This window comes from Tenacibaculum sp. E3R01 (assembly GCF_003318185.1).
Classification (GTDB): domain Bacteria; phylum Bacteroidota; class Bacteroidia; order Flavobacteriales; family Flavobacteriaceae; genus Polaribacter; species Polaribacter halocynthiae.
On record NZ_QOCC01000007.1, the window covers coordinates 1 to 57,671 of the forward strand.

General features: G+C 29.1%; 48 protein-coding genes and 1 riboswitch (1 of these 49 running past the window's edge). Of the genes, 21 read left to right on the forward strand and 27 right to left on the reverse strand.

Going from position 1 to position 57,671, the window contains the following annotated elements; genetic code table 11:
• The 7 genes from DS884_RS00140 to DS884_RS00170 form a co-directional block, all read left to right on the forward strand.
• Positions 1-3,752 (forward strand): T9SS type B sorting domain-containing protein (locus DS884_RS00140; RefSeq protein ID WP_147239341.1); only part of this gene is annotated, 3,752 nt, incomplete at its 5' end.
• 2 nt (positions 3,753-3,754) lie between these two features.
• A complete protein-coding gene (locus tag DS884_RS00145) occupies positions 3,755-4,702 on the forward strand; it encodes a type IX secretion system membrane protein PorP/SprF (protein WP_093870837.1) in 948 nt (315 codons plus the stop codon).
• Positions 4,703-4,777: 75 nt separating this feature from the next.
• Positions 4,778-5,599, forward strand: coding sequence for a 23S rRNA pseudouridine(2604) synthase RluF (gene rluF / locus DS884_RS00150; RefSeq protein WP_113785318.1), 822 nt, complete (start codon positions 4,778-4,780; stop codon positions 5,597-5,599).
• An 81-nt stretch (positions 5,600-5,680) separates the two neighbouring features.
• Positions 5,681-6,811: a tRNA guanosine(34) transglycosylase Tgt gene (gene tgt / locus DS884_RS00155; protein ID WP_113785319.1), complete on the forward strand. Its 1,131-nt coding sequence runs from the start codon at positions 5,681-5,683 to the stop codon at positions 6,809-6,811.
• Between the two features lies 1 nt (position 6,812).
• Positions 6,813-7,898: an LptF/LptG family permease gene (locus DS884_RS00160; RefSeq protein ID WP_093870840.1), complete on the forward strand. Its 1,086-nt coding sequence runs from the start codon at positions 6,813-6,815 to the stop codon at positions 7,896-7,898.
• The gene (locus DS884_RS00165) at positions 7,885-8,772 is read left to right on the forward strand and encodes a DMT family transporter (protein WP_113785320.1); all 888 of its coding nucleotides are present in this window, start codon (positions 7,885-7,887) and stop codon (positions 8,770-8,772) included. Before DS884_RS00160 ends, DS884_RS00165 begins: the two co-directional genes overlap by 14 nt.
• A 111-nt stretch (positions 8,773-8,883) precedes the next feature.
• The gene (locus DS884_RS00170) at positions 8,884-9,837 is read left to right on the forward strand and encodes an acetyl-CoA carboxylase carboxyltransferase subunit alpha (RefSeq protein ID WP_093870842.1); all 954 of its coding nucleotides are present in this window, start codon (positions 8,884-8,886) and stop codon (positions 9,835-9,837) included.
• Positions 9,838-9,915: 78 nt separating this feature from the next.
• On the opposite strand, the gene chrA is transcribed toward DS884_RS00170, so the two are convergent.
• Genes chrA through DS884_RS00200 form a run of 6 tightly spaced genes read right to left on the reverse strand, consistent with a single transcriptional unit; the run spans position 9,916 to position 15,036 of the window.
• Positions 9,916-11,058 (reverse strand): chromate efflux transporter, encoded by a 1,143-nt coding sequence (gene chrA / locus DS884_RS00175; RefSeq protein ID WP_233487080.1) that lies wholly within the window; start codon positions 11,056-11,058, stop codon positions 9,916-9,918.
• A gap of 26 nt (positions 11,059-11,084) precedes the next feature.
• Positions 11,085-12,197 (reverse strand): ABC transporter substrate-binding protein, encoded by a 1,113-nt coding sequence (locus tag DS884_RS00180; protein ID WP_113785321.1) that lies wholly within the window; start codon positions 12,195-12,197, stop codon positions 11,085-11,087.
• A gap of 6 nt (positions 12,198-12,203) precedes the next feature.
• Positions 12,204-12,734 carry an alpha-ribazole phosphatase gene (gene cobC / locus DS884_RS00185; protein ID WP_113785322.1) on the reverse strand — a complete coding sequence of 177 codons (531 nt, stop codon included), beginning with the start codon at positions 12,732-12,734 and terminating at the stop codon, positions 12,204-12,206.
• The gene (locus DS884_RS00190; protein WP_113785323.1) at positions 12,719-13,486 is read right to left on the reverse strand and encodes an adenosylcobinamide-GDP ribazoletransferase; all 768 of its coding nucleotides are present in this window, start codon (positions 13,484-13,486) and stop codon (positions 12,719-12,721) included. The genes cobC and DS884_RS00190 overlap by 16 nt, the downstream gene beginning before the upstream one ends.
• Before the next feature lie 3 nt (positions 13,487-13,489).
• Entirely contained in the window at positions 13,490-14,527 is a 1,038-nt protein-coding gene (cobT, locus tag DS884_RS00195) for a nicotinate-nucleotide--dimethylbenzimidazole phosphoribosyltransferase (protein ID WP_113785324.1), read from the reverse strand.
• A 5-nt stretch (positions 14,528-14,532) separates the two neighbouring features.
• Positions 14,533-15,036, reverse strand: a complete 504-nt coding sequence (locus tag DS884_RS00200) for a bifunctional adenosylcobinamide kinase/adenosylcobinamide-phosphate guanylyltransferase (RefSeq protein WP_093870847.1) — start codon at positions 15,034-15,036, stop codon at positions 14,533-14,535.
• A gap of 103 nt (positions 15,037-15,139) precedes the next feature.
• On the opposite strand from DS884_RS00200, the gene DS884_RS00205 reads away from it, so the two are divergent.
• The 7 genes from DS884_RS00205 to DS884_RS00235 all read left to right on the forward strand — a co-directional run bounded on the left by DS884_RS00205 (position 15,140) and on the right by DS884_RS00235 (position 23,832).
• Positions 15,140-16,060 (forward strand): ABC transporter substrate-binding protein, encoded by a 921-nt coding sequence (locus tag DS884_RS00205; RefSeq protein WP_113785325.1) that lies wholly within the window; start codon positions 15,140-15,142, stop codon positions 16,058-16,060.
• Positions 16,061-16,087: 27 nt separating this feature from the next.
• Positions 16,088-16,286, forward strand: a riboswitch (cobalamin riboswitch).
• Between the two features lie 32 nt (positions 16,287-16,318).
• On the forward strand, positions 16,319-18,190 hold the full coding sequence (locus DS884_RS00210) for a TonB-dependent receptor domain-containing protein (RefSeq protein WP_113785326.1): 1,872 nt from the start codon (positions 16,319-16,321) through the stop codon (positions 18,188-18,190).
• A 2-nt stretch (positions 18,191-18,192) separates the two neighbouring features.
• Positions 18,193-19,263, forward strand: a complete 1,071-nt coding sequence (locus DS884_RS00215; protein ID WP_113785327.1) for a DUF5074 domain-containing protein — start codon at positions 18,193-18,195, stop codon at positions 19,261-19,263.
• A gap of 256 nt (positions 19,264-19,519) precedes the next feature.
• Positions 19,520-20,227: an ABC transporter ATP-binding protein gene (locus tag DS884_RS00220; protein WP_113785328.1), complete on the forward strand. Its 708-nt coding sequence runs from the start codon at positions 19,520-19,522 to the stop codon at positions 20,225-20,227.
• A 3-nt stretch (positions 20,228-20,230) separates the two neighbouring features.
• Positions 20,231-21,460 (forward strand): ABC transporter permease, encoded by a 1,230-nt coding sequence (locus DS884_RS00225; RefSeq protein ID WP_113785329.1) that lies wholly within the window; start codon positions 20,231-20,233, stop codon positions 21,458-21,460.
• A gap of 2 nt (positions 21,461-21,462) precedes the next feature.
• Positions 21,463-22,704, forward strand: a complete 1,242-nt coding sequence (locus DS884_RS00230) for an ABC transporter permease (RefSeq protein WP_113785330.1) — start codon at positions 21,463-21,465, stop codon at positions 22,702-22,704.
• Positions 22,705-22,719: 15 nt separating this feature from the next.
• On the forward strand, positions 22,720-23,832 hold the full coding sequence (locus tag DS884_RS00235; RefSeq protein ID WP_113785331.1) for an efflux RND transporter periplasmic adaptor subunit: 1,113 nt from the start codon (positions 22,720-22,722) through the stop codon (positions 23,830-23,832).
• A 377-nt stretch (positions 23,833-24,209) separates the two neighbouring features.
• Here DS884_RS00235 and DS884_RS00240 read toward each other — a convergent pair whose 3' ends face one another.
• Positions 24,210-24,623 carry a DUF1573 domain-containing protein gene (locus tag DS884_RS00240; protein WP_093870855.1) on the reverse strand — a complete coding sequence of 138 codons (414 nt, stop codon included), beginning with the start codon at positions 24,621-24,623 and terminating at the stop codon, positions 24,210-24,212.
• Between the two features lie 173 nt (positions 24,624-24,796).
• Here DS884_RS00240 and DS884_RS00245 point away from each other — a divergent pair, with 173 nt between their 5' ends.
• Positions 24,797-27,436, forward strand: a complete 2,640-nt coding sequence (locus DS884_RS00245; protein WP_113785332.1) for a valine--tRNA ligase — start codon at positions 24,797-24,799, stop codon at positions 27,434-27,436.
• A gap of 79 nt (positions 27,437-27,515) precedes the next feature.
• Here the strand turns inward: DS884_RS00245 and folD are convergent, their stop codons facing one another.
• From folD to DS884_RS00280, 7 genes are all read right to left on the reverse strand, one after another.
• Positions 27,516-28,394 (reverse strand): bifunctional methylenetetrahydrofolate dehydrogenase/methenyltetrahydrofolate cyclohydrolase FolD, encoded by an 879-nt coding sequence (gene folD / locus DS884_RS00250; RefSeq protein ID WP_093870857.1) that lies wholly within the window; start codon positions 28,392-28,394, stop codon positions 27,516-27,518.
• A 91-nt stretch (positions 28,395-28,485) separates the two neighbouring features.
• Positions 28,486-29,814 (reverse strand): signal recognition particle protein, encoded by a 1,329-nt coding sequence (gene ffh, locus DS884_RS00255; RefSeq protein WP_093870858.1) that lies wholly within the window; start codon positions 29,812-29,814, stop codon positions 28,486-28,488.
• Positions 29,815-29,888: 74 nt separating this feature from the next.
• Positions 29,889-30,503 (reverse strand): hypothetical protein, encoded by a 615-nt coding sequence (locus tag DS884_RS00260; protein WP_113785333.1) that lies wholly within the window; start codon positions 30,501-30,503, stop codon positions 29,889-29,891.
• Positions 30,504-30,549: 46 nt separating this feature from the next.
• Positions 30,550-31,086, reverse strand: a complete 537-nt coding sequence (locus DS884_RS00265) for a GNAT family N-acetyltransferase (protein ID WP_113785334.1) — start codon at positions 31,084-31,086, stop codon at positions 30,550-30,552.
• Positions 31,087-31,104: 18 nt separating this feature from the next.
• Positions 31,105-31,659 carry a DUF1572 family protein gene (locus DS884_RS00270; RefSeq protein ID WP_113785335.1) on the reverse strand — a complete coding sequence of 185 codons (555 nt, stop codon included), beginning with the start codon at positions 31,657-31,659 and terminating at the stop codon, positions 31,105-31,107.
• Between the two features lie 53 nt (positions 31,660-31,712).
• On the reverse strand, positions 31,713-32,174 hold the full coding sequence (gene msrB / locus DS884_RS00275) for a peptide-methionine (R)-S-oxide reductase MsrB (RefSeq protein ID WP_113785336.1): 462 nt from the start codon (positions 32,172-32,174) through the stop codon (positions 31,713-31,715).
• Complete coding sequence (locus tag DS884_RS00280) at positions 32,171-33,043, reverse strand: alpha/beta hydrolase (protein ID WP_113785337.1); 873 nt, start codon at positions 33,041-33,043, stop codon at positions 32,171-32,173. The genes msrB and DS884_RS00280 overlap by 4 nt, the downstream gene beginning before the upstream one ends.
• A gap of 123 nt (positions 33,044-33,166) precedes the next feature.
• Here DS884_RS00280 and DS884_RS00285 point away from each other — a divergent pair, with 123 nt between their 5' ends.
• The 3 genes from DS884_RS00285 (at position 33,167) to DS884_RS00295 (ending at position 40,261) form a co-directional block, all read left to right on the forward strand.
• Complete coding sequence (locus DS884_RS00285) at positions 33,167-33,976, forward strand: M48 family metallopeptidase (RefSeq protein WP_093870864.1); 810 nt, start codon at positions 33,167-33,169, stop codon at positions 33,974-33,976.
• A 70-nt stretch (positions 33,977-34,046) separates the two neighbouring features.
• On the forward strand, positions 34,047-35,342 hold the full coding sequence (locus DS884_RS00290; RefSeq protein WP_093870865.1) for an MFS transporter: 1,296 nt from the start codon (positions 34,047-34,049) through the stop codon (positions 35,340-35,342).
• 149 nt (positions 35,343-35,491) lie between these two features.
• The gene (locus DS884_RS00295) at positions 35,492-40,261 is read left to right on the forward strand and encodes an excinuclease ABC subunit UvrA (RefSeq protein ID WP_113785338.1); all 4,770 of its coding nucleotides are present in this window, start codon (positions 35,492-35,494) and stop codon (positions 40,259-40,261) included.
• A gap of 40 nt (positions 40,262-40,301) precedes the next feature.
• Here DS884_RS00295 and DS884_RS00300 read toward each other — a convergent pair whose 3' ends face one another.
• The 3 genes from DS884_RS00300 to DS884_RS00310 all read right to left on the reverse strand — a co-directional run bounded on the left by DS884_RS00300 (position 40,302) and on the right by DS884_RS00310 (position 42,331).
• Positions 40,302-41,024 carry a hypothetical protein gene (locus DS884_RS00300; protein WP_113785339.1) on the reverse strand — a complete coding sequence of 241 codons (723 nt, stop codon included), beginning with the start codon at positions 41,022-41,024 and terminating at the stop codon, positions 40,302-40,304.
• A 180-nt stretch (positions 41,025-41,204) separates the two neighbouring features.
• Entirely contained in the window at positions 41,205-41,924 is a 720-nt protein-coding gene (locus tag DS884_RS00305) for a hypothetical protein (RefSeq protein WP_147239342.1), read from the reverse strand.
• Between the two features lie 50 nt (positions 41,925-41,974).
• Positions 41,975-42,331 carry a hypothetical protein gene (locus tag DS884_RS00310; RefSeq protein WP_113785341.1) on the reverse strand — a complete coding sequence of 119 codons (357 nt, stop codon included), beginning with the start codon at positions 42,329-42,331 and terminating at the stop codon, positions 41,975-41,977.
• 203 nt (positions 42,332-42,534) lie between these two features.
• Here DS884_RS00310 and DS884_RS00315 point away from each other — a divergent pair, with 203 nt between their 5' ends.
• The 3 genes from DS884_RS00315 to DS884_RS00325 all read left to right on the forward strand — a co-directional run bounded on the left by DS884_RS00315 (position 42,535) and on the right by DS884_RS00325 (position 46,764).
• Complete coding sequence (locus DS884_RS00315) at positions 42,535-44,901, forward strand: outer membrane beta-barrel family protein (RefSeq protein WP_113785342.1); 2,367 nt, start codon at positions 42,535-42,537, stop codon at positions 44,899-44,901.
• Between the two features lie 94 nt (positions 44,902-44,995).
• Complete coding sequence (locus DS884_RS00320; protein WP_113785343.1) at positions 44,996-46,024, forward strand: sensor histidine kinase; 1,029 nt, start codon at positions 44,996-44,998, stop codon at positions 46,022-46,024.
• Complete coding sequence (locus DS884_RS00325; protein WP_113785344.1) at positions 46,021-46,764, forward strand: LytR/AlgR family response regulator transcription factor; 744 nt, start codon at positions 46,021-46,023, stop codon at positions 46,762-46,764. Before DS884_RS00320 ends, DS884_RS00325 begins: the two co-directional genes overlap by 4 nt.
• A gap of 85 nt (positions 46,765-46,849) precedes the next feature.
• On the opposite strand, the gene DS884_RS00330 is transcribed toward DS884_RS00325, so the two are convergent.
• The 10 genes from DS884_RS00330 to DS884_RS00375 all read right to left on the reverse strand — a co-directional run.
• Complete coding sequence (locus DS884_RS00330; protein WP_158530798.1) at positions 46,850-47,641, reverse strand: helix-turn-helix domain-containing protein; 792 nt, start codon at positions 47,639-47,641, stop codon at positions 46,850-46,852.
• Between the two features lie 8 nt (positions 47,642-47,649).
• Complete coding sequence (locus tag DS884_RS00335; protein ID WP_113785346.1) at positions 47,650-47,928, reverse strand: putative quinol monooxygenase; 279 nt, start codon at positions 47,926-47,928, stop codon at positions 47,650-47,652.
• A gap of 66 nt (positions 47,929-47,994) precedes the next feature.
• Positions 47,995-49,002 carry a formimidoylglutamase gene (locus DS884_RS00340; protein WP_113785347.1) on the reverse strand — a complete coding sequence of 336 codons (1,008 nt, stop codon included), beginning with the start codon at positions 49,000-49,002 and terminating at the stop codon, positions 47,995-47,997.
• 2 nt (positions 49,003-49,004) lie between these two features.
• On the reverse strand, positions 49,005-50,237 hold the full coding sequence (gene hutI, locus DS884_RS00345; RefSeq protein ID WP_113785348.1) for an imidazolonepropionase: 1,233 nt from the start codon (positions 50,235-50,237) through the stop codon (positions 49,005-49,007).
• 171 nt (positions 50,238-50,408) lie between these two features.
• On the reverse strand, positions 50,409-51,290 hold the full coding sequence (locus DS884_RS00350; protein WP_113785349.1) for a hypothetical protein: 882 nt from the start codon (positions 51,288-51,290) through the stop codon (positions 50,409-50,411).
• A 101-nt stretch (positions 51,291-51,391) separates the two neighbouring features.
• Complete coding sequence (locus tag DS884_RS00355; protein ID WP_113785350.1) at positions 51,392-52,270, reverse strand: AraC family transcriptional regulator; 879 nt, start codon at positions 52,268-52,270, stop codon at positions 51,392-51,394.
• A 110-nt stretch (positions 52,271-52,380) separates the two neighbouring features.
• Positions 52,381-53,178, reverse strand: coding sequence for a TrmH family RNA methyltransferase (locus DS884_RS00360; RefSeq protein ID WP_113785351.1), 798 nt, complete (start codon positions 53,176-53,178; stop codon positions 52,381-52,383).
• 81 nt (positions 53,179-53,259) lie between these two features.
• Positions 53,260-54,555 (reverse strand): amidohydrolase family protein, encoded by a 1,296-nt coding sequence (locus tag DS884_RS00365; protein ID WP_113785352.1) that lies wholly within the window; start codon positions 54,553-54,555, stop codon positions 53,260-53,262.
• A 19-nt stretch (positions 54,556-54,574) separates the two neighbouring features.
• Positions 54,575-57,529: an amidohydrolase family protein gene (locus tag DS884_RS00370; RefSeq protein WP_113785353.1), complete on the reverse strand. Its 2,955-nt coding sequence runs from the start codon at positions 57,527-57,529 to the stop codon at positions 54,575-54,577.
• 75 nt (positions 57,530-57,604) lie between these two features.
• On the reverse strand, positions 57,605-57,671 hold the end of the coding sequence (locus tag DS884_RS00375; RefSeq protein ID WP_113785354.1) for a WD40/YVTN/BNR-like repeat-containing protein. 977 nt of this gene lie beyond the right edge of the window; 67 of the gene's 1,044 nt are visible here — the last part of the coding sequence; its start codon lies off the right edge, out of view — the gene reads right to left on this strand; it ends in the stop codon at positions 57,605-57,607.

The following is a 57,671-nucleotide window of genomic DNA, read 5'->3' on the forward strand; positions in this document are numbered from 1 at the left end:
GAACAGGAGCCTTTACATTTACTAATGTAGCAGCAGGATCTTATTCTGTAACCGTATCAGATAGTAATAGTTGTAGTGCCTCAGCACAAGCTATAACGATGTTACCAAGTTTAGCATTTACAGTAACTCAGACTAAAAATATAGATTGTAGTGCAAGTCCAGCAGGAGTTGTAGCATTAAATATCAGTTCAGGATCAGGAACGTATGAATATGCAGTAACAAATTCAGGAGGAACGGTAGTTGCCCAAACAAGTACAGGAGGAACGACAGTAAATTTCTCAGCAGCTACAGCAGATACCTATACAGTAGAGGTGTTTGATATGGGAGCTACTCCAACATGTTCAAGTACCACCACGATAGTAATTTTACCAGCGATAGAGCCAAACTTTAGTGCGGTAGCGAGTGTAAATGGAATTTGTAATGGAACAAGTACAGGAGAGATTCAGATAACTGAGGTAAATAATAGTATTAATCCATTAACATATAGTATAGCTCCAGTAGCAGGAACGTTCAATGCAGGAAGTTTAACTTATACAGGCTTACCAGCAGGAAACTATGTAATCACAGGAACTGGAACTAACGGATGTATTTCTACACAGAATGTAACTATTACAGAAAACAATGCAGTAGATGTAAGTGGAGCAGTAGCAGTTGTAGAGTTTGGCTGTACAACAGATAATGTAACAAACAATGCAACGGTAACGGTAACACCAGGATCAATCACCGGAGGAACAGGAACCTTCGTGCGTTATGTATTTGTATATGATAATGGAACACCAGCTAATTTATCTGATGATATTACACAAGATGATTCAAGTTCAATTTTCACTGTTACTAATATAGCAGGCGGAACAGTAAATGTAACAGCTTATGATGATAAAGGATGTACTGGAGTAACCAATGCAGCAATTGCAGTATTTAACGCAATGACTAATGCTACTATTACAGTAGATAAAGCCATTGATTGTGCTTCCGGAGAGAACATTACTGTAGGCTATACATCAGTATCAGCAATACCAGCAGTAGAATATAGTGTAACAGGTATTAACGGAACGGTTTTCGCGACGGTAACTCAAACAGCACCGGCAGCAAATCCAGAAGTATTTACAGGATTAGGAACAGGAAGTTATGAGGTTGTAATTTACAATCCAGTAACAGGATGTAGATTATCAACAGTTCATCAGGTATCTGTAGAACCAGTGTTTAATTTAGATATAAATAAGACCAGTGATGTAGTTTGTTTTGGAACAGCAACAGGAGAGTTAACATTTGATTTCAGTAGTAGTAGTCCATACGCAGGAACGTATAACTATGAAGTATTTAATTCAGGAGGAGTAACGACAGGAGTAACCGGAACAGCAACAGGATTAACCACAATAGGAAGTTTATCTTCAGGAAGTTACTATGTAGTAGTAACACAAGTAGGAAGTCCATTCTGTCCAGTGACCTCTGCACCAGTAACAATAACACAACCAACAGGAGGTTTAGGTATTACAGCTGCACCTAGTCTTATTAGTTGTGTAGGACCTAGTACAGGTGAAGTTATTTTAAATGCAACAGGAGGTTGGGGTAACTTCGAATTTGAATTAGTAAATACTACAACAGGTATTACTATACAAAATTTTGATGCAAATAACGTTATTATAGGTTTAAATGCCGGGCAATATTCAGCAACAGTTAGAGACCTTAATAACTGTAGAGAGACAATAATGTTTGAGTTATTTAATCCTACTCCAATAACAGCAAGTTATAGTGTTTCAAATAATTTATGTAACGGCGAACAAACAGGTACTATTACTATGTCAAATGCGACTGGTGGACAAGGAGCTACTCCAGTATACACTTATACATTAACTTATCCTGATGGTACTATATCTGCTAATCAGTCAAGTACTACTTTTACAAACTTGAAAGCAGGTAGTTATATAGTGAATGTATATGATGAATATTCTTGTCAAAGTTCACCTATAAATATTCAGTTAACTGATCCTACTAAGGTTTTAGCTCAAGCTGGAGTAACTACCGCAATTACTTGTGATAGAAACTTAGCCACTGTTGTTGTTACAGGTCAGGGAGGAACAGGATCTTACACTTATAGTGTTGATGGTGTTAATTTTGTTCCTAGTAATATTTTTGGTGTAGTAGCAGGTAAACATCAGTTTTATGTTAGAGATGCTAATGGATGTACTTCAGACCCATTTACTTTAGTAACAGTTGACCCTTATGAAGAGTTAGTTTCTAGTTTAAGGGTGGTAACAGGGTTTGTAACTTGTAATGGAGATAATAATGGAGTTTTATCTGCTATAACTACTGGAGGTTTAGGTAGCTATGAGTACCAATTATTAGATCCTTCTAACACTATTATAAGACCTACTCAAGCATCTAACATGTTCTCAGGTTTAGTTGCAGGTAACTATAAAATTAGAGTATTTAGTACAAATGCAGATGGAGATGTTTGTCAAATAGATACAGGAGTACATGAAATAACTGAACCAGATGCTTTACAATTAAGTGAAACTCATACAAATGTTAATTGTAACGGAGGAAGCGATGGTACTATTACAGTTAATGCATTAGGAGGTAATTCTGGATATGAGTACAATATAAGTTCAGAGCCACCAAATAAATTTGTTAAAACAAATGTTTTTGAAAACTTAGCACCAGGTACATATACAATAACGGTTAAGGATAGAGTAGGATGTTATGATACTATTGAAGTAGAAATTTTAACTCCAACACCTTTAGCTGTAAGGTTAGTAGATGTAACTCAGCAAGTTTGTATAGCAGACCCAACACCAGTAATAAGGATTGAAGCTACTGGAGGAGGTATTTTACCAGGTTCAGCAACTTATATTGTAAGTATCAATGGAATTGATTTACCAGGAAGATATAATGAAGGTATAATCGTTTTAGGAGCTTCTGAGGGTATTGAAGCAAATAAAAAATATGGAATTTCTGTTAGAAATAGTAATGATGTATGTAGTCCAGAATCTTTACCTTTAATAGAAACTGTAAGACCTATAGATTTACAATTACAAGTTAATTTAGAATATACTTGTCCTGTAGGAAATGTAATTACAGCAATGGTACAAGATGAGTATAAAGACGCAGTAGTATATTCATTATTAGATTCTGGAGCACTAGTTTCTTCTAATGATACTGGTATCTTTACGAATGTAGCACCAAGTAGTAATTATACAGTTACAGTAGAACACGCTGTGAGTTCATGCCCAGTTACACTTAATGTAGATGAAGTATTAGATATTCAAGAGTTAGTATTAACAATAGATGATTCTCAGAAAAACAAGTTAATAGCAAATGCTAGTTTTGGTTTACCACCTTATGAGTATAGCATTGACGATGGAGAATTTAGTTCTGAAAACGAGTTTACTATTTTTGAAACTAGAGAATACAAAATTAAAGTTAGAGATAGTAGAGGATGTGAAACTGAGTTAACAATTGAAGGAGTTTATATTACTATTGAAGTACCTAATATTTTTACACCAGATGGAGATGGAGTAAACGATTATTGGTATCCTTTAGAAGTAGAAACATATCATGAATTAAGAGTGTTTATTTATGATAGGTATGCTAGAAAAATAACTACTTTTAATGGTGTTCAAGCTCAAGGTTGGGATGGTACATATGATGGGAAAGAATTACCATCAGGAGATTACTGGTATACTATATATTTTAAAGAGTTATCAGGTCAAGAAAGAAAAATAATGGGTCACTTTACATTATATAGATAAGGATGAAAAAGATTTTATTAACGATAAGTATTATAATCTGTAGCGTAAGATTAGTAGCGCAGGAAGTTGAGTTACCTCAATATGTAAGTCACTTAGCAGATAACCCATTCCTAATATCACCAACATATGCTGGTATTGGGTCTGGATTACAAATTAGACTGAATGGAGTTAGCCAATGGATTGGTGTTGAAGGCTCTCCTGATACCCAATCTGTAACAGTTGAGGCGAGATTAGCTGATAGATTTGGAGGTGGATTAACTATTTTTAATGATAGAAATGGTTTTACAACGCAGCAAGGAGCTAAATTATCTTTAGCAAGTCATTTAACATTAAGTGATTTTCATGATAGTTTTTTATCTTTTGCATTGAGTTATAGTTATATCCAGTTTGGTATTGATACCTCTCAAAATAATACCTCACAATCTTTAGCAAATAGATCTGTAGGTAATTCAAATTTTGATGTTGGAATGTTATACCGTTATGAACGCTTTAGCATAAGTGCTAATGTTTCAAATTTATTAGATAAAAAAGTTAGAGATTTTAATTCAAGTGAACCAAAAGTATTAAGAAAATACACGATGTATTCATCGTTTACTTTTGATAAAATAAGTAGAAATTTTGAGCTAGAACCATCTCTTTTAGTTGAGTATCGTGAATTTGATAAACGTTCAAGAACTGATTTAAATATTAAAGCAAGAAAAGGAATTAGAGACGGATATGTTTGGGCAGGATTGAGTTATACTTTTTTAAATGATCAATTTTTTGTACCAAATGCAATAGCACCATTATTTGGATTAAAAAAGAGTAATTTTTATGCCTCTTATGGTTTTAGTATTAATATGAATAAAACACAAGACTTTAACTATGGTACACATATGATTACAATTGGATTTGATTATGAAAGAAGACCTAGTTTAGCTCGTTGTACTCAAAAAATGATGATTTTTTAATACAAAATAAAAATAACTTTAAAAATCCTCAAATACATTCATGTACTTTGAGGATTTTCTTTTTCTTTGTTCTTAATGGAAAATACTAACGATAAATCAATAAATCTTAATAAATATATTAGTAGTACTGGTATATGTTCTCGACGTGAAGCAGAAAAATTTATAAGTACTTCGAGGGTTACCATAAATGGAAAAGTTGCACAGTTAGGGAATCGTGTTTTTGAAGGTGATTTGGTTAAAATTGATGGAAAACCATTAAAATCAAAACCTAAAACTATATATATCGCTTTAAATAAACCAGTAGGTATTGTTTGTACAACTGATAGTAAAGAAAGAAAGAACATAGTAAAGTTCGTAGGTTATCCTCAAAGATTGTTTCCTATTGGACGATTAGATAAACCATCTGAAGGACTTATATTTCTTACCAATGATGGAGATATTGTAAATAAAATTCTTAGAGCTGGTAATAATCATCAAAAAGAGTATGTTGTTACTGTAAATAAAACCATTAATGAGCGTTTTATTAAAAGAATGAGTAATGGAATACCTATTCTAGGTACAGTTACAAAAAAATGTAAAGTTGAACAAATAAATGATACAACTTTTAAGATAATTCTAGTTCAAGGATTAAATCGTCAAATTAGAAGAATGTGTGAGTATTTAGATTACGAAGTAGTTAAACTAAAGCGCACACGAATTATGAATGTTTCCTTAGGTAAATTAAAAAGAGGAGAGTGGAGAGAGTTAACATCTCAAGAAATGGATGAAATTACTAAGCTAGTAAGTACATCTTCTAAAACTCAAGAAATATCAAAAGAACCTAAAAAAAATCAAAATTTAAAATCAGGAAAAAGAACAAATTTTAATTCTAAATTTGGGAGAAAGAGAAATAGATAGAACTTATAAAAGAAATAACAATAAGAAACTTTTAACTTTCTACTTTACAACATTAAACTTACATGCTTATCTTTGCCAACTATGCAATTTGACTTAAAAATAACTGATCCAAAAAGTAAAGCGCGTGCAGGAGTAATAACTACTGATCACGGAACTATAGAAACTCCAATATTTATGCCTGTAGGTACAGTTGCTACAGTTAAAGGAGTTCATCAATCTGAATTAAAAGAGCAAATAAATCCTGATATAATATTAGGAAATACATACCACTTATATTTACGACCACAAACAAAGATCCTTGAACAAGCTGGAGGGTTACATAAGTTTATGAATTGGGATCGTAATATTTTAACTGATAGTGGAGGATATCAAGTATACTCTCTTTCTGGAAGAAGAAAAATAAACGAAGAGGGAGTAAAGTTTAAAAGTCATATTGATGGCTCTACACATTTTTTTACACCAGAAAATGTAATGGAAACACAACGTACAATTGGAGCGGATATTATTATGGCTTTTGATGAATGTACACCATATCCGTGTGATTATAATTATGCAAAAAGATCAATGCATATGACGCATCGTTGGTTAAAAAGATGTATTAATCATTTAGAAAAAACACCTTTAAAATACGATTATAATCAAACTTTTTTTCCAATAGTACAAGGGAGTACTTATAAAGATTTACGAAAACAATCTGCAGAATATATTGCTTCTGTAGGAGCTGAAGGGAATGCAATTGGAGGTTTATCTGTAGGGGAACCAGCAGAAGAATTGTATGCAATGACTGAGGTTGTTACAGAAATTTTACCTGAAGATAAACCTAGATATTTAATGGGAGTTGGAACTCCAATAAATATATTAGAAAATATAGCTTTAGGAATTGATATGTTTGATTGTGTTATGCCAACACGTAATGCTCGTAATGGAATGTTGTTTACAGCGCATGGAAGTATAAATATAAAAAATAAGAAATGGGAAAATGATTTCTCACCTATAGATGAAATGGGAATTACTCATGTAGATACGATGTATTCTAAAGCATATTTAAGACATCTTTTTGCATCTAAAGAAATGTTAGGTAAACAAATAGCATCTATACATAACTTAGGGTTTTACTTATGGTTAACCCGCGAAGCAAGAAAGCATATTTTAGCAGGAGATTTTGTTGATTGGAAAGACAAGATGGTAAAACAAATGGACAAACGTTTATAATTTGAAATTATTAGATAGGTACATATTAAAACGTTATTTGGTAACTTTTCTGTTTACCTTACTTATATTGATACCAATAGCGGTTGCTATTGATATTGCTGAGAAAATAGATAAGTTTTTAAGAAATGAAAGCTTAACATTATTTGAAGTTGTAAATGATTATTATGTAAATTTTATAATTTACTATGTTAATACATTTATGCCATTAGCATTGTTTATAGCTGTGATTTTATTTACATCTAAGCTTGCTAATAACACTGAAATAGTTGCAATTAATAGCTCACAAATATCGTTTACTAGATTTTTATATCCATATTTTGTTGGTGCTACTATTATAACAACAGTTGCACTTTTAATGAATCATTTTTTTGTGCCATCTAGTAGTAAAACAAGAAGGACATTTGAAAAAAAATACCTATCAAGTAGACATTATGTTGATAATTCTATAAGGGACTTTAGTTTACAATTAAATGATAGTACTTATGTTTTTATACAAAGGTTTAACTTAGAAAGAAATTCGGGATACAATTTCTCAACTGAAACTTATAAAGGAATTCAATTAAAATATAAATTAACTTCAGAAAATATAAATTGGGATAAAAACGATAGCGTTTTTAAATTATATAATTGGAAAATACGTAAAGTACTAAAAGATAGAGATATTATTTCTTCAGGAAATAATATGGATACAACTTTTGCATTTACACCTAAAGATTTTAATTATAAGTCTATTGTTGCCCAAGAAATGGGATCAAATGAGCTGATAGATTTTATTACCATATCTAAAAAAAGAGGTATTAAAAATTTAAACGCTTATTATGTTGAGCTGTATAAAAGAACTAGCTTACCAATTGCTTCATATATTTTAACTTTAATAGCAGTAGCTTTAGCATATAAGAAAAAAAGAGGAGGAATTGGAGTTAATTTAGCTTTTGGTTTAGCTATTATGTTTGTGTACATATTTGTTTTAAAAATAGCTGAAGTTCTTGGTGCTGTTGCCGATGCAAATCCTTTAATAAATGTTTGGACGCCAAATATCATATTTGGTATTTATGCGATATACTTATATATAAATGCAAGAAAGTAAACTTAAGCATTATTTATTATTACATTTTATAGTTTTTATTTGGGGCTTTACCGCTATTTTAGGAGCTTTAATAACTATTAATGCTGTACCATTAGTTTGGTTTAGAATGCTACTAGCTGTTATTTTTATAGCTATTTATTTTATTGTAAAAAAGAAGAGCTTTAAAATAGAAAAAAAGGCAATTTTAAAATTTGTAATCTCAGGTTTAATAATAGCATTACATTGGATAACTTTTTTTAAAGCAATAAAAGTATCAAATGTATCAGTAGCTCTAGTAACTATGAGTACAGGAGCTTTTTTTACTTCATTAATTGAGCCTGTTTTTTTCAAAAGAAGAATAAAAGCAATTGAAATCTTACTAGGTTTATTGGTGATTTTTGGGTTATATATTATATTTAATTTTGAAAGCAAATATACTTTAGGAATTATATATGCATTGATTTCCTCTTTTTTGTCTGCTTTATTTTCAGTATTAAATGGATTATTTGTAAAAAAGTATGAAGCAGACTTAATATCATTTTATCAACTACTTTTTGGCGTTTTAGGTGTTACTGTATTTTTGATTTTTACAAATCAATTTTCATTAGAATTTTTTAGTTTACCATTGTCAGATTGGTTTTATCTATTATTATTAAGTAGTATTTGTACTGCTTATGCTTTTATAGCCTCCGTTCACGTAATGAAATATTTAACTCCATATACAGTAATGCTAACTATTAACTTAGAGCCCGTATACGCTATAATATTAGCTTTAATTATTTTTGGAGAAAAAGAACAAATGAATATAGAATTTTATTACGGTGCTGCTATTGTTTTATTTGTAGTATTATTAAATGGTTTACTGAAGAATAAAAGAGCTATTGAAAAAAAATAAGAACAAAAAAATAAGTAAAAAAGAGTTAGTAATAATATAACTGTGCAAATTTTTAGTATGTTTGCTTTTACAAACAACTGATTAAATAAGTAGAAAATCAAACTATACACAATGGAATATTTAGATTTTGAAATGCCAATTAAAGAATTAGAAGATCAATTGGCAAAATGCTTTGATATAGGAAAAGAAAGTGATGTTGACGTTACAGAGACCTGTAAGAAAATTGAAAAAAAATTAGAGAAAGCTAAAAAAGATATATATAAAAACTTGACGCCTTGGCAACGAGTACAATTATCACGTCATCCTAATAGACCTTATACTCTAGATTATATTAAAGCTATTTGCGGAAATACTTTTATGGAATTACATGGAGATAGAAGTGTTAAAGATGATAAAGCAATGATTGGTGGTTTAGGTAAAATAGGTGATCAATCGTTTATGTTTATCGGACAGCAAAAAGGGTATAATACTAAAACACGTCAATATCGTAATTTTGGTATGGCTAATCCTGAAGGATACCGTAAAGCTTTACGGTTAATGAGAATGGCTGAGAAATTTGGTATACCTGTAGTAACATTAGTAGATACTCCAGGTGCATATCCTGGTTTAGAAGCTGAAGAAAGAGGTCAGGGTGAAGCTATTGCTCGTAATATACTTGAAATGACTCGTTTAAAAACTCCTGTAATAACTATTATTATTGGAGAAGGAGCATCAGGAGGAGCAGTTGGTATTGGAGTAGGAGATAGAGTGTATATGATGGAAAACACATGGTATACTGTAATTTCTCCTGAATCTTGTTCATCAATATTATGGCGTAGTTGGGAGTTTAAAGAACAAGCTGCTGAGGCATTGAAATTAACTAGTGATGATTTGAAAAAATTAAAACTAATTGATGGAATAATTGAAGAACCAGTTGGTGGAGCACATTCAGACAGAAACGGAGCTTATGAAGCTGTAAAAAACCAAATTTTAACTGCTTTTGAAGAATTGAAAGTGTTAGATAAAGTTGAATTGGTTGGACAAAGAATGGAAAAATATGCTAATATGGGAGTATATAAAGAGTAATTTTTTTCCTAAATAATATATAATAAAAGAGCATCTTAAATTTATAAGATGCTCTTTTTTATAAAAGTAATTGTAGAATTAAACAAAAGTTAATAAATATCCTAGAAAAGAGCTTCCTAAAACAATAAAAGCACTATTTAATTTTTTAAATAAAAAAACAATAAGTAAACTAACTATCGCTATTAAAGTTGTTCTCCAATCTGTGATAGTATTTTTAGCCATTTCTAAACAAACGGCTATAATTAAAGCTACTGCAGCTACATTAACGGTATCTAAAATATTTCCTATTACTTTTGATTTTCGCATTTTAGGAATTAATGGGTTTAGTATTAAAACAAGAAGGAAAGAAGGTAGAAATATTCCAAATGTAGCAGCTAAAGCCCCTAAAAAACCATTCATTTGCCACCCAATAAAAGTAGCTGTAGTTAAAATTGGCCCAGGAGTTATTTGTCCTACAGCAATAGCGTCTAGTAAGACTTGTTTAGTAAGCCAACCATTAGCTACTAATTCTGAGTCAAGGAAAGCAAATAATACATAACCACTACCATAAAGTATTGCTCCAATTTTAAGGAAAACTAAAAACACACTTAAAGTTGATACTTTGGTTTCTGTGCTAAATTGCATAATGAATAAAGGAATAATGCTATTTAAATAATTATTATTTCTTTTAATAAAAAATAATAATACCCCTAAAATAGAAGCTCCAAAAAGAACAATAATTTCATTTACTCCAAACAAGCATGCTATTATTGCTAAAATACAAAGTAAGGCTAACAGTTTACTTTTTATAGCTTTTTTACTTAATTTATAAGCTGCCATTAAAATTATAGAAATCACAGCTGGTTTTATACCATAAATAAAAGGATTGACATCTGGTAATTGGCCATATTCTTGGTAAAGCCAAGCAAAAACTCCAGTAATTAAAGCTGCAGGAAAAATAAAGCAAATCCCAGCAACAAATAATCCTTTCCATCCGGCTCTTTCATGCCCACAATGCATAGTCATTTCGGTAGAATTAGGGCCTGGAATTAAATTAGTAGCACCTACAAGATCTAAAAAATGTTCTTGAGTCATCCATTTTCGTTTTGTAACAACTTCATCTTCCATCATTGCTATATGTGCAGCTGGTCCACCAAATGCAATACATCCTAGTTTAAAAAATAAAGTAGCTACTTCTTTTAAGTCTTTTTTTTGTGATACTGTTTTATTTATTTCGCTCAAAATATTTTGTTATATAGCTAAACTAGTTATTTTACACGATTGTAAAAAGATAATTGATAGTTTGGTAATAAATTTGGTTGAGTAATTTTTATTAAATCTTTTAAAACAAGGTCTGGACGTACTGGAGATAATTCAAAATATATTAAACCACCAGTTTCACCTTTATTGTGAGCAATAGAATATAAGTTGTTGTTTATAAAAGCATCAAATTCTTTGTAATGAATATTGGCAGTTGTTAATTGTGTTTTTGTTTCATACAGTCCACAATTAAACCAAAAATTTGCTTTTTTCCCTTTATCTAAAACCTCTTCAAAACTAAGTTGTAAACTACCTGTTCCATTCGTGTCTTTCCATAAATAATTAAGATTTGCGTCTTTAAAATACGATGAAAAAAAACTTTTTCCTGCAGGAACATTCCAAACATCCTTAAACATACTGCCCGAAATAACAGTGATATTTTTATTATTTTCTTTGGCAATATTCTTAGCTTTTAAATATTCTGCTTCTATTTTGTTAAAAATACTATCGGCTTCTTTTTCTTTGTTAAGTAAAGCACCAAAAAACTTTATCCATTCTGCTCTACCTAAAGGAGTTTCTTCTAGCCAATCTCCGTTAAAAACTACAGGAATACCTGCTTTTCTTATATTCTCATATAATTTATTGTTTGGGTGTAATGAAAAACCAACAACAAGTTCAGGGTTTAAGTCCATTAATTTTTCCGTATTCATACTTTGCTCAGAACCTAATTCGATTACTTTTCCTTCTGTTATTCTTTTTCTAGTTTTTTTAGAAGATATATATTGGGTATTAGGAAAACCTACTAAAGCGCTTTCTGAACCTAATAACTCTAGCATTGGAATGTGCGTAGTACTAGTAACTACCAGTTTTTTAACTGGCACTTTAATTTCATTTTTATTGTTTTTAGAGTTACTAAGTATGTAAGAAAATTGTTTGTTTGACTTTTGAAATACCTTTTTTATAATTAACTCTTTATAACCATTTTTAGTAATAATTTCAAAACCTTTAGCATATTTTAATACGCTTATTTTATCTGTTTTTTTAATACTTTCTTTTTGATTAGATGATTTACATTGAATTAAAAAAAAAGATATTATATATAATAATAAAAATTGTTTCATAATATTTTAAACTAAATTTAGTTTTATAATAGCACCATAAGCAAGTTTTAAATCAAAGGATTTTTCTAATGGTATATTGTTTATATATGACCAAATACTTCTAATCACTCCAGCATGAGTAACTATTATAGCCTTTTTTGTTTTATTTTGTTTCAATTCTTTTAAAAAAGATGTAGTTCTTTGATGTAAATCAATATATGATTCTCCATTTTTTGTTGGAACATTAACGAAATCGTTCATCCAAATATCTAAATCCACTCTATTAATTTCATCCCATTTTTTTAGTTCCCAATCACCAAAGTTCAATTCTTTTAATCGATTGTCAAAAGTAATTTTTGTAGTTAATTCTTTTGCTAAAATTGCACAACGTTTTAATGGACTACTATAAAAAGTTACATTTTCATTGTTCACAGGTATTTCTTTTAAAATAGGCTTAATTTCTTCTAAAAAAGAATCTCTAATGTTAATATCTGATTGACCATAACAAATACCTTTTGCTATATCAGGTGTAGTATGCCTTATTAAAATAATTTCCATAAACTTAAAATAGATAAATAAAAAATAACTTCAGAAACTTGTTGTAAGGCACCAGCACAATCTCCAGTTTGTCCGCCAATCCATTTTTTAAAAAAATGTCCCATGTAAAGAAAAGTAACTAACAATGGAAGTAAGGCTAAAAAGATTATATTTTTTTGAAAAAAAAGTAAAGGAAGTACACCAAATACACCTGATATGATTAGTGATTTGGTACTCATTTGTTGGGTAGTTGGTTTTACTTTAGAACTATCAATATCTCTAACATATTCGTGAGTATAGAGTAATAAAGTAGCTATAAATCGACTAATACTATGTCCAGAAATAATAACAATAATAAGGTTAATTGATAGGTCTTGTAAATGATATAAAGCTAGAAATTTTAAAGCTAAAATAAATATTAAACCACTTACTCCAAAAGTTCCTAGTCTAGAATCTTTCATAATCATTAATATTCTTTCCTTAGTCCACCCACCTCCAAAACCATCACATACATCTGCAAACCCATCTTCATGAAAAGCACCTGTAATCCAAATAGATGTTATCATACTTAGTATGATAGCAATATCCTGAGTAAAAAGAAAAGAAGTAATAAAATATGATAAGGAAGCTATTGAGCCAACTAATATTCCTACTAAAGAAAAGTATCTACTACTTTTATTTAATATTTCAGGAGAGTGATCAACCCACTTAGGGCAAGGTATTCTAGTGAAAAATAGTACAGCTGTTAAAAAGTAATGAATTTGATTTTTCATGTTTTAAGCTTCAGAAACGTTTGCACTTTTAAAAGTAGCCATTTCATTTAAAAAGTTTACACTAGATTTAATTATGGGAAAAGCAACAGCACATCCAGTTCCTTCACCTAATCGTAAGCCTAAATTAATTAGAGGTGTAGCGTTTAGATAATTTAACATTTTTGTATGGCCTTGCTCTCCAGATGTATGACAAAAAATACAATAATCTAAAATATTTGAATTAAGTGCATTCGCAGCTAATAAAGCAGAAGTAACAATAAAACCATCAATTAGTATTGTCATTTTTAATGAAGCTGCCTCTAACATGGCTCCACACATCATAACAATTTCAAACCCACCAAAAGAAATTAATGCATCAATGGGAGTATTAAGTGAGTTTTTATGAAGATCATATACTTCTTTTAATGTATTTATTTTAGTTTTTAAACCTTCATCATTTACTCCGGTACCTCTACCAACACATTGTTCTATAGGTGTATTTGTGAAATAACTCATTAAAAGCGATGCTGAAGAAGTGTTTCCAATTCCCATTTCTCCAAAACCTACAATATTACAACCTTCACTGTATATTTTTCGTACAAGTTTTTTTCCTTTAGTAAACGCTAATTCACATTCTTGTAATGACATGGCTTTTTTTAAACTATAATCAGCTGTTCCTTTAGCTATTTTTGCGTTGATTAATTCAGAGTTAGTTTCAAAATCGGCATTAACACCTGCGTCAATAATTTTTAAATTAATAGAATTTTGTTTACAAAAAACATTGATAGCAGCCCCTCCATTTAAAAAATTAAAAACCATTTGTTGTGTTACTTCTTGAGGGTATGGACTCACCTTGTTTGTTTTTGCGATACCATGATCACCCGCAAAAACCATAATAGTAGGTTTTGATAGAATTGGGGTAGAAGTGCTTTGAATTAACCCTATTTGTAAAGCTATGGTTTCTAATACTCCTAATGCTCCAATTGGTTTTGTTTTATAATCTATTTCTTCTTGAATAGTATTTTGTGATTTTTTAGAAAGAGTGGGTATTATTGTATTCATTGAGTTTATTTTAACGTTAAAGGTAGTCCAGAAACCATAAAAATAGCTTTATTAGCATGTTTTGAAATGTATTGGTTGGTCCAACCTTGTAATTCAGTAAATTTTCTACCTACTTCAGTTTGAGCATGCAGTCCCATGCCTATTTCATTAGAAATGATAATAATGTTAGCATCTATTTGAGCTAACTTATTTATTTCTTTTTTTGCTAATTCTAAACTTAACTGCACATCGTTTTTTGTATCTAGATAAAAATTGGTAAGCCATAAAGTAACACAATCTATAACTACAGTTTGTTTTTCAGAAATAAAGGTACTAATTAATTTTTCTTCTTCAATAGTTGTCCAACGATCATCTCTGTCAGAAATGTGTCTTTCAACGCGTTCTTTAAAATTATCATCCCAAATACGAGAGGTTGCAAGGTATATTGGAGTATCGGATAAAGATTCAGCAAGTTTTTGAGCATAACTGCTTTTTCCTGAACGTTCACCTCCTGTTATATAGTAAATCATAGATATGTTAAATAGAGAGGACAAATATTGCAAAGATTTTTAATAAAACGAAGATTAAAGTAAATTACTATTTACTTTTGTTTTTTTTAGATAAAACAAACAAATGATTGTATCCTCTTTTATGCCAGCAGTAACCCAAATGATTTACGACATGGGTTTGCAAAATTATTTAAATGGAATAACTTTTGAATGCCCTAAAATAGCATTAAAAGAAAAAGAAGTTACTGTTCGATATAAATTAGAAGGAAAGGAATTAACCAGTAAAGAAATAACTGATATTTTTTCAAGAACTAAAGCTGAAGGAGGTACTTTGTACTATGTAGATGAACCTATTCTTAAGAGTATATCGCCTGACCTTATTTTTACGCAAGATGTATGTGATGTTTGTCAAATAGATACAGAATCTGTTGCAAAATCAGCTTACAAGTTAGCGAAGCACCCAAAATTAGTTTCAATAACACCAAACTCTTTAGAAGATGTTTTTAATAATGCTTTGACTATTGCAAGAGAAATGAACCAAGAAAGTATTGGAATTAATTATGTAAACGGATTAAAAGAAAGAATATATAATATTGTAGATATTCAAAGGATACATAAAATACAATCTAAAAGTGTATTATTATTAGAATGGATTGACCCTTTGTTTAATTGCGGACACTGGATTCCTCATCAAATAGGATATGCTGGAGGGGTAGATTTATTATCACATCCATCTGGAGATAGTATAGTTATTTCTTGGGATAAAATTGTTAAGTATAATCCTGAAGTGTTAATTATAGCACCTTGTGGTTATGGAATAAAAAGAACTCTTGAAGATATGAAGTTTTTAGAAGATAAAAAAGAATGGAATACTTTAAGAGCAGTGAAAAATAAAAAGGTATACATTGCTGATTTTGCTATGTTTACTCAATCATCAGCAAGTACTTTAGTAGATGGTATAGAGTGTTTGGCCCAAATGATTCACCCTAATCATTATACTATTGCTGATGAGTTAAAAGTTAAATTTTCAAATTATTACAGCTAAGTTGTTGTAGGTATGTAATAATAGAATACATTTGCCATTATTTTTGGTTTTTCTTTAACAATTAATTAAAGGAAATTAAAAGGGAATTCGGTTAAAAACCGAGGCTGTTCCCGCAACTGTAAGCTAATAATATTGTAATTAATCTTTACGTCACTGTTTTATTTTAAATGGGAAGACAAATTACAATAAGCAAGCCAGGAGACCTGCCAAATAATATTGATGTAAATCAAACTTTCGGGATAAAAGTTTAATGTAAAGATGATAAAAAAAACAATAGCCTTTTCATTCTTTTTTTATACACTTATAAGTGTAAGTCAAAACGACTCTATTTATAATCGTTTAGACGAAGTTATTATTAATTCTACTAAAAAATTACAAAAATATTCAGCTGGTCAGAAAATAATAAACCTTTCTGATTCCGTTATAACTAGAAATTTAGGGTCATTTACAGATTTAATTAGGTATAATTCATCAATATACTTAAAAGAGTATGGTAAAGGAGGAACTAGTTCAGTAAGTTTTCGAGGAACAAGTGCCTCCAATACAGCTGTAGTTTGGAATGGGATAAATATAAACTCAGTTAATAACGGCCAAACAGGATTTAATTCATTAACAGTTAATTTATTTGATGCAATTGATATAAGAAGTGGGGGAGGAAGTATTGAATATGGTTCTGGAGCTATAGGCGGGACAATACATTTAAACGATATACTTCAATATAATGATACATTTAAAATTAATAACGAATTTATTTTTTCTGGAGGAAATTATTCTACATTTAATTCTATTTATAAATCAAAAATTTCTGATAATAATTACACTGTTTCGTTAGGGATATCTCATAATTTCTCTGATAATGATTTTAAGCTTTTTAATACTGAGTTTAATAATACAAATGGTAATTATGAGAATTATGGAATAAATTTAGGTTTTGGATATCGATTTAAAAATAATTCTGAGCTTAAGTTTTTTAGTACGAGTTATTTAGGAGAACGTCATTTTTCGGGAACATTGCCAAACCCAAGTTCAGCAAATGAAAAATATAAGGATACTAATTATAGAAATATGTTGATTTATGGTTTTTCATCTCGAAATATAAATCATGAAATAAAAGTAGCTTACTTAACACAGAAGTATCAATACTTTTCAAATAAACTTTCAGAAAAATTTAATTTTGGAAAGTCAAGAAGATTTATAGGAGGGTATTCAGTAGATTTAAAACTTCCTCAAATAAATGCAACAGTATCTTCTTTTTCTGAATATGAATCTACCTTTGGTTCAACAGACATGATTCAAGAAAAAAATAGGAAACAATTTTCTCAATATTTCATTTATAGCCAAAACATCAAAAAACTTATTTCATTTAATATTAAATTAAGAAAAGACTTCAATTCTGACTACAATGTTCCATTTGTATATTCCGCAGGATTAAAAATAAGACCGTTTTCAAAATTTTATATAAGAGTTAATGGATCTAAAAATTATAGAGTACCTACATACAATGATTTATTTTGGCCTGGACAAGGTAATTTAGATTTATTACCAGAAATATCTTTACAAGGAGAAGTTGGTGTTGGGTATAAAAATAAAAAGCTATCTATTGATATAGGCGGATATTATATTAATACTGAAGATAAAATTGTTTGGACTCCTTCAGGAGATCCTAATAGACCAGGAGTATGGGTGCCTATTAATTTATCAAAAACTAAGAATAAAGGAATTGAGGCAAGTTTTAATTATAATCTTGACTATAAAAACTATAAAGTAGTTACAAGTATTAATTATAATTATACACTTGCTAAAAATACAAGAACAGATAAATTTTTAACCTTTGTTCCTAAGCATTTATTAAATAGTAATTTGACTATTAGTTATAAAAAAGCTTCTCTATTTTTTCAATCATTATTTAATGGAAAAATATATACAACTGAAGAAAATTCAGAAGACTTTAATGTTCCAAGTTTTTTCTTGTTAAATACAGGAGGTGAGTATAAAGTATTTCAGAAACTAAATAAAAGTTTAACCTTAGGGTTTAAAATAAATAATTTACTTGGTAAAAAGTATGTAGTTTTGCCGAGGAGGCCAATGCCAGAAAGAAATTTTAATATAAATATCAATTATAAATTTTAAAAATGAAAATAACTAAATTATTTGGGGTATTATTTTTAGGAACCATTCTTTTTACATCATGTAGTGATGATGCTGAACCGAATTTACCTAAAGGAGATTATGAGAATGGAATTTTAGTGAGTGGTGAAGGAACTACAACGGTTTCAGGCTCGGTTTCATATGTGTCAAATGATCTTTCAACTGTAGAAAAATCTATTTATAAAAAAGTAAATAAAGTAGAATTAGGAGAATATGTTCAATCAATTTCTTTTGATAAAGATAGAGCGTATATTATAGCAGATAATCAAAATACGATTACTGTTGTGAATCGTTTTACTTTCGAAAAAGAAGGAACAATTACAACAGGTTTAATTAAACCAAGATATATGACCATTGTAGGTGATAAAGGATATGTAACAAACTGGGGAGCAACCGATAATGACAATGATGATTTTGTTGCTATTGTAAACTTATCTTCATTTCAAAATGAAGGTAAAATAGATGTTGTCTTAGGTCCTGAAAGAATAGTATCTAAAAATGGTAAATTATATGTGTCACATAAAGGAGCGTTTGGAACTAATAACAAAATAAGCGTGATAGATATTTCTACAAAAAAGGTAGATAAAGAGATTACAATTAAAGACAAGCCGGATGAACTATATATCAACAATTCTGGTAAATTAGTTGTTTTATGTGAAGGAAAAACAATTTATGATACAAGTTGGAATGTAACTGGTCATACTAAAGGAGCAATTACTTTTATTGATACAACTGAAAATAGATGGGAATCAGAGTTAACGTTTAAAGAAGGAGATCACCCGTCTCAAATGGTAGTTAGTAACAATAGTATTTATTACAGTTTAGGTAAAGATATTTATAAAGTAGAAGACAATGCAATAGTTCTTCCAACAGCAAAATTGATAACAACTGATGCTGGTTATTTATATGGGTTGGCAGTAAAGGATAATAATTTATATGTATTAGATGCTAGTTTTACTGGATTAAGTAAGTTGAATGTTTATGACTTAGTAACTAAAACCAAAAAAGAAACAAAAGAAGTTGCTTTAGGAGCTTCTAAAATTTATTTTAACTAATAAGTTTATAATAATATCTCCCCTTAAATCTATAAAGTTCATTTATAGTAGCAAAAGTTCACTTAAATGTGAGCTTTTGTTTTTTATATAAGTTGTTAGTTTTCAGCCCTGACTTTTTTTTGTGTAAAATTATTATATTTTTTTGTAACATAATTTTAAAACAAACGTCTTGTAGGAAAGTAATTAACGTTTTAACAGAGAATTAGTATATAAATAGTTAATCGATTTTTACTTTAGTATAAAAATTAACTAACGAATGATAAGAATTGAAAATTTACATAAGTCTTACCCAATAGGTAAAGAGTCTCTTCATGTTTTAAAAGGCTTAGACCTACATATTAAAGAAGGAGAATTTGTATCAATTATGGGGTCATCAGGATCAGGAAAATCTACTTTATTGAATATAGTCGGACTACTTGATTCACATGATGAAGGAAACTATTATTTAAATGGTCAGTTAATTGAAGATTTAAATGAAAAGAAAGCTGCAATTTTAAGAAATAAATTTTTAGGCTTTGTATTTCAGTCTTTTAACTTAATATCCTACAAAACAGCTTTAGAAAATGTAGCCTTGCCTTTATATTATAAGGGAATGGCTAGAAAAGAGCGATTAAAAATTGCCTTAGAATATTTAGATAAAGTAGGGTTAAAAGATTGGGCTAACCATTTACCAAACGAATTATCAGGAGGACAAAAACAGCGTGTTGCCATTGCAAGAGCTTTAGTAACTAAACCAAAAGTTGTATTGGCAGATGAGCCTACAGGAGCATTAGATTCAACTACAACAGATTCAGTAATGGATTTGTTAAAAGAAATTAATGATGAAGGAATGACCGTTTTTGTAATTACTCATGAAGAAGAAGTTGCTGAACAAACAAATAGAGTTGTTCGTTTAAAAGATGGTGTAATTATAAGTGATGAATTAACAGGAGTAAAGAGTAATGCTAACGCTAAAGCTATATAAGTTATGTTTGATTTAGATCGTTGGAGAGAAATTTTTCAGAGCATTAATAAAAATAGATTACGTTCAGTAATGTCTGGTTTTACTATTGCGTTTGCTATTTTATTATTTACTCTTCTATTTGGAATAGTAAGTGGTCTAAGTAATTCTTTTAAAGGCGCTTTTGTAGATGATGCTCAAAACTCAATGTTTGTTAGAGTATGGAAAACTTCTAAACCATATAAAGGTTTACAAACTGGAAGAAGAATTCAATTAAAAAACAGAGATTTTAATTATGTTAAAGATGAATATGAAGATAAAATTCAACATTTAACAGCACGAATTTATAAAAGTGTTAGTATTTCATATAAAAATAAGACTGATAATTATAGGTTAAGAGCAGTACACCCAGATCATCAATTTTTAGAAAAAACGATTATTGATGAGGGAAGGTATATTAATGAAAGAGATATTAAAGAAAAATCTAAAGTTATCGTTATTGGTAGACTTGTAAAGCAAGATTTGTTTGGAGAAAAACCAGCATTAGGTAAAAGAGTAAATGTTAGTGGTATATCATATAAAATTATTGGAATTTTTTCAGATGATGGAGGAGATAATGAAGAACGTCAAACTTATATGCCAGTTTCTACTGCTCAAATGATTTACGGAAATAATGATCATATAAGTCAAATTAATATTGGATATAATCCAAAGCTAAGTTTAGATGAAGCTATTGCTTTTGGTAATAAAGTAGAACGTGATTTACGTAAAAAACTAGGAATTCATCCAGATGATCAAAGCGCATTATCGGTTCGTAATATGGCAGAAGCAAATAAAGGAATAGGAACATTTATGTTAGCACTATACTTTATTGTGATTTTTGTTGGATCAGGTACATTAATTGCAGGAATTATAGGTATTAGTAATATTATGATTTTTGTTATTAAAGAGCGTACTAAAGAATTTGGTATAAGAAAAGCTTTAGGAGCTAAACCTTCATCTATCGTAGGGATGGTAGTACAAGAGTCAGTATTAATTACAACTATTGCAGGTTATTTAGGATTGTCTTTAGGTACTTATATTTTAAGTTTAATAGGTGATAGTTTAGAGAAGTATTTTATAAAAGACCCAAGTGTAAGCCCAGGAATTGTAATAGGAGCAACTATTGTTTTAATACTTTCTGGTTTAATTGCAGGATACATTCCAGCTAAAAGAGCAGCAGGAATTAAACCAATTGTAGCATTAAGAGCAGATTAATTATGAAATTTTTATTTGATTCAGATAGTTGGCAAGAAATTTACGGGAGTATTCGTAAAAATAAAATTAGGACTGTAATTACAATTATAGGTGTATTATGGGGTATATTTTTACTAGTTGTACTTTTAGGTGCAGCAAGAGGAATGGAAAATAACTTCAAAAAAATCTTTGGAAATTTTGCAACTAATAGTGTTTTTATATGGACACAATCTACAGACACTCCTTTTAAAGGATTTCAAAAAGGAAGGCGCTTTTTACCTACTTTAACAGATGTTAAAATATTAAAAGAAGAATTTAAAGAAATAAAACTATTAGCGCCAAGAAGTCAAACTAATGCACAGTTAATTAAAGATTTTAAATCGGGAAGCTTTCAAGTAAGTGGTGATTACCCTGTATTAGATCAGGTGCAAAAAAAGGAATTGATTTACGGAAGATTTTTAAATGAAAATGATATTCTTTCAAAATCTAAAGTAGCTGTTATTTCTGAGGATATATATAAACAATTATTTGACAAAAATGTTAGGCCAGTAGGTCAGTATATTAAAGTCAATAATATTAATTTTAAAGTCATAGGGGTATATAAACGACCTACTAGTATTAATTTTGATGATGATACTGCTTATATACCTTTTACAACCTTTCAGCAGATATATAATATGGGTGATAAAATCCATTGGATGATGATTACTGCTAATGAAGGAGTAAATATTAAGCAATTAGAAAAAGATGTTCTGTTAACTTTGAAAAATTTGCACAAGGTACATCCAGATGATAAAAGAGCATTTGGAAGCGTAAATTTAGGAGTTGAAATAGCAAAGTTTACAGGTTTTTTAACTGGAATGCAATTTTTAACATGGTTCGTAGGTATTGCAACATTAATAGCTGGGGTATTTGCAATTGGAAATATATTATTAATTACAGTTAAAGAACGTACAAAAGAAATAGGAATAAGAAGAGCTTTAGGGGCTACCCCTCGAAGTGTTAGACAACAAATTATTTTAGAATCTGTTTTTCTAACAACAGTAGCAGGTATGTTAGGTATCATTTTTGGAGCATTGGTTTTGTTTTTAATAGATTCTGCTTTTGGACATGGTCCAGATCCTACATTAGTTAATCCAACGGTAAATATTCCAATTATATTAATAGCATTTTTAACATTAGTAATATTAGGAACTTTAATAGGATTAATACCAGCATACATGGCAACAATAGTTAAACCAATAGAAGCATTAAGAGAAGAATAAATCAATCAACAAATCATGAGTAAAAGAGCAAAAATTATTTTAGGAATTGTTTTAGTACTATTTGTAGTAGCACTAGTTTGGTTCGGGAAAAAGAACAAAAAGAATATTGTAGAGTATGAGACTGAAAAGCCATTTAAAACTACAATTGTTAAGAAAACTGTAGCAACAGGTAAGGTTATTCCATTAGAAGAAGTTGAAATTAAGCCTCAAATTGCAGGAATTGTTGATAAAATTCTTGTTGAAGAAGGTGCAATAGTAAAAGTTGGAGATTTGATAGCAACTGTTAGAGTTGTTCCAAATGTAGCTTCTTTGAATAGAGCAAATGGAAGTGTGAAAAATGCAAGATTATCTTTTGAAAATGCAAAAGTTCAGTTTGATAGAAATAAAAGATTATTTGACAAAGGAGTGATTTCTCGTCAGGCTTTTGAAAATTCTGAGTTAAGCTATAATAATGCAAAACAAGGATTATCAAATGCTCAGTCTGATATGGATATTATTAGAAAAGGAACTACGTCTGGTTTAGGTAATGCAGCAAATACAAGTATTAGAGCTACTACATCTGGAATGATAGTTGAAATTCCAGTAAAAAAAGGATACCAAGTTACACAAACTAATGATTTTAATGCAGGAACGACGATTGCTCGTATTGCAGATATGACTAAAATGATTTTTGAAGGAAAGGTTGATGAATCAGAAGTTGGTAAATTAGTAAGAGGGTCTGACATTGAAGTCGCATTGGGAGCTATTGAAAATAAAAAATTCCCTGCAAAATTAAATTTTATTGCTCCTAAAGGTACTGAAGAAGGAGGAGCTGTACAGTTTAAAATAAAAGCTGACGTAACATTAGATAGTGATTATTTTATTAGAGCTGGATATAGTGCAAATGCTGACATTGTTTTAGAGAAAAAAGACAGTGTATTATCTATAAAAGAAGCTTTATTAAAATTTGATAAAAAAACTGAAGAGCCTTACGTAGAAATTAAAGTTAGTGAAGGTAAGTTTGAGAAAAGAAATGTTAAACTAGGAACTTCTGATGGTGTTAATGTTGAGGTTTTAGAAGGGGTAACTAAAGATGATGAAATTAAGATTTGGAATAAAGCATCAAAAGACAAAAAAGATAAAAACTAAAAAAGTTAATTAAAATACAAAAACGTTTACAAATTTTACTTTGTAAACGTTTTTTTTGTCAAATAAACAACTATCATTGTTTATAATAATAGCTTGATCGCACTGGCTATATACAATTCATTTTATTACTATAGAAAAGGTTTATTATTGGTAGGTAACTCTTTTTATGTTTATAAAAAAAATGAATGAAGTATAAATAGTGGGATAGATAATAAAGTTAATTATAAGAGAAGATATGAATTTCTGGAGGCTATTTTCATTATATTTTAGAGAGCTTTAAAAGCAATACTAATTCGTTATAAGACAATTTTTATAAAACAAAAAGACCGATGAATATGAATAATTCATCGGTCTTTTTAAATATTTTAAGTAATAACTTATTCAGTTCCTCCGGTAGAAACCATGCTCTTAGCTTTAGTAGGAACAAGTTTTTTAGCTATAAAACCTTTAATTTTTAATACAGTTCTAGCTTTCTTAGCGTTAGACATAACAGTAATTTGTTTAGAAAAACCTCCAGGTCTATTTGTGTCATAAGAAACTTCTATTTGTCCTTTTTCTCCTGGCATAATTGGCTTTTCAGGTTTTTTAGGTACTGTACAACCACAAGTAGATCTAATGTCTTTAATAATTAAAGGAGCATCACCTACATTCGTGAATTCAAATACACGCTTACCTTCAGATCCTAAAGCTACTTTACCATAGTTAATCACTTCGTTTTCAAATTTAAACTCTTGAGCACTTACAGTTAAAGTGATAAAGCAAATAGCTACAAATGATAAAATTGTTTTCATAATGTTTATTTTATTTTAGGGGTTATATAACCGGTTACAAATTTATAATTATTTTTTGATACTAAAAAAAAGGCAACTATTTTTCTGTAGCTCACAGATAGTTGTATTTTTGCTAATCAATTTTCAAAAATAATGCCAAAAAATATTTATTAGGCTAAATATAGTAAAAACATATGAATATTCCATCAAAATACAATTCTAAAGAGGTAGAAGGAAAGTGGTACGAATACTGGATGAAACATAATTATTTTCATTCTGAGGTAGATGATCGTGAGCCATATACAATTGTAATACCGCCACCTAATGTCACAGGAGTATTACATATGGGGCATATGTTAAATAATACGATTCAAGACGTTTTAATACGTAAGGCTCGTTTACAAGGAAAAAATGCATGTTGGGTTCCTGGAACTGATCATGCTTCGATTGCTACTGAAGCAAAAGTTGTAGCGAAACTAAAAGAGCAAGGAATTAATAAAAACGATTTAACTCGTGAAGAGTTCCTTGAGCATGCATGGGAATGGAAAAATGAGTATGGAGGAATCATTTTAGATCAACTGAAAAAGCTAGGAGCTTCTTGTGACTGGGAAAGAACTTCTTTTACTATGGATCCTGCATTATCTGAATCAGTAATAAAAGTATTTGTAGATCTTTATAATAAAGGATTAATTTATAGAGGTTACAGAATGGTAAATTGGGATCCTGAAGCAAAAACTACTTTATCTGATGAAGAAGTAATTCACGTTGAAAAACAAGGAAACCTTTATTATTTAGAATATAAAATTGAAGGTTCTGACGATAAATTAACAATTGCTACAACGCGTCCTGAAACTATTTTTGGAGATACGGCTATTTGTATTAATCCAAATGATGAGCGTTTTATTCACTTGAAAGGGAAAAAAGCGATTGTTCCATTATGTAATAGAGTAATTCCTATTATTGAAGACGAATATGTTGATGTAGAGTTTGGTACAGGATGTTTAAAAGTAACTCCTGCTCATGATGAGAATGATAAGGTTTTAGGAGACAAACATAATTTAGAAGTAGTTGATATTTTTAATGATGATGCTTCTTTAAATTCTTTTGGATTGCATTATGAAGGAAAAGATCGTTTTGTTGTTCGTAAAGAAGTTACTAAAGAACTAGAAGAAAAAGGATTTTTAGTGAAAATAGAAGTTCATACTAATAAGGTTGGAACATCAGAAAGAACTAAAGCAGTTATAGAACCAAGGTTATCTGATCAATGGTTTTTAAAAATGGAAGAGTTAGCTAAGCCAGCTATTGAAGCTGTTTTAGGAGAGGATAGTGATGTTAAGCTATATCCTAAGAAATTTGAGAATACTTACCGTCATTGGATGGAAAATGTTCGTGATTGGAATATTTCTCGTCAATTATGGTGGGGGCAACAAATTCCAGCATATTTCTACGGAGATGGAAAAGAAGATTTCGTAGTTGCTGAGAGTAGAGAAGAAGCATTAGTTTTAGCAAAAGAAAAAACAGGAAAAACAACGTTATTAGCATCTGATTTACGTCAAGATGAAGATGCATTAGATACTTGGTTTTCTTCTTGGTTATGGCCAATGTCTGTTTTTGATGGAATTAGAAACCCAGAAAATGAAGAAATTAAATATTATTATCCTACAAACGATTTAGTAACTGGGCCAGATATTTTATTTTTCTGGGTTGCTCGAATGATTGTTGCTGGATATGAGTATAAGGATGAACGTCCGTTTGAAAATGTATATTTAACAGGATTAGTACGTGACAAACAACGACGTAAAATGTCTAAATCGTTAGGGAATTCGCCTGATGCACTTAAGTTAATTGAAGACTTTGGAGCAGATGGGGTTCGTGTTGGTTTGTTATTGAGTTCAGCAGCTGGTAATGATTTAATGTTTGATGAAGCTTTATGTCAACAAGGTAAAGGATTAGGAAATAAGGTATGGAGTGCTTTTTATTTAACAACTTTATGGGAAGTTTCTGAGACTATTGAGCAACCTGCCTCTAGTAAATTAGGTTTAGAATGGTATAAAGCTAAATTTCAGCAAGTATTAGTTGAAATTGAAGATCATTATAGTAAATATCGTTTAAGTGATGCTTTAATGGCTATTTACAAATTAATATATGATGATTTTTGTGGTTGGTTACTTGAAATTGTAAAGCCAGCATATCAGCAACCAATTGATATTAAAACATATAAGGAGGTAATATCAATTTTTGAAGATAATTTAAAGATTTTACATCCGTTTATGCCATTTATTACAGAAGAAATTTGGCAATCAATAGCAGAAAGAGCACCTGAAGAGGCTTTGATTATCGCTAAATATCCTTCAGTATTAGAGTTTGATAAGGAATTAATAAGCGAGTTTGATTTTGCAGCTAATATTGTTTCAGGAATTAGAACAATTAGGAAAGAAAAAAATATAGCATTTAAAGAAGCTATAGAATTATCAGTTGTTAATACTGAAAATTATACTCAGAATTTTGATCAGGTTATTCAAAAATTAACGAATACATCAGTGATAAGTTATGTTTCTGAGAAAGTAGAAGGAGCAGCGTCTTTTAGAGTAAAGTCGAATGAATATTTTGTGCCAATTTCTTTAGATAATATTGATGTTGAAGCTGAAATTATAAAATTAAAGGCTGAACTAAAAAGAGCAGAAGGGTTTTTGTTTGGAATTCAAAAGAAATTATCTAATGAGCGATTTGTAAATAATGCTCCAGAACAAGTAATTACTTTAGAACGAAAAAAGGAATCAGATACTATAGCTAAAATTGAAACTATAAAAAATAGTTTGGTTAGTTTGCAGTAAAGAAATATCTAGATAAATATAAAAAAAGACTACAATATTTGTTATTGTAGTCTTTTTATTTATAATGTATTTTAATAAATTAATTTTCTTGTCTGTACAGAGCAAGTAAGGTGTTTTTCAAAAGCATTGCTATGGTCATTGGTCCAACACCACCAGGTACAGGAGTAATATGAGAGGCTTTTTCTGACATTTCATTGAAATCAACATCACCCACTAATCTGAATCCATTCTTTTTTGAAGAGTCAGCAACTCTTGTAATTCCTACATCAATTATAACTACTCCTTTTTTTACCATATCACCTTTTAAAAATTCAGGAATACCTAAGGCAGCTATAATAATATCAGCTTTTTTAGTTACTTCTGATAGGTTTTTAGTTCTACTATGTGTTAAAGTAACAGTTGCATTTCCAACTTTTCTTTTTTGAGCTAATAAAATACTCATTGGACTACCAACAATATGACTACGTCCAATTACAACAACATCTTTACCCGAAGTTTCAATATTATAACGTTCTAACAACTCTAAAATTCCAAATGGAGTAGCAGATATAAAAGTAGGAAGATTTAATGCTAATTTACCAACATTCATTGGGTGAAAACCATCTACATCTTTTTCTGGATCAATAGCCATTAATATCTTTTGCTCATCAATATGATCTGGTAATGGTAATTGAACAATGAAACCATTTATATCTTTATCTATATTTAAAATTGCAATTTCATTAAGTAATTCTTCTTCTGTAGTTTCTTTAGGTAAACGAATTAAAGAAGATTCAAAACCAACACGCTCACAAGCTTTTACTTTCGCATTTACATAAGTTAAGCTTGCTCCATCACTCCCTACAATAACTGCAGCTAAATGAGGTGCTTTTTTATCTTGTTTTTTTAGTTCTGCTACTTCTAACGCAATTTCTTCTTTAATATCTGCTGATGTTTTTTTACCGTCTAGTAATATCATGTAGTGTAATGTTGTTGTGTTGTGTTTATTGTTATTATAAAATTTTATATAAAAGTAAAAAGAGAAGTCTACAGCTTCTCTTTTTTATATTTTATTTCATTCCTTTCATCATTTGCATCATTTTTCTTCCGCCACCACCTTGCATCATTTTCATCATTTTGCTCATTTGATTAAACTGCTTCATTAACTGATTGACTTCTTGAACAGAAGTTCCGGAACCTTTTGCAATTCGTTTTTTACGACTAGCATTAATTACGTTTGGAGTACTTCTTTCTAAAGGAGTCATGGAGTGTATAATAGATTCAATTCCTTTAAAAGCATCATCATCAATATCAACATCTTTTAAAGCTTTTCCAGCTCCAGGTATCATTCCTACTAAATCTTTCATGCTACCCATTTTTTTGATTTGTTGAATTTGACTTAAAAAGTCATCAAAACCAAATTGATTTTTAGCAATCTTCTTTTGTAGTTTTCTAGCTTCTTGTTCATCGTATTGTTCTTGAGCACGTTCTACTAACGATATAACATCTCCCATCCCTAAAATACGATCGGCCATACGATCAGGGTGGAAAACATCAATAGCATCCATTTTTTCACCAGTACCAATAAACTTAATTGGTTTATCTACTACTGATTTAATAGATAATGCAGCTCCACCACGAGTATCACCATCTAATTTGGTAAGTATTACACCATCAAAATTTAAAAGATCATTAAAGGCTTTAGCTGTATTAACAGCATCTTGACCAGTCATGGAATCTACAACAAATAAAGTTTCTTGTGGAGTAACCGCTTTATGAATGTTAGAAATCTCTGTCATCATTTCTTCATCTACAGCTAAACGACCAGCTGTATCAATGATCACTACATTTTTACTATTAGCTTTTGCATGTTTAATAGCGTTTAATGATATTTCAACAGGATTTTGATTTCCTACTTCAGCATATACTTCAACACCAATTTGTTCACCAACAACTTGTAATTGGTTTATTGCCGCAGGACGATACACATCACAACCAACTAATAAAACTTGTTTAGCTTTCTTAGTTTTTAAATAGCTAGCAAGTTTACCAGAAAAAGTTGTTTTACCAGAACCTTGTAAACCAGACATTAAAATAACAGTTGGTGAGCCTCCAAGATTAATTCCTACAGTATCACCTCCCATCAAATCAGTTAATTCATCTTTAACTAATTTAACCATTAACTGTCCAGGGTTAAGTGTTGTTAAAACGTCTTGACCTAAAGCTTTTTCTTTTACTCTTTTAGTAAATTCTTTCGCTATTTTAAAATTAACATCGGCATCTAATAAAGCTCTACGAACCTCTTTTAGAGTTTCCGCAACATTAACTTCAGTGATTTTTCCGTGTCCTTTTAGCGTATGTAACGCCTTATCTAATTTTTCGCTTAAATTATTAAACATGTATCGGCTCCATTTTTTAGAAGCACAAATATAGGAATTTTAGTTGGTTGTAGGTAGTTAATAACTAGTAGAATTTAACTTTTATTGGTAATTTTTTTTTGTTTTCGATACCCAATAATCATTCCTAAAAGGCTAATAGTAAGAAAGCTCAAAAAAATAAGGATAAAACTATTTTTAGAGATAATTAGTTTTGATATAATAGTAAGAAAGAAAAATATTACCCCAATTATTGACCATATAAAATCATTTTCTAACCTTGGTTTAGTTGAAAAAGTTGGAGTTTTATTGATTAATATTTTTAATGTATTCCAATCCCAAGCAATTAAAATAAAAGTAGTTACAAGTATTAGCCCAGTTATAATAGGTGTTCCTTTAAAATCGTAAGAAATAGTGATAACAAAAATATTTAAAATGATTGGTAGAAAAAGGATAACGCCTAATTTAGCATACCGTTGAGTCATTAATAAAAAACCAGCTATTAATTGACCATATCCTAAAAATTTCCAGTAAATTCCAGATTGATACATAGTTTCAAAAAAATGCCAAGCACTATTTATTGGGTTCAGTGCACCACTTTCAGAAGTAAACCTGAGTCCTTGTATTTTAACAATACTAGCATAGACAAACGCAAAACCTAATAAATAACGTAAATAGATAATAAATATCTGTGGAAGTGTTTTGTTTTTCATTAGAATAAATTTAAAACTTTATTTATCCTATTGACGATAGAAAACTTTATTTGTTACTTATTTTATATAACACACATTTTTCTAATTCTTGAAAAGCACTTAATAGTGGGTGGTTAAATTTTTTTATTTTTTTCATACCAATTCTTTCCATAACTGTAATTGAAGGTGTATTAATTTGGGGAGCAACTGAGATTATTTCAGGTAATTTTAATTGAAAAAAAGCGTAATTTAAACATTGTAAAGCTCCTTCTGTAGCATATCCTTTTCCCCAAAATTTTGGATATAATCGCCAACCAATGTCTATAGATGGATTAAAATTAGCTTCATATGTTTGTTCTGAAATACCAATAAAACCAATAAATTGTTTAGTATCTATTACTTCAACAGCAAAGTAGCAAAATTTATTTTTTATATATTGTTGTTGCATTCTATGAATAAACTTTTCACAATCTTCTTTTGTAACTGTTGAAGGAAAGTATTTCATAACTTCAATATTCGAATTTATTTCGAATAAATTGTCAATATCTGAAAGTTTCCAATTTCTAAAACCTAAACGCTTTGAAGTAAATAGATAATTTTTCATAAAGCAAAAATATAGATTTTATAAATCGTCCGTAAAATGTTTTCTTGATTTTTCTATGTTAAACTTTTCTTGATTATACTGCTTTGATGAGTTTTTAGGAATAGACAATGATTCCCAATTTTCATTTTGGAGCATTTTACCTAAAAATACAATTTGACCAATGTGATATGGATAGTGACAAATTTGTCTATTAATAGCTTCAGTAACTGTATGTCCTTGATTTCTGATATAAATAATACGTTCTAAATCTTTTTCATTAAGAGAATTTAATGTATTTGAAAAAGTATTCCATCCTTTTTCCCAATATGCAATCATAGCTTCTTTAGAAGTAAAGGTATTAACAAATTCATCATCTCTATTTCTCCACGATTTTTCGCCATCTTCAGTAAAAATATTGGTCCATCGTGATAACATATTTCCAGCAATATGTTTAACAATAATAACTATTGAATTACTTTCATTATTTTGTTGGAAAAAAAGCTGTTCTTTGGTTAATTGGCAAAAGGTTTTATCACCTAAACTTTTATAATAAGTAATTTGTTTTATAACGCTTTCTAAATAAGAATTTCTCATAAAAGATAACTAGTTTATTTTATTTCTAAAGTAGTCATTTTTTATGAGAGCTATTATTGAAGAATAAACTCTAAGGCAACCCCGTTAATGCAATGACGTTTCCCCGTAGTTTCACTAGGACCATCATTAAAAGAGTGCCCTAAATGCCCTCCACAAGTATTACATTTAAGTTCAGTACGAGCATATCCAATTTTATAATCAACATCTAATTCTACATTTTCTTTTATAGCTCTATCAAAAGAAGGCCAACCTGAGCGAGAATCATATTTATGTTCAGATTTATATAAAGGTGTTTTACAAGCAGCACACACATAGGTTCCTTTTTTATAATTTTTATTCAAGGGGCTAGAAGATGGTCTTTCAGTACCCGCTTCTCTTAAAACATAATATTGTTTTGGAGTTAATAGTTTTTTCCATTCACTATTAGGCTTTGAAACTTTATATTTTTTGTTTTGAGCTTTACCAGTAAAATTAAAAAAAAGACTAATAATTATTATTAAAATGTAGTTTTTCATGAGTTGTTTTGAATGAAATCTATAATTTTAGAAGTAACATTTTTATCACGTAAAATTTTAGTATGTCCTAAACCTTTAGTAATTAAAAGTTCTCCTTTTTTTATATTTTGACGTATGTTTAAAGCACAACTTACATTTACATCACCATCAAAACTATCATGAATTATTAAAGTTGGTATTTGTATGTTTTTGGCAACAACACTTGAAGAATGGTCATCAATATTTTTACCCCATTGTTTATCGTATAGTTGTTTTATTTTTTTAGCGATTAAAGGTTTTATTTTTAAGCTTTTTGTGAAATTTAAAAGAACATCAGAAATTTTATCTGCAGCACCTATTGTTACTAATTTTTTTACAGATAAACCATCAGAAACAGCATTATACAAACATAAACCTCCAAATGAATGGCCAATTACTACTTCAAAAGGACCTAGTTCTTCATCTATTTGTTTAATTGCTTCTAGAAATTCAGGCATAGAGGTTGTTTTTCCTGAAGACTTCCCATGTGCCGGACCATCAAAAGAAATAAACATATAGCCTTTTTCTAATAATTTATCAGCTGTCATAAATAATTGAGTACTTCTACCAGCCCAACCATGAACAAATAAAACTTTCTTTTTTGAATAGCCATATGATAATACTTCTATTTCTTTGTTAATAGTTTTAATTGTTATGTTCTTTTTCTGAGCACTTTTATAAAGTGCTTTTTCTCTTTCAGGAACAGAAAAGTTAATTGGAGTAATAAATAATTTAGAACCAAATTTAGTAACTAAATTAGTAGATAATGCTTGTAAAAAGTTTGCTAAAAGTGTTATACTCTTCGGGATTTTTATGCTTTTAGGATTTTTACGAGTACTTATAAAATTCATTAAGATAATTTTTATGCTAAAGATAGAATTTGTAAATTTAAAGATATAATTTTGATTATATTTTGTGACATATCCTCTTATTTTGTGTCATAATTTATAAAACCAGAACAAAATCAAATAGTAATGAAAAAAATATTAGCTTTAGTTTTTGTAGCTACTATGTTAGTAGAGTGCAGTACAGTACCAATTACAGGTAGAAAACGTTTAAATATTGTTGGAGACTCACAAGTTTTACCAGCTAGTTTTGCACAGTATAAAGGTTTTTTAGAAAAAAATAAATTATCTAAAGATGTTGCGAAATCTAATCAAATAAAAAGAGTTGGAAAAAAAATATCAGCAGCAGTTGATAGGTTTATGCGTGCTAATGGAATGACAGCTGAGGCAAATTCATATAAATGGGAATTTAATTTAGTAGATGATAAAACTGTAAACGCTTGGTGCTTACCAGGAGGAAAAGTTGTTTTTTATACTGGAATTATGCCAATATGTGATAATGAGAATGGTGTAGCCGCAGTAATGGGGCATGAAGTAGCACATGCCTTTGCAAAGCATGGTCAAGAGCGTATGACAAGTGCTTACGGACAACAATTAGGTGGTATTGCTGTTGCCTTAGGTACTAGGAATAGTAAAAATTCTCAACTTTGGAATATGGCATACGGTATAGGCTCACAAGTAGGAATGCTATCTTTTAGTAGAACACATGAAAATGAAGCTGATAAATTAGGATTGGTATTTATGATTATGGCTGGGTATAAAGGAGAAGAAGCAGCTGAAGTATGGGTTCGTATGAGTCAACGTGCTGGATCAAAAAAATCACAACCAGAATTTTTAAGCACTCACCCTTCAAATGAAAGTCGTATACAAACATTAAGAGCATATTTACCTGAAGCTACAAGACTAGCAGCAAAATATAATGTGCCAGCCAAAAAGTAAGATATAATTTTTAAATATACTATATTGCAAACCGTTCGTTTAATCGAACGGTTTTTTTATTTAATAAATTATGTATAAAATAGGTAATAAGAAATTAATTAATGCTTGGGCTTTTTACGACTGGGCAAACTCAGTATATTCATTAGTAATAAGTACAGCAGTTTTTCCGTTGTATTATAGTGCAGTTACAGATGGTAAGTCAGTTCGTTTTTTAGGAATTGATTGGGAACATCCAGATAGTTTATATAGTTATGCGTTGTCTTTTTCATTTTTAGTTGTAGCATTTATTTCTCCTATTTTATCAGGTATTGCAGATTATACAGGAAGTAAGAAAAAGTTTATGAAATTTTTCTGTTGGATGGGATCGTTATCAGTAATGAGCTTATATTTTTTTGATAGTATAGATACTGTTTGGGTAGGTATAGTTTTTACAATTTTGGCAAGTATTGGTTTTTGGGCTAGTTTGGTTTTTTACAATGCATATTTACCTGAAGTAGCATTGCCTGAACAGCAAGATAGAGCTAGTGCAAAAGGATTTATTTATGGGTATATAGGTTCTGTTATACTATTGATAATAAACTTAGTATTAATTCAAATGCCAGATTTATTTGGAATTACTTCAGGTATGGCTTCTCGTATATCATTTGTAATGGTTGGTTTATGGTGGCTAGGTTTTGCACAAATAACTTTTAAACGTTTACCAGATGATATTTATAATAAAAAACCTGAAAAGGATTATATATGGAAAGGTTTTAAAGAATTACAAAACGTGTTAAAAGAAGTAAAACAGTACCCAACATTAAAACGTTTTTTAATTTCATTTTTTTTATTAAGTATTGGTGTACAAACTATTATTTTAATGGCGGCAATTTTTGGCTCTACTGAATTAGGACTTGAACCAACCAATATGATTATTACAATTTTATTAGTGCAAATTGTTGCTATTGCAGGTGCTGCATTGTTTTCTCGTTTATCTGAAAAATGGGGGAACATAAAAGCTTTAAAAGTAACTTTAGGAATATGGACTCTTGTTTGTTTTTGTGCTTTTTTACTAGATAAAAATCAAGAAAATGTAGGACTCTATTTTTATGGGTTAGGTGGTTTATTAGGATTGGTACAAGGAGCAATTCAATCATTAACACGTTCTACATATTCTAAATTATTACCTGAAACTGAAGATCATGCTACTTATTTTAGTTTTTATGATGTTACTGAAAAAATAGCAATTGTGTTAGGTACGTTTGTTTATGGATTCTTATATGCAAAAACAAATTCAATGCAATGGAGTGTATTGTGTTTAGCTGTTTTCTTCTTAGCGTCATTTATTATTTTAAGCACTTTAAAGAAAACGAAGTACGTTTCATAATAGTACATATATTTAATGGTTTTTTAAGGTATAGTCGGTTACCGTAGTATACTTTATTTTGATAAAATCTATTTTTTTAAGTAATCAAACTCCTTTATAATATATAAGAGAGTTTGATTCGTAGTTAATACAACTTATTTCATTTTTTTATGAATTCAATTGCACCTTCTGAAATAATAATTAAAGGAGCTAGAACAAATAATCTGAAAAATATTTCATTGAGAATTCCACATAACAAATTTATTGTGGTTAGTGGAGTATCTGGGTCAGGTAAATCAAGTCTAATTTCTGAAATAATAGCTAAAGAAGGTCAACGTAGGTACTTTGAAACATTACCATCTTTTGCAAGGCAGTTTTTAGGAAAGTTGAAAAGACCTGATGTAGATGAAATAGAAGGACTTTCTCCTGTTATTTTTATTGGACAGCAAACTGCAGGAATGCATGCACGTTCTACAGTAGGTACTATATCAGATATTTATGATTTGTTACGGTTGTTATTTGCAAGAACTGGTATTGGAACTGAAAATGTTGTATTGTCTCGTGCTCTTTTTTCGTTTAATTCTGAAGTTGGAAAGTGTAAACGTTGCAACGGAATAGGAAAAGAGGAACAAATCGATTTAAATAGCTTAATTACTTTTCCAAAAAGAACAATTAGAGAAGGTGCATTAGCTCCAACATTACCAAATGGGTATATTATGTACTCTCAAGTAACGATTGATGTACTTAACCATGTATGCAATTCTGAAGGGTTTAATGTCGATATTCCATGGAATGAATTAACAAAAAAACAGCAAGATGTTATTTTATATGGTAGTACTAAAATAAAAGTACCTTTTGGAAAGCATAGCCTCGAGTCTCGTTTAAAATGGACAGGTATCAAGGCTAAACCTCGTGAAGAAGGTTATTACAAAGGAATGATTCCGATTATGTCGGATATTTTAAAAAGAGATAGAAATGCTAATATTCTTAAATATGTACATGCTGTAATTTGTGAGGATTGTAATGGTAATCGATTAAATAAAACGGCTTTAAATGTACGTGTTCATGGAAAGTCAATAGCAGAAATTGTTACTTTAGAATTGACTGAGCTTAAATCATGGATAAAGACTAATTCTTGGGGTGATATTGCTACTGAAATTATAAAAAAAATTGAATCTCAAGTTAGTTTATTGGAAGATTTAGGATTGGGACATTTAACTATTGATCGTTCCACGTTTTCACTTCGTTCAAGTGAAATTCAACGTATTCGTGTAGTAAATCAAATGTTAACCCCATTGAGTAATGTTCTTTATATTTTTGATGAGCCTTCAATTGGATTACACAAAGAAGAAAATGAAAGGTTGATTTACCATTTTAAACAATTGGTAAAAAAAGGAAATACAGTTATTGTAGTAGAACATAATTTAAATACAATTACAAGTGCTGATCATATTATAGAGCTTGGACCCAAAGCTGGAGTTAATGGTGGTAAACTTGTTTTTAATGGTTCATTTTTAGAATTTATAAAGCAGAAAACATTAAAAGATGTTAGCCCAACATTCAGAGCTATAAATAAGAATTATTTACAGGTAGATTCAAAGAAAAAAACTAGAACAGATTTTATGCATCTTATAGGGTGTTATGAAAGAAATTTAAAGCATATAGATGTTAAGTTTCAATTTGGGAAATTGAATGTTGTTAGTGGTAAGTCAGGCTCTGGAAAAGCTAGTTTAGTAAAAGAAACATTAATCAAAGTTATTGAAGAAAAGTTAGAGAATAAAATTCAAAAATTACCAAAACTAGAAAGCTATAAAAATATTGAGAGTATTGATAAACTAGTTTATATTGATCATACTCCAATAGGAAAAACACCACGAAGTAATCCAGCTACTTATTTAGGCCTCTCTGATCATATTCGTGATATCTATGCAAAGCAGTCTGAATCAAAATTATTAGGATTTACCAAATCTCGTTTTTCATTTAATAACAAAGGGGGAAGGTGTGAAGTTTGTCAAGGTGCTGGAAAAACGCAAATAGGTATGCATTTTTTAGGTACTATTGATTTAATATGTGGTACCTGTAATGGAGATCGATTTAATAAAGAAACACTTCAAGTAACATATAATGGATTATCAATTGCCGATATTTATAGGTTATCGGTTAACGATGCTTTAAAATTTTTTGTAGGCGATAAAAAGATAACTCAAGGACTTGAAACACTAAAAGAAATTGGGCTTGGATATTTAACTTTAGGACATTCATCAACAACTCTTTCTGGAGGAGAGGCTCAGCGTATTAAAATTGCAAATCAGTTACAGAAAAAAGATACAGGTAATACATTATATGTTATAATTGAGCCAAGTATTGGTTTACATCAAGATGATATTGAATCACTTCTTAATTTATTTAAAGCTATTCAGAACAAGGGGAATACTATAGTTTGTGTTGAACAAAATCAAACAATTATAAGTGTTAGTGATTGGCATATTGAATTAGGACCTATTGGAGGTGTTAATGGTGGGAACATTCTTCATCAAGGTATTCCAAATCGTAATGAGGAATCACGTTATAATACAATCAATAATCAAATAGAAGAAACGATTATTTCTAATGATATAGTATTGAAAGGTGTAACAACTAACGGACTTAAAAATATAGATGTTCGTATTCCTAAAAATCAGTTAACTGTTGTAACTGGAGTTTCTGGAAGTGGAAAGTCATCTTTGGTATATGATACATTACTTGCTGAATCAAATGCTCGATTTACGGAATCATTGTCTACATATAATAGAAGTTTTTTAAAACAAAATAGTAATGCTGAGTTGGAATCTTTTTCAGGTTTAGGTCCAGCAATTGGAGTAAATAGAAGAGGGGGGACTACAAAGAGATCTACTGTTGGAACCTTGTCTGGTATTTATGACGCTTTTAGGTTATTGTATTCTAGAATTGCTCAGTATGAAAATAAAATATTTACAGCTCAACACTTTTCTTTTAATCATTATTTAGGAGCGTGTCAAAGTTGTGAAGGAATTGGTATGAAACTGAAATGTAATCCAGACGAAATAATTGTTTTTCCTGAAAAATCAATATTTGAAGGAGCAATTTCTATCAATAAAGCTATAGCTTATTATTCGGATGTAAATGGTCAGTATATGGCAATTCTTAATGAAGTTGCCAAACAAAATAAATGGAATTTACAACTTCCTTGGGAAGATTTGGATGCAGAGATTAAGAATGTAATTCTTTATGGAACAGGGGAAGAGATGTGGAGTCTTACATGGAACTTTAAAACTAAATCAAGATCAGGAACGCAAGAATTAAATGCTAAATGGTTAGGGTTATGCAATTATATTGATAGTGAATACCAAAGAAAAATTCATAATAAAAACAAGAAAAATTTAGAAGATTTATTACATGAAGTTGAATGTTATACATGTAAAGGAAGTCGGTTAAAAAATGAATTATTGCATGTAAAATTCCAAGGTAAAAATATTTATGAAATATCAAAACAGAGCATCGTATCTTGTTATGAATTGATTGAAAGTATACCTTCTAATCTTGATAAGGTTATACTGGAAATTAGTAAAGTAGTTTTACCAACTGTAAAAAAATCGTTAAGAACTATTATAGATTTAGGATTGGGTTATTTAAGTTTAGATAGATCGGTAACAACACTTTCAGGAGGAGAGCGTCAACGTATTACTTTAGCAGGTCAATTATCGAGCCATTTATATGGAGTAACTTATGTGTTGGATGAACCAACAATAGGACTAGATGATAAGCAAGTTACAGTTTTATCAAGAGTATTAAAAAAAATTGTAGCCAATGGAAATACTGTTGTAGTTGTAGAACATGATATTTCATTCATTAAAAAAACGGATTATATTATAGAAATGGGACCAGAAGCAGGTAGATTTGGAGGTGAAATAATATATCAAGGAAAGATTAATGGTATTAATAAAGTAAAGCAATCAATTACTAGAAGGTTATTTGAGTTAGATGAAAATATTATAGAAAAAGTATTTAATGAAAAAGGTAAGCCTTTTGAAATAAAAGGAGCTTTTGCTAATAATCTTAAAAAAATAGATGTAAAATTTTATTCAGGACAGGTAATAGCACTTACTGGTGTTTCTGGAAGTGGAAAATCTAGTCTAGTTAAAGAGGTATTATTTAACTCTTGGTTGAAAAAGAAACCAGTTAATTGTTATTCGTTACATGGGTTAAATCAATTTGACGATGTATTATTAATTGATCAGGAAATTCTGGTGCAAAATAGATTAGGTACCCCAGTAGTATACACTGGGATAATTGAGAGTTTAAAAAAGATATATTCAAGTACTGAGTTGGCTAAAAAAGAGGGGTTAAAAAAAGCAGATTTCTCTTATCAAAGTAAAAAAGGAAAATGTGAAACTTGCGCTGGGCATGGTAAGGTAAAAACCAGTATGGATTTTATGAGTGATATATGGTTTCTATGCGATACTTGTAAAGGTTTACGTTACAATCATACTATTCTAGCATGTAAGTATAAAGAGCATTCAATTGGTGAAGTGTTAAAAATGACTGTAGTTGAAGCGATCGATTTCTTTAAAACTGAAGAAATTATTTTGAAGCAATTACATATTTTGAAGAAAGTAGGAGTAGGGCATATAGTTTTAGGGCAATCTGGAAATACATTATCAGGTGGAGAATCTCAACGGTTAAAACTAGGAGTATCTATGATGCAAAAAAAGAAAGGGAAAACCTTATATCTTTTTGATGAGCCAAGTACTGGCCTTCATTATTTTGATAATTTACAATTAATAAGTGTTTTTCAATCGTTAATTAATAATGGAGATACCGTATTATTTATTGAACATAATAAAACTCTAATTAATTCTGCGGATAAAGTAATTAAATTAGGGCCTGGTAGTGGAGAAAAAGGAGGGATAGTGATCGATTAATATTTTTTTTAAACTATTAGTATTTAAGTAAGTTACTAGCTTAAGATAATGAGCTTCGTTCAATTTTCTCCATACGAGTGTATAAAATTTGTTCATTTACATGTAAAAGATTAATAAGATTAAGCGCTGTAAATATAGCAAGTCCAATAGTTCCTTCTTCATCATTATTAAACTCAATTTGTAGCTCAACATTATTGGTGTGATCATCATTTGATACTCCATCAGGATCATTCCAAGTACCTGTAACATTCATTTCTGTTACTGCCTTAAGAAAAGATAATGAGTCACTTTTACTTTTGGGTAACATGATTGTTAGTATTTCTTTCTGATTACGTTTTAAATCAACGTTAATAGTAATATCTCCATATAAAGATACATAAAGTATATCTTCAACTTTTTTAAGTAGCGTTTCTCCTTTTATTGACCTTTGCTGAACAGCTATAGAATTTAATCCCATTTTTGGAGGGTTTAATAGTAATTCAGATTCTTCTAAATTAGATCTATTGATTTTTTGATACTTACCTATAAAGTCACTTAACGTTTTACTATTATAGCCTATGTTTTTGATTCTAGTTAGGCGTTTTTTAAAGTTTTCAAAGTTGCTTTTTTGTTCATGTAAACTATGTTTTTCACATGTAAGAAATATGATTTGATCAATTAGCCAATCTTTATCTTTTTTCTCTAATTCTAATCGAATTTTCGCTTCTAATTCTGGAAATATATCGTTTTGAGCCTTTTTTATAATATTATTTATGCTATCCATTTGATCTATTTAGTATTGTTTTAAGAGTTTTTACTTTAACCTGTATGATACAGAGATTATTAGAATATCAATTATTAATTTATTGAGGTAATAGATTTTATTTGTGTCTAATTCTTTTAAATTCTGTAAAGGTTTATTAATAACAAACATGTGTATTTGTTAAGAGTTTAATAAGTAATTTTACTCGTTTCTTGTGTTTAGATATTCTTTTATTTCTTTTCTTAAATTTCCAATTTTTTTCTTTCTATTTTGAGAGGCACGGTATCTATCTGATTTACCAACTCCTATTTTCCATAAATAGCTTTTCAATAAATTCCTTTCTGTTTTTTTTAGCACTAAAGGTAATTTTATTCCAACTAATTTATAAGTTGTATCATATTTAAAATTTGGGGCAATAAATTGATTTATCCTATGAAAGTAGTTAGGCATAAATTTATATTCACTATGCTCTTCGTTAAATTTTCTAGCTAATTCATAGTCGACTTCATATAGATTTATAATTTTACTTCTAAGACTATCACTTTTAATAGTCTCCAAACCTTTAGATTTTAAAGATTCATATCCAGATTTGTTTTGAACAACTATGCTCTCTCTGGAAAAAAGATAATAGAACATTACTAAAGAATCATTTTTAATAGTTTTTCCATCAATGATGTCACTAAAATAGTTTAAGCCTCTAAAGGCAACTTTGAAATATTGCTCATCATTTGCAATATCTATGCTATCACGCTCTAAACCGTTATAAATTTCTTTAAGAATTTTATTTTCTGCAATATTATTTTTTCTTTCATCATTCCACCTGTCTAGCAAAAAGGCTAAAGTAACAGCTAGAAAAATAGAAAGGAATTCAAATAAGTATTTATTCCATTTTTTGAATTTAATTCGACTTTTCAATTTCAAGATTTGTGTTTTTATATTTGTTACTCTGGTAATTGTTTTAATAATTCTTATTACCCTATGTTTAGATGTTTTGTATTCCAATCTAAAGACTTATTAAAAATCAATAATTTTAAATTTTCAAGTTTTTTTGATTTCTTTATATCTGGGTTTTGTTTTTCCAAAACATTGATTAGTTTTTTCATTTCTTTTAATTTAACCATTGTAAAGTGTTCATTCCATATAACTGCTGTTCCAAATTTTACAATTCCATCAATATGATTATTCTCTATTGCTTTTTTTAAATTTTTCCAATCAGATTCAATTGTCATAAGATGACTTTTCTTTCTGTTATTAGACCAGAATAAGAATGATATGTATATTCCGATCAATATAATAAAGGTTAATAAAATAACAATATCTCCTTCCATAGTAGCTTTTTATTTTTTGAATGATTTTTCCAAAATAGTAAATTTAAGTATAAAAATATGTAGTTAAAAAAGAAAACGAGTAACTGTTTATTTTAATTACCCTTAATTCATTTCATTTTTTCCTCAATTCATTTCATAGCTATTTTAAAAACAACCTTCTCAAGGTACTTTTGAAGTGTTATTAATATTGAATTACTATTATTATGAAAACCATAGCAACATTTTTATTCATTTTTATTTGTTCAATTAGTTTTGGACAAACGTTTACAGGAAAAATAGTTGATAAACAAAACTTACCTATTTCATTTGCGAATATTATATTAAAAAACAAAGCAGATAATTCACTTATTACAGGTGTGATTTCTAACGAAAATGGAAAGTTTTCTATCAACTCAAAAAAGGAAAATGTGTATTTAGAAATTAGTTTTGTAGGTTTTATTACAAAAAAGATATATCCTACAAAATCGAGTATCGGAACAGTCGTTTTAAATGAGGAAGGACAACAACTACAAGAAGTAGTAATAACTGCTCGTAAAAAACTCATTGAACAAAAAGTAGATAGATTGGTTTTTAATATAGAGAATACAGTGGCTGGAACAGGGGGAACTGCCCTTGATGCATTAAAAACAACACCAAGTGTAAATGTAGATACAGATAAATTAGCTATTGTAGGTAAGGGAAATGTAAGAGTAATGGTAAATGATAGAATTATACAATTATCAGGAAGTGAACTAAATGCTTATTTGGGTACCATTGCGTCAGATGATATTAAAAATATAGAAGTGATTACAACACCTCCGTCGAAATATGATGCTGAAGGTAATAGTGGACTTATTAACATAGTTTTAAAAAAATCAAAAGAAAATAGCTGGAATAATCAATTAAGAACGTCTTATACGCAAGCAACATACGCGTTACTTAATATTGGAAACACATTTAATTACAATAAAAATAAAGTAAGTTTAATTGCTTCTTTAAATGGAACTAAAGGACATACTGCACAATTTAATCAATTTGATATTATTTATCCTTCAGCTTCAACAGTATCAAATCTTGATATGAAAAATAAAGAAAATGTAATATCAGGTAGGTTAGGTTTAGATTACAGTTTAACAGATAATGCTACTGTAGGAGTTTTATACTCAGGCTCGTCTGAGGATAAAGGTATAAAAGATGGTGGAAGAACATTAATTAATGATGGAAATGGGACCTATACAGTTAATAAAGGTAATGCAGATACGAAAAATATGAACCATTCAATAAATGCTCATTACATCCAAAAATTAGATACTCTAGGTAGAAAGCTATCTATTGATGTTGATTATTTTAATTATAATAATTCTTCTAATAGAGTTTTTAGCAGTGAACAATTTATTACAAATCAAAGCTATTTTGAAGCGAAAAACAGCATAAATCAAAATATTAAAAATTATAGCGGGAGAATAGATATAGAGCACCCAAGTAAGTGGGCGAATTTTTCATACGGAGTTAAAACAACATTTACTAAAACAGATAGCGATGTAGCTTTTTACAATACTACTACTGGTGCACCTATTTTTGATCCAACGCAAAGCAATACATTTATGTATTCTGAAAACATAAATGCATTATATGCAGATATGTCTAAACCATTAAGCGAAAAATGGCAATTAAAAATGGGGCTTCGTTTTGAAAATACTAGAACAAAAGGAGTTTCAAAAACAAATAATCAAACTGATATTAACTCGTATAACAAACTATTTCCATCAGTTTTTTTAGGGTATAACCCTAGTAGAACAAACATGTTTAATTTGAGTTATAGTAGAAGAATTCAACGACCTAGTTTTGAGCGTTTAAATCCATTTCGTTTTTATATTAATCCTATTTCATATCAAGAAGGGAATCCGTTTTTAAAACCTCAAATTTCTGAAAATTTTGAGTTAAAGCATATTTACAAAGGAAAATTGATAAGTAAAGCATTTGTAAGTTATGTTGATAACGGTTATTTTAATATTATTAAAGCTGAAGATGGAGCGCAGCAAAGAATAGTAGTAACATTTGATAATTTTTATACCGCTTATAATTACGGAATATCTGAAACTTTTATATACAATCCAACGAAATGGTGGAATACAACAACTCAAGCTGCTTTATCAAAAATGGATACCCGTTATAAAGATGGATTTAATTTAGACGCTAAGTTATTAAGTGGTTGGAACTTTCAATTTTATAATAGAAATACGTTTCATTTAAATGAAGCAAAAACTGTACAAGCAGAAGCTACATTTATTTATGCTTCTCCACAAAAATTAATGTATTTTTCAACAACTGAAATGGTTAACTTAGATTTAGGATTAAAGTTTTCATTATTAGATAAAAAACTAAACTGTACTCTTGCTATAAATGATATTTTAAAACTAAGAGCAACAAGCGTTAACACTAAAACGAACGGAATAAACCAAACATATTATAACTATTTTGATACGCAAAGTGTAAAAATTAGTTTAAACTATAGTTTTGGAAATAAAAAAATTAAAGTTAGGCAACGTAGTTCAGGTAATTCAGAAGAACAAAATAGAGCTAAAAAATAATAACTTATAATAAAGCGATTTAAACAATTAAATATTTTTTAAAAGCTTTTTTTAAACTAAAAATGTATTTTGTAATTCTAAAAATTCTAAAGAAGTGAAAATTTTCAATCAAAAAATAAATATAAAACAAGTTTTAGTAGTCATAGTATTATTGTTATTTGGTAATTCTGGTAAAATTTATTTGTTACATAATGTGCGAGTTAATAGCGATATTGATTTTTATGACTATTTCGATCACGTTTCTGTTTTTCTATTCTCCTTAGTTTCGTTAATTTCTGTAATTGTTTCATGGAAAGTTATTAATAAAATAGACATAACAAATACAATTTTAAAATTTGTAAAGGTTTATATTTTATCATTTTTGTTATTTGTTACTGTGGGGGTTATTATCGATTATGTTCTTTTAGGTATTATAATGAATAGTAAAGAATATAATTTTATAATTAGATTTATAAATACAATGTCCGTTGCTTTTATACTTGTTGATATTTTTGCGCTTACTTCAGCATTTTTATATTTCAGGCAATCTCAAAAAACAACATTAGAATTAGAACAAACAGAAAAAGAAAAGGCAGTATTACAATCTCAAATGTTACAAAAGAATCTAGAACCACATTTTTTATTTAATAATTTAAGCGTTTTATCTGGTTTAGCAAGAAAAAATCCAGGCCAAATAGAAGGTTTTATTGATGATTTTTCGGATGTGTATCGTTATTATTTAAACCATGGAAAAAAACAATTGGTTGAGTTAAAAGATGAGTTGTCATTCTTAATAAGTTATATGAATTTAATGGAAAAACGTTTTGGAAATACTTATCAAATTAAAAATAATATAGAAAATACTGATGGTTTTATTATTCCGTGTTCATTACAGTTGTGTGTTGAAAATGCAATAAAACATAATAAGGCAAGTGAAAAAAATCCACTATTTATTTATCTTTCATTAAAAGAAAATAGAATTATAATAAAAAACAAACTAAATAAAGTTGATTTTACACTTGGTACAGGAACGGGAAATGATTATTTAAAACGCCAATATCAACTAAATTTTAACAAAAATGTTATTTTTACAGAAACTGATAATGAATTTACTGTTAAAATACCGCTAATTTCTGAAGTATGAAAGTATTAATTATTGAAGACGAGTCTATTAATATCGAAATTATTACTGATCATATTCTTCGATACAATGACAAAATTGAAATAGTAACTTCGTTACAAAGTAAAGAAGAAGTAGAAAATTGGTATGAAACTAATGGACAAGTTGATTTAGTGTTTTCTGATATTGAGTTGTTAGATGGAAATGTATTTTCTTTATTGAAAACTAGTATTATTAAATGTCCAATTATTTTTACAACTGCCTATAATACTTTTTACCAAGATGCTTTTGATGTAAACGGAATAGCTTATTTATTAAAACCTATAAGCTACAATAAGTTTTGTAAAGCAATGGAAAAGTTTAATAATTTACAAAGTAAAGAAGTTGATTGGACGAAAATATCTGAAGCTATTCATGGATTGAACAATAATTACAAAGAACGTATTATTGTAAAAACTAAAACAGAATTAAAAATTTTAAGCACAAAAAATACTGGAGCAATTTTATCTAATTCAGGTAGATGTATTGCAATTGATGAAAACGGAAAAGAAAATGAATTTCGCTATAAATTATCTGATTTAATAAAAGAGTTAAATCCAAAAGAGTTTTTCCAAATTAATCGGGGAGAAATTGTAAATATCAATTTCATTGAGAAAATAGAACCTTACTTTGGAGATAGGCTGGCCGTTTCGATTAAAAAATACAAACAACATTTAATTACAAGTGCATCTTCAACAAGTGAGTTTAGAAAATGGATTGAGTAAAAATTTTTAGTTTAAGAGTTTAATTTCAGATTCATATATAATGACTTTTACTCATACTTAGATTTTTGAATATAAAAGCAAAATATTACACAAGAGATTTATAATAAAAATGGTTGTCAAAATTATCTACAGTAAAGTAGTTGGAAGGTTTAGTACCAGAAAGTAAAAAGAAATCTTTTATAAAATGACTTTGATCATAATACCCGTTATCTAAGGCTATGTGTAAATAATGAGTGTTTTTACTTAAAAGAACTTGTTTAACAGTGTTTTGTAATCGAGTAATACGTTGAAACTTTTTTGAAGTTATGCCAAAATGTTGTTTAAAATTTCGTTCAAATTGACGATAACTTAAACTGGTATTGCAAGCTAATTCTTGTAAATTAATAGTGTTGAAGTTTTTATATAAAGAAGTAATAACTCCATCCCAATTAGTGGTCTCCTTAATTTGATGTTTTGATAATTTTGATAATAAAAATCGTTCAATCAATTGTATTTTATCATTAATTTCTGATGTTTCTTGTAATTTGTTTATAAGTGTTTTACCAGAATTTTTCCATAAATCTTCAACCGATAAATAACTATTTATAATTTCTGTGTGTCCTAAAGGACTAAAGTGCCTAAATGCACCACTTTTAAATCGTACAGCAATGTAATTTACCTTAGAATTAGTATTTATTTTTAAGTGTTCTCTGGGGCAAAGAATATGTGCTTGACTTAAAGTTTGGTTATTAATATTGAATGATTCGTTTATGTGAAAAAGTAATTCTAATCCTGTACCAGGTAAAATTAAAGGAAGCTTTTCAAATTGTTTACAAATAAAATACCTATCAACATAAGATGATAGGTTTTTTGATGGTTTGTAATATTTTTTATTCACGTTTATTTTTAATAAATATTAATGACAGGCTCTTTACTAAGTAAAGAAGAAATATCATTTAAAAAAGCATTAAAATGAAAAGATGTATTGTGTAGTTTTACTGCTTTTTCATTTTGATATTTCTCATAAAATAAAAAGTTACTTTTATTATAAACGTCATTTAATAATTGATAGGTAATACATCCTTCTTCTTGATTGCTTGTTTTTACCATTTCACTTGCTAGTTTTAAAAAGATAGCTATTTGATTTTCTTTTACTGTTATTTGTGCTATTATAATTTTTTCCATGAGTCAAAAATAATTTAGCAATAAAAGAAAGTATAGTAAAAAAACGACATTGATTATAAAAGTTAATTAATTTTCTTTTGCCTTTATGAAGTCTGAAATTAAATAACTAATAAATTTACCAACTTGTACAGCAGCTGTAGGCTCGTTTTTAACGCTAGGTGCACCTTCACATATATGAATATAAGAAGCATTGTTGTTTTTAGCAAAACTATAAACAAACTGCCGTGTTTGCTGAGGTGTAAAACCAGTAGGTGTCATGGCACTACTAGGAAAATGTTGAACGCAATCTAAATCTATTTCAATACCAAAAGGTTTATTATCAATAAAATTTATAGCTCGTTGTAATTCATTTTTAAAATTAGCAATAGCGTATACTTCTAATTCTTCAAAAGTATTATACTCTAGTTTCATGTTATTATGAATCATATCAAAAACATATTGAGGAGTATAGTTTTCATGCAAACCAAACATAAAATATTTATCGAGATAGTTTTCGTGTAAAGCATATGAAAAACCATTACCACTGTGACGTTCTTCTAAACGACGTAAATCAGTGTGGGCATCTAAATTAATAACATTTACAGCTTGTTTACTAGCTTCTGACAGTCCTTTGATATTCCCAAATGCATTGTTATGGCCACCTCCAATTATAATTGGTGTCTTACCACATTCAATAATTAACTGTACAATGTTAGATACTTCTTTGTCAATTTTTTTAACTAGTAAATCGCCTTTTTCTCTATCCTCACTATCAAAATTTATGACATCATCTAAGCAATCTAAATATCCTAAAACGAGTATTTTATTTCCGTCAATAAATTGATTTTGCTGAGTGTTTAAAAAAGCTTTTATAGCAGGAATAAACGATGTATGTGCACCACCATTACCACCATTCATACGAACACCAATATCTTCTGGTATACCAAGAATAACAAAATTTGTTGGTGAATCATTTAATTCTTCTCTTATTTTTTTTTTTGAATTAATTACTGAAACACATTCTCCTAATTTAGTTTCACCATTTCTAGTATTAGTGAAATTAGCAATTGCTTGTTGTGTAAAAAGATGTAGCATTTTTATATTTTTTCACCGTTAATATATACAGAATCGATTAAGTTAGAACCGAAGCTATAAGGTATAAAACCATACGAAGGAATTTCTTTAGTAATAATAAAGTTTGCTTTTTTACCTTTAGTAATACTTCCTACTTTATCTGCTAAATTCATAGCGTAAGCACCATTAATAGTTGCTGCATTAATAGCCTCTTCTGGAGTCATTTTCATTTTAATACATGCTGTAGCTACAACAAAATTCATGTTTCCAGAAGGTGTTGACCCTGGATTAAAATCAGTAGCTAAAGCTAATGGAAGATTGGCATTTATAATATCACGAGCTGGTGTATAAGGAATACTTAAAAAATAAGAACATGAAGGTAGTGCTACTGGCATTGTTTCTGATCCTTGAAGTGCTTCAATATCTTTATTATTCATTACCTCTAAATGGTCAACAGATATTGCATTCTGTTTTACACTCATTGCTACACCCCCTATTGTTGTAAATTGATTAACATGTACTTTAGGTGTTAAACCGTATTTTTTTGCAGCAGTTAAAACTTTATCGGTATCTTCAACTGAGAAATAACCAGTTTCACAAAAAGCATCAACGAATTCAGCTAAGTTTTCTTCTGCAATTTTAGGTAACATCTCGTTAATAATTAAATTAATGTAGCCTTCTTTATTGTTTTTATATTCTGATGGAAAAGCATGAGCTCCTAAAAAGGTAGCTTTAATAGGTAGCTTATAATTTTCCTTTAACTTTTTAATTACACGAAGCATCTTTAATTCAGCATCAACAGTTAATCCGTAGCCAGATTTAATTTCAACAGCTCCAGTACCTAAAGCGATAACTTCTTCTAAACGTTTTGAAGATTGTTTGTAAAGGTCTTCTTCTGAAGTAGATTGTAGTTTTTTAGCAGAATTTAAAATACCTCCACCATTATTGGCTATTTCTTCGTAGCTTAAACCATTAATTCTATCAACAAATTCTTGTTCTCGATTACCTGCATATACAATGTGAGTATGTGAATCACACCAAGTTGGTAAAATCATTTTTCCTTCACAATCAATAATATTATCTGTAGAAGAAGGAATGTTTTCCATGCTTCCATAATCAATAATAATGTCATTTTCAATAAGTAAGAAAGCATTTTTTAAAGTAGGTAAAACATTCATGTCTTTACCTGCTACTTTTTTTACACTGTTTTCACGTATCTGTATTAATTCCTTGATGTTTATTAATAAAGTTGTCATAGGTAGCTTCAAATTTTACTAGACAAACTTACATTAAAAAGTACAAATTATGATATGTTTTTTTGATTACTAGACACTATTTTTTGTAATTTTAATTAAAAGTTACTTTCTGTTTTTTTATAAAAAAAAGAAACTTATAAACCCTTAGATGGTTTATAAGCTTCGGAAAAATTAAAACATACCATTATTATGAGCCATTTTTTTTGGAATCTCTTGAATAACATCCCAGTGCTCAACAATTTTAGAATTTTTTAACCTGAATAAATCATAAAAGGCATGAGGTTTATTATGCCATTCTCCTTCACTTATAGTTAACACAAAATTACCTTCACCTAAAATTTTATGAACTTTCTTGTATACAAACATGTCATTTTGAGAAACTAAATAATCAATAGCTTTTCCAAGTCCGTCTAATCCGTCTGCAATATTTGTATTATGTTGATAGTATTTTTCAGTACTAATATAGTTAGTTATTTTATTAGGATTATTACCAAATAAAACATCATTAATAAAATTTTCTACAATTTTTTTGTTATCCTGAGTTTTATTTAGGTCGGTAATTTCAGTCATTCCATCAAATTGACTTCTTCCACTTGTTGTTGTTTTAACAATAGGAGACACCGCATCCCAATGTTCGGTAACTTTTTCCTCATCTATTTTCCAAACATCAAAAGTAACTACTTCTTTGGCACCAAAAGCTTCAGCATTATTATAAGTATTATGCATTACAATATAGTTGTTGTCTTGTAGCATACGATGTGTTTTACTGGTAGTACCTGCTTTTTTTAGTATCGGTAAAAACTCGAGTACAGGTCCAATACCAGTAGGAATATTAGGGTTGTGTTGAATGTAATTTTTTGAAAAATATTTTTTAATACCTTCTTCATTATAGGTACTAAAAAAAGCTTCTTGAGCTTTTTTTGCTGTGTTTTTTAAATTTTTACTCTCCATTTTTTTTGTTTTTTTAGAATTTGAATTTGATTCTTTAACTGTATTGCAACCAATTATAAGTACTAAGAAAATAGTAGATAAAATTATAGATATAGTTCTCATTTTGTATAATTATTTATAGTTAATAATTGATTGCAAAGATGAGATGACTTCGTTGTTAAGAAGCTATAGAAAAACTTCTAAAAACTGTAAAAATGGGAAAGTTACTTGTTTTTACTTCTAAAGAGATCAGGTGATAGGTTAGTTTTACGTTTAAAGTATTTGTAGAAATTTGTACTTTCTTCAAATCCAGAAAGATAAGCTACTTTTTTTATAGGGTATTCAGTGTTTAATAATAAACGTTTGATTTGTTTAATGTAGATATTATCAATGAATTTTTTGGCAGATTGATTAACAATACTTTTTGTGATAGTATTTAAGGTTTTTGTAGAGATAGCCATCTCTTGAGCATAATAGTTAACTTTAGAATGTTTTATCACACTTTTTTCTACTAATTTTTGTAGTAGAATAAAATCATTTAAGTATTTTTTATTTTTGACTATCTGGTTGTTTTTTGATTTTATTCTATATAATTGAGTGATAAGAATATGAAGTAAACTTCTAATAATGCTTAAAGAATAACTATCGCTAATAGATAAATATTCATTCTGAATTTTTAAAATAATTTCGTTAATATCATTCAATTGCTTCTCTGTTAATTGTATTTTAGGATTACCTAATAATTCATTAAAGAGCTGTATAATTTTTTGATTCTCTATTTCTTCAAGATAAGTTACCAGAAAATTATCTGTAAAGAGAAGTAAATTACCTTTTACATTTTCATTAACATGGAATTTATGAATTTGATCTTTTCTAATAGTTAGTAAAGTTCCTTTTTGATAATCATAATCTGTAAAATCTATGGTGTGTTTTCCTGAATCTTGTTGTACTAGAACTATCATATAAAATTCAACTATTTGTAATTCTCTAATTGAATTGTCTAAATCTTCTCTTTTAAATAAATCTTCAAGTTGAAGTATATCAAATTCCGAATTAGGATTTTGTTGATTATTAAATTTTATATGAATAGGAAGCTTTTCCATTACACAATAGTAGTATAATTGTTTTAAAATTAAATACAACTACAATTATTTAATCTTGATTTTTATGATTATAACTTATGTAAAAAATACCCATAAGATAGTTTTTATATTTAAATTTTAAATTCTCTTTGCCTTTTGGCCTCAAAAGTTAATATAGCAGCTGCTACAGATACATTCATAGAGTCTATTTCTCCTTGCATTGGGATGTTAATATTTTGAGTTGCTACGTCTCTCCAAATTTGAGTAAGTCCTGTTGCTTCGGTTCCAACAGCTATGGCTGTAGGTTTGGTATAATCATTTTTATGATACTCATTTGAATTTTGAAGAGTAGCGCTATAAATATGTATGTTTTTATTCTTCAAAAAATTAGAAACATCTTCAGAGCTACCAACCGCTATTTGATTTGTAAATAAACACCCTACACTAGATCGAATAATATTTGGATTAAACATATCAGTTTTAGGATTAGCTATAAAAACAGCGTCTAATTTTGCGGCATCTGCAGTTCGTAACATTGCTCCTAAATTTCCAGGTTTTTCAATTCCTTCCAGTACTAAAATAAGTGGAGTAGGAGTGTTAAATTCAATGTTATCTAACTTAAACTCTTTTGTTTTTACTACTGCGATTACTCCTTCAGTAGAATCTCTATAAGCTAGTTTTTGATATACCTCTTTTGTTATTTCTATATATTTTGAAGTAGGTATATTTAATAGTATAGCTTTTTCTTTAGAAAAAACTTCAGCTACAAATAAAATAGAGTCTATTTCATAATTTCCTTTAAGAACTAAAGAAATTTCACGTTGGCCTTCTACTAAAAAAAGCCCTTTTTTCTTTCGTTCACGTGATTTATCTTGTAATTTTAATAGATCTTTTATGTATGAATTCTGTATACTACTAATTATTTTCATTTTGCAAAAATACTATTATGTTTTATAAAAAAAAACGCTATTCTTTTTAAGGAATAGCGTTTTTAAGGGGAGGGACAATAGTTAATTTTTATATTTATTCGTATAGCGTTTCCAAAGTTTTGTTTGATGTGTTTCCAAACTTAACTTTCTTCCTTGAATAAATGCATTTAAGAGTATATTTCCTCTCATGTCTAATGCATCACCTTCTGAGATAAATAATGTAGCATCTTTACCAACTTCTAAACTACCAGTAAATTTGTCAATGCCTAGAATTTTAGCATTATTTAATGTAATTAATTGTAAAGCTTGTTCTTTTGTTAATCCGTAAGCAGCATAAGTACCAGCATAAAAAGGCAAATTTCTTGTACTCATGCGTTCCATACTACCATTCATTCCTAAACCTACTAATAAACCAGCATCAGTTAACGTTTTAGCAGAACGAAAAGGTAAATCATAATCTTCGTCTTCACTTGAAGGTAAACGATGTGCTCTTTCTATAACAACTGGAATATTATTCGATTTTAATAAAGGAGCTACTTTTTCAGCTTCAGCGCCCCCAACGATAACTATGTTTTTTATAGTAAGTTCATGAAATAAATTAATAGCATCAGTTATTCTATTTTTACCGTTTACATGAATAAAAACTTTCTGTGTTCCTTTAAATACATTTTTAAGGGCTTCATAAGGTAAGTTTTTATTAGTTTTTTTACTGTTTAAATACCTTTTTGCTTTAAAAAAATATTCTTTAATTTTTGTAATGTTTTTTACATAATTTTTATTTGGTTTTAAAGCAGGATCTTCTCCTAACCACCAACGACCTCTACTAAAATTACTAGGCCAATTTAAATGGATAGCGTCATCAGTTTTAATGCTCGCATCTTCCCAATTCCATGCATCAAATTGTACTACTGACGATGTACCAGATATACTACCACCTCTAGGAGTAATTTGTGCCATTAAAACTCCATTTGGACGCATGGTTTCTATAACTTTACTTTCCGTATTATACGCTATGATAGTTCTTATATGTGGTAGCATACTACCAACTTCGTCGTAATCTTTAGTAGCACGTACAGCATCAATTTCAGCTAACCCTAACGAGCTATTTGCAGCAATAAAGCCAGGGTATACATGCTTTCCTTTTGCATTAATTACTGTTCCTGTTCTAGCTATTCTTGTATTGGCACTACCAACAAAAGAAATTTTTCCTTTAGAAAACATAATTAATGAGTTTTCTATTATTTGTCCATTTCCTAAATGAGCTGTAGCACCTTCTATAGAGTAGTCATTTGTTTGTTTAGGAGCCGGAGTTTGTTGAGCAAGTATATTCCCTATGAATAAGAAATAAACTAAACTATATAAAATGGTGTTTTTCATGAGTTGTCTTTTAAAATTCTTATTCAGTATCACAGTGAAATAATTTTTTAGTTTTTTTAACTGGGGCTTGTGTTTTAGCTCCTTTAATTTTTTCTTTTAACATCATATTAATAAGTTTAGAGCGCTCTGCTTTTATAGCATTACGTTTTGCTAGGTCTTGTTTAATGTCAAAATAAATAGCTCCGTCAATAATTGTTTTTTCAGCTTTAGCATAAATAGATAAAGGATTATCACTCCACAATACCACATCGGCATCTTTTCCTACTTTAATACTTCCAGTTCGATCATCTAAATGTAATAATTTAGCAGGGTTAATGGTAATCATGCTCCAAGCTTCTTGTTCAGTCATACCTCCGTATTTGATAGTTTTTGCAGCTTCTTGATTTAACCTTCTTGACATTTCTGCATCATCAGAGTTAATTGCAACTGTAATACCTTGTTTATGCATTATTGCTGCATTGTAAGGAATTGCATCGTTAACTTCATATTTATATGCCCACCAGTCAGAAAAAGTAGAACCACCAACACCATGTTTTTTCATTTTATCAGCAACTTTATATCCTTCTAAAATATGTGTAAACGTATTAATGTTAAAATTGAATTTTTCTGCAACTTTCATTAACATATTTATTTCTGATTGTACATATGAATGACAAGAGATAAAACGTTTTTTATTAATAATTTCGGCTAATGTTTCTAACTCAATATCCTTACGGTAAGGCTTTCCACTTTTCTTTTTAGTATCATATTCTTTAGCTCTTTGAAAATAATCAATATAAACTTGTTCAACTCCCATTCGTGTTTGAGGAAATCTAACAGTGTTATTATCTCCCCAATTGGATTGCTTTACATTTTCACCTAAGGCAAACTTGATGAATTTTGGAGAATTTTTGTAAATTAATCCATCTGCATTCTCTCCCCATTTTAATTTTAATATAGCAGAACGTCCGCCAATAGGGTTTGCAGAACCGTGTAATATTTGAATTGATGTTACACCACCTGCTAAGTTTCTATAAATATTAACATCACTAGGATCAACAACATCTTCAATCGTAACTTCGGCTGATGAATTGTGTCCTGCTTCATTTATTGCAGAAGCAGCAATATGAGAATGTTCATCTATAATTCCTGCTGTTAAATACTTACCTGTTCCATCAATTACTTTGGTATTTCTAGCATTAATATTAGTACCAATTTTAGTTATTTTTCCATTAGAAATTAAAACATCAGTATTATTTAATACTTTTTGATTATCAGAAGTCCAAACAGTAGTGTTTTTAATTAAAATAGACTCTTGTTGTGGTATGTTATAGTTTCCATAACCAATATTAGGATAACTAATAGAAACTACTTCATTTGCTTTTTTCTCTTTCTTCTTTTTTCCTTCTTTCTTTTTCTCTTCCTTCTTTACTTTTTTAGAAGCAGACCATTCTATATCATTACCATTATTATCAACTCCATTTCCTTGCATAAGGTTTGCTGAGTTAGTAATTCTGCCAGAAAGCCTAGTGAAATTTCCATTGTCATTTAAAGTAATTTGAATCCAATCATTTTTAAATGAAAATTTACCATTTATTTTAGTTTTTTCTTGTTTAAATGTAGCTTTTTGTTTTGTACCCTTACCCGTAATTGTCATGGTATAGTTTTTACCATTAGCGTATAACATATATTCACCAGTAATATCTTTAATGTCCATAGGAGTAACACTATTTTTATTTCCTTGCACCCAATTTTCATAAAGTGTGGTTTTAGAATCAAAAATATCACCAGAAGTAATTAGGAAGTTAGCATAACTTCCTTTATTTAAGTTACCTATGCTGTTATTGTTAAGTATTTTTGAAGGTATTGTAGTTAAAGCTTCTAAAGCTGTTGTTTTATCTAATCCATACAAAATAGCTTTTTGTAAGTTCGTAGAAAATCCTTTAATGCTTTTAAGTTTATAAGTAGTTAAGGCAAAGGGAACATTGTTTTTAGCTAAAATGCTTGGGTTAGAAGGTTCTTGATTCCATTTACGCATATCGCTTAAAGCTATTTTGTTAGCTAAAGCAATGTTACTTACATCATACGCTTTTCTAAAATTAATAGGTATGATAAAAGTAGCGTTTGTTTTTTTTATATCATTAACACGCTCATATTCATCACCACCTCCAACAATAGTATATTGAATACCAAATTCATCTCCAATTTTGTCAGCACGTAAACTATTAAGGTAATCTCCAGCCCTGAAAATTTGAGGCAAACTTTTTTTCTTATTTAAAGCTTCTAAGGCTAAGTCAGAGTTTTTTGCATTTCCATTAGCGTACCAATTAGCATCTAAATAAGTTTGTCTTAATAAAGCCATAGCTCCCATACGAGAAGTTGGATATGATTGACGTGATTTACTACTTTTAGAAAAAGATAAATAATTAGCTGACTTTTTATTCAGTATTCTATATGCATCAGAACTATTAGAATTTAAAGCTATTAACACCCCATTTCCTTGCATGATTCCATCATCACTATGTGAGTTTACAACACCGAAACCTGCATTTAAAAGCTCTTTAGCTTTTTTACTGTCATATTTAAATTGATTAAAAGCATCTGTGTCAGGACGGATATGATCGTTCCAGTAATAGCCTTTTCTATTAGCATCATATTGTGGACGCCTGCTAAAGTTATTGTTTCTTTTTGCTTTTTTTACACCAAAATTAGCATATACATCAATAAATGAAGGGTAAATTGATTTTCCATTTAAATTAATAATTTGAGCATCTTTAGGTATGCTTACAGATTTACCAACATTTAATACTTTACCATCTTTAATAAGTAAAGTTCCTTTTTTTATAACTTGTTTAGGAGTAACATAGATAGTTGCATTTTTTAAGGCGATTAAACTACTTTTTGTAGTTTTAACCCCTTTATTGGTAGGGAAGTATTCTTGTGCTTTAATGTGTGAAATACACAAGCAGAATAATAGTATGAAAATTTTTTTCATTATGTTAAAGTTGAATTAGTTCTTAAATGTATTGATTTCTTAAATCTTAAAATTTTGTTTAACAAAATATTAAGATTATTTTAAGATTAGTTTTCCCATTTTTTCATGGCCAGATAGCCATGCTGTATTTTGATTTACAAAT

Bases quoted from the DNA above. Each gene is read 5' to 3' on its own strand.
- DS884_RS00145 (WP_093870837.1), top strand. From the start codon at position 3,755: ATGAAAAAGATTTTATTAACGATAAGTATTATAATCTGTAGCGTAAGA.
- rluF (WP_113785318.1), top strand. From the start codon at position 4,778: ATGGAAAATACTAACGATAAATCAATAAATCTTAATAAATATATTAGT.
- tgt (WP_113785319.1), top strand. From the start codon at position 5,681: ATGCAATTTGACTTAAAAATAACTGATCCAAAAAGTAAAGCGCGTGCA.
- DS884_RS00165 (WP_113785320.1), top strand. From the start codon at position 7,885: ATGCAAGAAAGTAAACTTAAGCATTATTTATTATTACATTTTATAGTT.
- DS884_RS00170 (WP_093870842.1), top strand. From the start codon at position 8,884: ATGGAATATTTAGATTTTGAAATGCCAATTAAAGAATTAGAAGATCAA.
- DS884_RS00180 (WP_113785321.1), bottom strand. From the start codon at position 12,197: ATGAAACAATTTTTATTATTATATATAATATCTTTTTTTTTAATTCAA.
- cobC (WP_113785322.1), bottom strand. From the start codon at position 12,734: ATGGAAATTATTTTAATAAGGCATACTACACCTGATATAGCAAAAGGT.
- DS884_RS00190 (WP_113785323.1), bottom strand. From the start codon at position 13,486: ATGAAAAATCAAATTCATTACTTTTTAACAGCTGTACTATTTTTCACT.
- cobT (WP_113785324.1), bottom strand. From the start codon at position 14,527: ATGAATACAATAATACCCACTCTTTCTAAAAAATCACAAAATACTATT.
- DS884_RS00200 (WP_093870847.1), bottom strand. From the start codon at position 15,036: ATGATTTACTATATAACAGGAGGTGAACGTTCAGGAAAAAGCAGTTAT.
- DS884_RS00205 (WP_113785325.1), top strand. From the start codon at position 15,140: ATGATTGTATCCTCTTTTATGCCAGCAGTAACCCAAATGATTTACGAC.
- DS884_RS00210 (WP_113785326.1), top strand. From the start codon at position 16,319: ATGATAAAAAAAACAATAGCCTTTTCATTCTTTTTTTATACACTTATA.
- DS884_RS00215 (WP_113785327.1), top strand. From the start codon at position 18,193: ATGAAAATAACTAAATTATTTGGGGTATTATTTTTAGGAACCATTCTT.
- DS884_RS00220 (WP_113785328.1), top strand. From the start codon at position 19,520: ATGATAAGAATTGAAAATTTACATAAGTCTTACCCAATAGGTAAAGAG.
- DS884_RS00225 (WP_113785329.1), top strand. From the start codon at position 20,231: ATGTTTGATTTAGATCGTTGGAGAGAAATTTTTCAGAGCATTAATAAA.
- DS884_RS00230 (WP_113785330.1), top strand. From the start codon at position 21,463: ATGAAATTTTTATTTGATTCAGATAGTTGGCAAGAAATTTACGGGAGT.
- DS884_RS00235 (WP_113785331.1), top strand. From the start codon at position 22,720: ATGAGTAAAAGAGCAAAAATTATTTTAGGAATTGTTTTAGTACTATTT.
- DS884_RS00240 (WP_093870855.1), bottom strand. From the start codon at position 24,623: ATGAAAACAATTTTATCATTTGTAGCTATTTGCTTTATCACTTTAACT.
- DS884_RS00245 (WP_113785332.1), top strand. From the start codon at position 24,797: ATGAATATTCCATCAAAATACAATTCTAAAGAGGTAGAAGGAAAGTGG.
- folD (WP_093870857.1), bottom strand. From the start codon at position 28,394: ATGATATTACTAGACGGTAAAAAAACATCAGCAGATATTAAAGAAGAA.
- ffh (WP_093870858.1), bottom strand. From the start codon at position 29,814: ATGTTTAATAATTTAAGCGAAAAATTAGATAAGGCGTTACATACGCTA.
- DS884_RS00260 (WP_113785333.1), bottom strand. From the start codon at position 30,503: ATGAAAAACAAAACACTTCCACAGATATTTATTATCTATTTACGTTAT.
- DS884_RS00265 (WP_113785334.1), bottom strand. From the start codon at position 31,086: ATGAAAAATTATCTATTTACTTCAAAGCGTTTAGGTTTTAGAAATTGG.
- DS884_RS00270 (WP_113785335.1), bottom strand. From the start codon at position 31,659: ATGAGAAATTCTTATTTAGAAAGCGTTATAAAACAAATTACTTATTAT.
- msrB (WP_113785336.1), bottom strand. From the start codon at position 32,174: ATGAAAAACTACATTTTAATAATAATTATTAGTCTTTTTTTTAATTTT.
- DS884_RS00280 (WP_113785337.1), bottom strand. From the start codon at position 33,043: ATGAATTTTATAAGTACTCGTAAAAATCCTAAAAGCATAAAAATCCCG.
- DS884_RS00285 (WP_093870864.1), top strand. From the start codon at position 33,167: ATGAAAAAAATATTAGCTTTAGTTTTTGTAGCTACTATGTTAGTAGAG.
- DS884_RS00290 (WP_093870865.1), top strand. From the start codon at position 34,047: ATGTATAAAATAGGTAATAAGAAATTAATTAATGCTTGGGCTTTTTAC.
- DS884_RS00295 (WP_113785338.1), top strand. From the start codon at position 35,492: ATGAATTCAATTGCACCTTCTGAAATAATAATTAAAGGAGCTAGAACA.
- DS884_RS00300 (WP_113785339.1), bottom strand. From the start codon at position 41,024: ATGGATAGCATAAATAATATTATAAAAAAGGCTCAAAACGATATATTT.
- DS884_RS00310 (WP_113785341.1), bottom strand. From the start codon at position 42,331: ATGGAAGGAGATATTGTTATTTTATTAACCTTTATTATATTGATCGGA.
- DS884_RS00315 (WP_113785342.1), top strand. From the start codon at position 42,535: ATGAAAACCATAGCAACATTTTTATTCATTTTTATTTGTTCAATTAGT.
- DS884_RS00325 (WP_113785344.1), top strand. From the start codon at position 46,021: ATGAAAGTATTAATTATTGAAGACGAGTCTATTAATATCGAAATTATT.
- DS884_RS00335 (WP_113785346.1), bottom strand. From the start codon at position 47,928: ATGGAAAAAATTATAATAGCACAAATAACAGTAAAAGAAAATCAAATA.
- DS884_RS00340 (WP_113785347.1), bottom strand. From the start codon at position 49,002: ATGCTACATCTTTTTACACAACAAGCAATTGCTAATTTCACTAATACT.
- hutI (WP_113785348.1), bottom strand. From the start codon at position 50,237: ATGACAACTTTATTAATAAACATCAAGGAATTAATACAGATACGTGAA.
- DS884_RS00350 (WP_113785349.1), bottom strand. From the start codon at position 51,290: ATGAGAACTATATCTATAATTTTATCTACTATTTTCTTAGTACTTATA.
- DS884_RS00355 (WP_113785350.1), bottom strand. From the start codon at position 52,270: ATGGAAAAGCTTCCTATTCATATAAAATTTAATAATCAACAAAATCCT.
- DS884_RS00360 (WP_113785351.1), bottom strand. From the start codon at position 53,178: ATGAAAATAATTAGTAGTATACAGAATTCATACATAAAAGATCTATTA.
- DS884_RS00365 (WP_113785352.1), bottom strand. From the start codon at position 54,555: ATGAAAAACACCATTTTATATAGTTTAGTTTATTTCTTATTCATAGGG.
- DS884_RS00370 (WP_113785353.1), bottom strand. From the start codon at position 57,529: ATGAAAAAAATTTTCATACTATTATTCTGCTTGTGTATTTCACACATT.